Annotated in this window: 57 protein-coding genes and 3 riboswitches (2 of these 60 cut by a window edge); of the genes, 25 read left to right on the top strand and 32 right to left on the bottom strand. The window is 48.4% G+C overall.

Features of this window, described 5'->3' with window-relative positions; translation table 11 throughout:
• Positions 1 to 327, top strand: the 3' portion of a protein-coding gene (locus KNQ09_RS14180; protein WP_023469790.1) for a nitroreductase family protein. The gene continues 309 nt to the left of window position 1, outside the view; only the last 327 of its 636 coding nucleotides appear in the window; its start codon lies beyond the left edge, outside the window; its stop codon occupies positions 325 to 327.
• Between the two features lie 76 nt (positions 328 to 403).
• The gene (locus KNQ09_RS14185) at positions 404 to 1,720 is read left to right on the top strand and encodes an NAD(P)/FAD-dependent oxidoreductase (protein WP_214858854.1); all 1,317 of its coding nucleotides are present in this window, start codon (positions 404 to 406) and stop codon (positions 1,718 to 1,720) included.
• Positions 1,721 to 1,741: 21 nt separating this feature from the next.
• Here the strand turns inward: KNQ09_RS14185 and KNQ09_RS14190 are convergent, their stop codons facing one another.
• From KNQ09_RS14190 to KNQ09_RS14210, 5 genes are all read right to left on the bottom strand, one after another.
• Positions 1,742 to 3,178 (bottom strand): DEAD/DEAH box helicase, encoded by a 1,437-nt coding sequence (locus tag KNQ09_RS14190; RefSeq protein ID WP_214858855.1) that lies wholly within the window; start codon positions 3,176 to 3,178, stop codon positions 1,742 to 1,744.
• A gap of 63 nt (positions 3,179 to 3,241) precedes the next feature.
• A complete protein-coding gene (gene rlmN / locus KNQ09_RS14195) occupies positions 3,242 to 4,315 on the bottom strand; it encodes a dual-specificity RNA methyltransferase RlmN (protein WP_023469793.1) in 1,074 nt (357 codons plus the stop codon).
• Positions 4,316 to 4,439: 124 nt separating this feature from the next.
• Complete coding sequence (locus tag KNQ09_RS14200) at positions 4,440 to 5,246, bottom strand: ABC transporter permease subunit (protein WP_064300737.1); 807 nt, start codon at positions 5,244 to 5,246, stop codon at positions 4,440 to 4,442.
• Entirely contained in the window at positions 5,243 to 6,124 is an 882-nt protein-coding gene (locus KNQ09_RS14205; RefSeq protein ID WP_064300738.1) for an ABC transporter ATP-binding protein, read from the bottom strand. The genes KNQ09_RS14200 and KNQ09_RS14205 overlap by 4 nt, the downstream gene beginning before the upstream one ends.
• 12 nt (positions 6,125 to 6,136) lie before the next feature.
• Positions 6,137 to 6,796, bottom strand: a complete 660-nt coding sequence (locus KNQ09_RS14210) for a methyltransferase (protein WP_064300739.1) — start codon at positions 6,794 to 6,796, stop codon at positions 6,137 to 6,139.
• Positions 6,797 to 6,885: 89 nt separating this feature from the next.
• Between KNQ09_RS14210 and KNQ09_RS14215 the strand changes: the two genes are divergently transcribed.
• The 3 genes from KNQ09_RS14215 to KNQ09_RS14225 all read left to right on the top strand — a co-directional run bounded on the left by KNQ09_RS14215 (position 6,886) and on the right by KNQ09_RS14225 (position 10,034).
• Complete coding sequence (locus tag KNQ09_RS14215; RefSeq protein ID WP_023469797.1) at positions 6,886 to 7,206, top strand: heme oxygenase; 321 nt, start codon at positions 6,886 to 6,888, stop codon at positions 7,204 to 7,206.
• 124 nt (positions 7,207 to 7,330) lie between these two features.
• Entirely contained in the window at positions 7,331 to 8,068 is a 738-nt protein-coding gene (locus KNQ09_RS14220; protein WP_214858856.1) for a uracil-DNA glycosylase family protein, read from the top strand.
• 92 nt (positions 8,069 to 8,160) lie between these two features.
• A riboswitch (Lysine riboswitch) is annotated at positions 8,161 to 8,339 on the top strand.
• 111 nt (positions 8,340 to 8,450) lie between these two features.
• Positions 8,451 to 10,034, top strand: a complete 1,584-nt coding sequence (locus tag KNQ09_RS14225; protein ID WP_214725178.1) for a Na+/H+ antiporter NhaC family protein — start codon at positions 8,451 to 8,453, stop codon at positions 10,032 to 10,034.
• A gap of 65 nt (positions 10,035 to 10,099) precedes the next feature.
• On the opposite strand, the gene htpG is transcribed toward KNQ09_RS14225, so the two are convergent.
• Together htpG and KNQ09_RS14235 are read right to left on the bottom strand one after the other, a co-directional pair.
• Entirely contained in the window at positions 10,100 to 11,962 is a 1,863-nt protein-coding gene (gene htpG, locus KNQ09_RS14230; RefSeq protein ID WP_064300743.1) for a molecular chaperone HtpG, read from the bottom strand.
• An 83-nt stretch (positions 11,963 to 12,045) separates the two neighbouring features.
• Positions 12,046 to 12,915, bottom strand: a complete 870-nt coding sequence (locus KNQ09_RS14235; protein ID WP_214858857.1) for a PDZ domain-containing protein — start codon at positions 12,913 to 12,915, stop codon at positions 12,046 to 12,048.
• A gap of 135 nt (positions 12,916 to 13,050) precedes the next feature.
• Between KNQ09_RS14235 and KNQ09_RS14240 the strand changes: the two genes are divergently transcribed.
• On the top strand, positions 13,051 to 13,881 hold the full coding sequence (locus KNQ09_RS14240) for an SDR family oxidoreductase (protein WP_023469801.1): 831 nt from the start codon (positions 13,051 to 13,053) through the stop codon (positions 13,879 to 13,881).
• Positions 13,882 to 14,020: 139 nt separating this feature from the next.
• Positions 14,021 to 15,193, top strand: a complete 1,173-nt coding sequence (locus tag KNQ09_RS14245) for a M20 family metallopeptidase (RefSeq protein WP_214858858.1) — start codon at positions 14,021 to 14,023, stop codon at positions 15,191 to 15,193.
• Between the two features lie 67 nt (positions 15,194 to 15,260).
• Here the strand turns inward: KNQ09_RS14245 and KNQ09_RS14250 are convergent, their stop codons facing one another.
• Positions 15,261 to 15,608, bottom strand: coding sequence for a WapI family immunity protein (locus KNQ09_RS14250; protein ID WP_064300747.1), 348 nt, complete (start codon positions 15,606 to 15,608; stop codon positions 15,261 to 15,263).
• Between the two features lie 85 nt (positions 15,609 to 15,693).
• Here KNQ09_RS14250 and KNQ09_RS14255 point away from each other — a divergent pair, with 85 nt between their 5' ends.
• Positions 15,694 to 16,119 carry a DUF1801 domain-containing protein gene (locus KNQ09_RS14255; RefSeq protein ID WP_214858859.1) on the top strand — a complete coding sequence of 142 codons (426 nt, stop codon included), beginning with the start codon at positions 15,694 to 15,696 and terminating at the stop codon, positions 16,117 to 16,119.
• Positions 16,120 to 16,169: 50 nt separating this feature from the next.
• On the opposite strand, the gene KNQ09_RS14260 is transcribed toward KNQ09_RS14255, so the two are convergent.
• Together KNQ09_RS14260 and KNQ09_RS14265 are read right to left on the bottom strand one after the other, a co-directional pair.
• Positions 16,170 to 17,408 carry an MFS transporter gene (locus tag KNQ09_RS14260; RefSeq protein ID WP_023469805.1) on the bottom strand — a complete coding sequence of 413 codons (1,239 nt, stop codon included), beginning with the start codon at positions 17,406 to 17,408 and terminating at the stop codon, positions 16,170 to 16,172.
• A 26-nt stretch (positions 17,409 to 17,434) separates the two neighbouring features.
• Positions 17,435 to 17,890: a CBS domain-containing protein gene (locus tag KNQ09_RS14265; protein ID WP_214858860.1), complete on the bottom strand. Its 456-nt coding sequence runs from the start codon at positions 17,888 to 17,890 to the stop codon at positions 17,435 to 17,437.
• Positions 17,891 to 18,071: 181 nt separating this feature from the next.
• On the opposite strand from KNQ09_RS14265, the gene KNQ09_RS14270 reads away from it, so the two are divergent.
• Positions 18,072 to 18,494, top strand: a complete 423-nt coding sequence (locus tag KNQ09_RS14270; RefSeq protein ID WP_035395500.1) for a MarR family winged helix-turn-helix transcriptional regulator — start codon at positions 18,072 to 18,074, stop codon at positions 18,492 to 18,494.
• Between the two features lie 68 nt (positions 18,495 to 18,562).
• Here KNQ09_RS14270 and mmuM read toward each other — a convergent pair whose 3' ends face one another.
• The 4 genes from mmuM to KNQ09_RS14290 form a co-directional block, all read right to left on the bottom strand.
• A complete protein-coding gene (gene mmuM, locus KNQ09_RS14275; RefSeq protein WP_214858861.1) occupies positions 18,563 to 19,498 on the bottom strand; it encodes a homocysteine S-methyltransferase in 936 nt (311 codons plus the stop codon).
• Positions 19,473 to 20,876 carry an amino acid permease gene (locus KNQ09_RS14280; protein ID WP_214858862.1) on the bottom strand — a complete coding sequence of 468 codons (1,404 nt, stop codon included), beginning with the start codon at positions 20,874 to 20,876 and terminating at the stop codon, positions 19,473 to 19,475. Before KNQ09_RS14280 ends, mmuM begins: the two co-directional genes overlap by 26 nt.
• Before the next feature lie 77 nt (positions 20,877 to 20,953).
• A riboswitch (SAM riboswitch) is annotated at positions 20,954 to 21,055 on the bottom strand.
• Between the two features lie 108 nt (positions 21,056 to 21,163).
• The gene (locus tag KNQ09_RS14285; protein WP_064300751.1) at positions 21,164 to 22,630 is read right to left on the bottom strand and encodes a polysaccharide pyruvyl transferase family protein; all 1,467 of its coding nucleotides are present in this window, start codon (positions 22,628 to 22,630) and stop codon (positions 21,164 to 21,166) included.
• A gap of 206 nt (positions 22,631 to 22,836) precedes the next feature.
• Positions 22,837 to 23,751 (bottom strand): ketopantoate reductase family protein, encoded by a 915-nt coding sequence (locus tag KNQ09_RS14290; protein WP_214858863.1) that lies wholly within the window; start codon positions 23,749 to 23,751, stop codon positions 22,837 to 22,839.
• Between the two features lie 182 nt (positions 23,752 to 23,933).
• Between KNQ09_RS14290 and KNQ09_RS14295 the strand changes: the two genes are divergently transcribed.
• The 6 genes from KNQ09_RS14295 to ahpF all read left to right on the top strand — a co-directional run bounded on the left by KNQ09_RS14295 (position 23,934) and on the right by ahpF (position 31,305).
• On the top strand, positions 23,934 to 24,650 hold the full coding sequence (locus KNQ09_RS14295) for a GntR family transcriptional regulator (protein WP_064300753.1): 717 nt from the start codon (positions 23,934 to 23,936) through the stop codon (positions 24,648 to 24,650).
• Entirely contained in the window at positions 24,643 to 26,184 is a 1,542-nt protein-coding gene (gene gntK / locus KNQ09_RS14300; RefSeq protein WP_214858864.1) for a gluconokinase, read from the top strand. Before KNQ09_RS14295 ends, gntK begins: the two co-directional genes overlap by 8 nt.
• Positions 26,185 to 26,208: 24 nt before the next feature.
• Positions 26,209 to 27,555 (top strand): GntP family permease, encoded by a 1,347-nt coding sequence (locus KNQ09_RS14305; protein WP_055969735.1) that lies wholly within the window; start codon positions 26,209 to 26,211, stop codon positions 27,553 to 27,555.
• Positions 27,556 to 27,575: 20 nt separating this feature from the next.
• Positions 27,576 to 28,976: a decarboxylating NADP(+)-dependent phosphogluconate dehydrogenase gene (gnd, locus tag KNQ09_RS14310; protein ID WP_214858865.1), complete on the top strand. Its 1,401-nt coding sequence runs from the start codon at positions 27,576 to 27,578 to the stop codon at positions 28,974 to 28,976.
• Positions 28,977 to 29,197: 221 nt separating this feature from the next.
• Positions 29,198 to 29,761, top strand: coding sequence for an alkyl hydroperoxide reductase subunit C (ahpC, locus tag KNQ09_RS14315; protein ID WP_023469815.1), 564 nt, complete (start codon positions 29,198 to 29,200; stop codon positions 29,759 to 29,761).
• 14 nt (positions 29,762 to 29,775) lie between these two features.
• Positions 29,776 to 31,305 (top strand): alkyl hydroperoxide reductase subunit F, encoded by a 1,530-nt coding sequence (gene ahpF, locus KNQ09_RS14320; protein WP_149428068.1) that lies wholly within the window; start codon positions 29,776 to 29,778, stop codon positions 31,303 to 31,305.
• A gap of 43 nt (positions 31,306 to 31,348) precedes the next feature.
• Here the strand turns inward: ahpF and KNQ09_RS14325 are convergent, their stop codons facing one another.
• Entirely contained in the window at positions 31,349 to 31,918 is a 570-nt protein-coding gene (locus KNQ09_RS14325; RefSeq protein WP_214858866.1) for a hypothetical protein, read from the bottom strand.
• A gap of 250 nt (positions 31,919 to 32,168) precedes the next feature.
• Between KNQ09_RS14325 and KNQ09_RS14330 the strand changes: the two genes are divergently transcribed.
• A complete protein-coding gene (locus KNQ09_RS14330; RefSeq protein WP_050678560.1) occupies positions 32,169 to 32,711 on the top strand; it encodes an ECF transporter S component in 543 nt (180 codons plus the stop codon).
• A 44-nt stretch (positions 32,712 to 32,755) separates the two neighbouring features.
• On the opposite strand, the gene KNQ09_RS14335 is transcribed toward KNQ09_RS14330, so the two are convergent.
• A complete protein-coding gene (locus KNQ09_RS14335; protein WP_133208469.1) occupies positions 32,756 to 34,249 on the bottom strand; it encodes a malate:quinone oxidoreductase in 1,494 nt (497 codons plus the stop codon).
• 244 nt (positions 34,250 to 34,493) lie between these two features.
• On the opposite strand from KNQ09_RS14335, the gene KNQ09_RS14340 reads away from it, so the two are divergent.
• Positions 34,494 to 36,023, top strand: coding sequence for a cryptochrome/photolyase family protein (locus KNQ09_RS14340; RefSeq protein ID WP_214858867.1), 1,530 nt, complete (start codon positions 34,494 to 34,496; stop codon positions 36,021 to 36,023).
• Positions 36,024 to 36,063: 40 nt separating this feature from the next.
• On the opposite strand, the gene KNQ09_RS14345 is transcribed toward KNQ09_RS14340, so the two are convergent.
• The gene (locus KNQ09_RS14345) at positions 36,064 to 37,431 is read right to left on the bottom strand and encodes an amino acid permease (protein ID WP_050678563.1); all 1,368 of its coding nucleotides are present in this window, start codon (positions 37,429 to 37,431) and stop codon (positions 36,064 to 36,066) included.
• A 159-nt stretch (positions 37,432 to 37,590) separates the two neighbouring features.
• Positions 37,591 to 37,668: riboswitch (glycine riboswitch) on the bottom strand.
• A gap of 209 nt (positions 37,669 to 37,877) precedes the next feature.
• Here KNQ09_RS14345 and KNQ09_RS14350 point away from each other — a divergent pair.
• Both KNQ09_RS14350 and KNQ09_RS14355 read left to right on the top strand, forming a co-directional pair.
• The gene (locus KNQ09_RS14350) at positions 37,878 to 38,417 is read left to right on the top strand and encodes a histidine phosphatase family protein (RefSeq protein ID WP_214858868.1); all 540 of its coding nucleotides are present in this window, start codon (positions 37,878 to 37,880) and stop codon (positions 38,415 to 38,417) included.
• Positions 38,418 to 38,595: 178 nt separating this feature from the next.
• Positions 38,596 to 39,819, top strand: coding sequence for an MFS transporter (locus tag KNQ09_RS14355; RefSeq protein ID WP_214858869.1), 1,224 nt, complete (start codon positions 38,596 to 38,598; stop codon positions 39,817 to 39,819).
• Positions 39,820 to 39,860: 41 nt separating this feature from the next.
• Here KNQ09_RS14355 and KNQ09_RS14360 read toward each other — a convergent pair whose 3' ends face one another.
• Entirely contained in the window at positions 39,861 to 40,382 is a 522-nt protein-coding gene (locus KNQ09_RS14360; RefSeq protein WP_214858870.1) for an NUDIX hydrolase, read from the bottom strand.
• A 17-nt stretch (positions 40,383 to 40,399) separates the two neighbouring features.
• A complete protein-coding gene (locus KNQ09_RS14365) occupies positions 40,400 to 40,894 on the bottom strand; it encodes an LURP-one-related/scramblase family protein (RefSeq protein WP_149428075.1) in 495 nt (164 codons plus the stop codon).
• 142 nt (positions 40,895 to 41,036) lie between these two features.
• Between KNQ09_RS14365 and KNQ09_RS14370 the strand changes: the two genes are divergently transcribed.
• Positions 41,037 to 42,644, top strand: a complete 1,608-nt coding sequence (locus KNQ09_RS14370) for an FMN-binding glutamate synthase family protein (protein ID WP_214858871.1) — start codon at positions 41,037 to 41,039, stop codon at positions 42,642 to 42,644.
• Between the two features lie 107 nt (positions 42,645 to 42,751).
• Positions 42,752 to 43,747: a tRNA dihydrouridine synthase gene (locus tag KNQ09_RS14375; RefSeq protein ID WP_029343007.1), complete on the top strand. Its 996-nt coding sequence runs from the start codon at positions 42,752 to 42,754 to the stop codon at positions 43,745 to 43,747.
• Between the two features lie 46 nt (positions 43,748 to 43,793).
• Here KNQ09_RS14375 and KNQ09_RS14380 read toward each other — a convergent pair whose 3' ends face one another.
• The 5 genes from KNQ09_RS14380 to KNQ09_RS14400 all read right to left on the bottom strand — a co-directional run bounded on the left by KNQ09_RS14380 (position 43,794) and on the right by KNQ09_RS14400 (position 49,838).
• A complete protein-coding gene (locus tag KNQ09_RS14380; RefSeq protein ID WP_214858872.1) occupies positions 43,794 to 44,306 on the bottom strand; it encodes an SF0329 family protein in 513 nt (170 codons plus the stop codon).
• Between the two features lie 31 nt (positions 44,307 to 44,337).
• Positions 44,338 to 47,097: a glycoside hydrolase family 3 protein gene (locus KNQ09_RS14385; RefSeq protein ID WP_214858873.1), complete on the bottom strand. Its 2,760-nt coding sequence runs from the start codon at positions 47,095 to 47,097 to the stop codon at positions 44,338 to 44,340.
• Between the two features lie 16 nt (positions 47,098 to 47,113).
• On the bottom strand, positions 47,114 to 48,193 hold the full coding sequence (locus KNQ09_RS14390; RefSeq protein ID WP_251138216.1) for an alpha/beta hydrolase: 1,080 nt from the start codon (positions 48,191 to 48,193) through the stop codon (positions 47,114 to 47,116).
• A 177-nt stretch (positions 48,194 to 48,370) separates the two neighbouring features.
• On the bottom strand, positions 48,371 to 49,558 hold the full coding sequence (locus KNQ09_RS14395) for a DUF4317 domain-containing protein (protein WP_035395462.1): 1,188 nt from the start codon (positions 49,556 to 49,558) through the stop codon (positions 48,371 to 48,373).
• Between the two features lie 82 nt (positions 49,559 to 49,640).
• Positions 49,641 to 49,838, bottom strand: a complete 198-nt coding sequence (locus KNQ09_RS14400) for a hypothetical protein (RefSeq protein ID WP_023469832.1) — start codon at positions 49,836 to 49,838, stop codon at positions 49,641 to 49,643.
• A gap of 192 nt (positions 49,839 to 50,030) precedes the next feature.
• On the opposite strand from KNQ09_RS14400, the gene KNQ09_RS14405 reads away from it, so the two are divergent.
• From KNQ09_RS14405 to KNQ09_RS14420, 4 genes are all read left to right on the top strand, one after another.
• Entirely contained in the window at positions 50,031 to 50,651 is a 621-nt protein-coding gene (locus KNQ09_RS14405; RefSeq protein ID WP_029343013.1) for an HNH endonuclease family protein, read from the top strand.
• A 15-nt stretch (positions 50,652 to 50,666) separates the two neighbouring features.
• The gene (locus KNQ09_RS14410) at positions 50,667 to 50,906 is read left to right on the top strand and encodes a hypothetical protein (RefSeq protein WP_047394930.1); all 240 of its coding nucleotides are present in this window, start codon (positions 50,667 to 50,669) and stop codon (positions 50,904 to 50,906) included.
• A 156-nt stretch (positions 50,907 to 51,062) separates the two neighbouring features.
• Positions 51,063 to 51,215 carry a hypothetical protein gene (locus KNQ09_RS14415; RefSeq protein WP_214858874.1) on the top strand — a complete coding sequence of 51 codons (153 nt, stop codon included), beginning with the start codon at positions 51,063 to 51,065 and terminating at the stop codon, positions 51,213 to 51,215.
• A gap of 24 nt (positions 51,216 to 51,239) precedes the next feature.
• Positions 51,240 to 51,614 (top strand): hypothetical protein, encoded by a 375-nt coding sequence (locus tag KNQ09_RS14420; RefSeq protein WP_214858875.1) that lies wholly within the window; start codon positions 51,240 to 51,242, stop codon positions 51,612 to 51,614.
• Position 51,615: 1 nt separating this feature from the next.
• Here KNQ09_RS14420 and KNQ09_RS14425 read toward each other — a convergent pair whose 3' ends face one another.
• From KNQ09_RS14425 to yycH, 8 genes are all read right to left on the bottom strand, one after another.
• On the bottom strand, positions 51,616 to 52,092 hold the full coding sequence (locus tag KNQ09_RS14425; protein ID WP_214858876.1) for a GNAT family N-acetyltransferase: 477 nt from the start codon (positions 52,090 to 52,092) through the stop codon (positions 51,616 to 51,618).
• 25 nt (positions 52,093 to 52,117) lie between these two features.
• Entirely contained in the window at positions 52,118 to 52,876 is a 759-nt protein-coding gene (locus KNQ09_RS14430; RefSeq protein ID WP_214858877.1) for a hypothetical protein, read from the bottom strand.
• A 117-nt stretch (positions 52,877 to 52,993) separates the two neighbouring features.
• Entirely contained in the window at positions 52,994 to 53,473 is a 480-nt protein-coding gene (gene rlmH / locus KNQ09_RS14435) for a 23S rRNA (pseudouridine(1915)-N(3))-methyltransferase RlmH (RefSeq protein WP_023469837.1), read from the bottom strand.
• Between the two features lie 72 nt (positions 53,474 to 53,545).
• On the bottom strand, positions 53,546 to 53,707 hold the full coding sequence (locus KNQ09_RS14440) for a CxxH/CxxC protein (RefSeq protein WP_023469838.1): 162 nt from the start codon (positions 53,705 to 53,707) through the stop codon (positions 53,546 to 53,548).
• Positions 53,708 to 53,852: 145 nt separating this feature from the next.
• Entirely contained in the window at positions 53,853 to 55,142 is a 1,290-nt protein-coding gene (locus tag KNQ09_RS14445; RefSeq protein WP_214858878.1) for a S1C family serine protease, read from the bottom strand.
• Between the two features lie 106 nt (positions 55,143 to 55,248).
• Complete coding sequence (locus KNQ09_RS14450; protein WP_023469840.1) at positions 55,249 to 56,040, bottom strand: MBL fold metallo-hydrolase; 792 nt, start codon at positions 56,038 to 56,040, stop codon at positions 55,249 to 55,251.
• 10 nt (positions 56,041 to 56,050) lie between these two features.
• Positions 56,051 to 56,887 (bottom strand): two-component system regulatory protein YycI, encoded by an 837-nt coding sequence (locus tag KNQ09_RS14455; protein ID WP_023469841.1) that lies wholly within the window; start codon positions 56,885 to 56,887, stop codon positions 56,051 to 56,053.
• Between the two features lie 6 nt (positions 56,888 to 56,893).
• Positions 56,894 to 57,671: the 3' portion of a two-component system activity regulator YycH gene (yycH, locus tag KNQ09_RS14460; RefSeq protein ID WP_023469842.1), read on the bottom strand. Its footprint extends 539 nt past the window's final position; 778 of the gene's 1,317 nt are visible here — the last part of the coding sequence; its start codon lies off the right edge, out of view — the gene reads right to left on this strand; it ends in the stop codon at positions 56,894 to 56,896.

Genomic DNA, 57,671 nt, shown 5'->3' on the forward strand with positions numbered 1-57,671 from the left:
GTGGAAAAAGGTCTTATGCCGCAAGAAGTACGTGATCGCCAAGTACCAGCTATCAAAGGTTTCTACCGTCCAGAAGACGTTGAAACATTACGTGATAGCATCTTGATCGACTCAGGTCTCGTTTCGATGCAATTGATGCTCGTTGCTCGTGCACACGGTTACGATACAAACCCAATCGGTGGTTACGAAAAAGACCAAATCGCAGAAGCATTCGGTCTTGAAAAAGAACGTTATCTTCCAGTCATGCTGCTTTCAATCGGTAAAGCAGTCGACGCAGGATACCCATCAGTTCGTCTACCAATCGCTGACATCGCAGAGTGGAAATAAGCGATCTCACCTAGTCCGGATTCCTTTCACAGGAATCCGGCTTTTTTGTATACTCAAAGAAAAGGAGGCGTCTGTGATGTATGATGTGACGATTATCGGAGCCGGTGTGGCAGGAATTTTCCTCGCCCATCAGCTCGTTGAAGATGGACAACGCGTCCTACTGCTCGATGCCGGAAAACCGATTCGCGAACGAACAGCAGAAGATGCGTATCTTGGATTCGCAGGGCTTGGCAAATCAGAAGGAAAGTTCAATTATGCGACGGGATTCGGCGGGGAACTCGTCTCAAAAATCGGTGAAGAGACGACACGACGACTGTTCGAAGAAGTCGATGATCTCTTATGTACATATGGTGGAGGTACAGTTGAGACCTATTCCACGCATTCCCCTACTGTAGCGTCTCGTGCCCGTCGCGCCGATCTACATTCGGTCGAGACGACCGTCCGTCATTTAGGCACAGTACGGACAGCTGCTGTCTTCACGGCGTTTGAGGACGCCTTATTACCGCGTCTCGATGCCCGATTCGAAACGACAATCGAGCAGATCACGAAGTCGAAGTCGTTTACGATCAAAACAGCGGACGAGACCTTCGTCAGTCAACGGATCGTGTTCGCGACGGGTCGTTCTGGTGCAGACTTTACGTTGCACCAGTTAGCGACGCTTGGTATCACCCCACAGCGGACCCGACTCGATCTCGGGGTGCGAATTGAGACGGATGAGGTACTATTTCGGACATTGTTACAGGAGACGTTCGAGACGAAGCTCGGTTACGACTCGCCTTACGGTCAAGCCGTCACCTATTGCATGAATCCGCGCGGACGGATCATCCGCAAATATCAAGAAGGACTCGTCATGCCGGACGGTCAAAATGTCCACGAGACAACAGACGGCTCGACAAATCTGAACTTCACGCTATTTCTCCCGCGGTATTTTTCAACACTAGCGAAAGCGAATGCGTATGCCGCACGCATCATTGGCGGAATCAACCAAGGTGGTGATCGCATTCTCGTTCAGCGACTCAGTGATTTCCGAGCATCGCGAGCGACGGCACACGATCAATTGAGTCGTAACACCATTGTCCCTTCCCTAACCGCGTCTCCCGGTAATTTGCATGCAGAAATGCCTGCAGAAGACCTGCTCGTCTTAGAAGGGTTTTTAGAACGTCTTGAGCAACTCCTTGAAGTGGAACTTCCGGGAGATACGTTGCTTTATGGATTAGATGGTAAGTTTTACGCACCGATGCTTGAGACATCAGAGACGTTTGAGACGACATGTCCTGGTGTCTATGCGATCGGTGATTGTTCCGGTGCTACACACTCGCTTGCCCAAGCAGCCGCAAGCGGACTCCATCTTGGACATGCCTTGACGCAAAACAGCCGGTTCCTCTTCGCTTAAGCGGAGAATGACCGGCTTGTCTTATTTCTTGAATGCTTCGTACACTTTCAATTGTTTCCCTTTGACCTTCGTCGTCTTCATCGCCCGGAGGACAAGCGGACCTTTCCCGTTGAGGATATCGACATACGTCAACGTATCCTGAATCGAGATGATGCCGATGTCGTCTGCTGTGACGCCTTCAATCTTCGCAATCGTTCCAACGAAGTCGACGGCACGGAGTTTTTTCTTTTTCCCGCCGTTAAAGAACAATTTCATGATGTCCGCATCAAGCTGCTCCGTTTTCGAAGAACGCGTATCTTCCGTCGCCATCTTCTCCTCAAATGCATCCGCTGTTCGCATCAAGTCCTTTTCCGTCGGTGCTTGGCGACGTGTCAGTTTCCCGTGATACTGCTCGATTTCCTTCAGGCGACGTTCGTCTGCCGGCGTGACGAGGCTGATTGCTTGTCCTGCTGCTCCTGCACGCCCCGTCCGACCGGTCCGGTGAACGTAGCTTTCTCGTTCGACAGGGAGATCATACTGGATGACGTGCGTGATGTTCTCGATATCGATCCCACGTGCCGCGACATCTGTTGCGACAAGAATTCGGAACTTCCCGGCACGGAAGGCTTTCATCGCATCGAGTCGATCGTCTTGTTCCATCCCACCATGGATCGCTTCAACCGGATAGTCATGTGCGCGTAGACCATTCGCGACGAAATCAACGTGTTCTTTCGTCCGACAGAAGATCATGCAGCGATCCGGGTTTTCAGCGACCAGGACATCTTTCAAAATCGCGAACTTCGTCTTGTCCGTCACCTGAATATAACTATGCGTAATCGTCGAGACGACGGTTTCACCCACTTCGATCCGTTTTGGTGCCTCCATGTAACGGTCACTCAACTGTTCGATGTCTTCTGGGAAGGTCGCAGAGAACAATAGTGTCATCCGCTCCTTCGGTAACTCAGACAAGATGGCATCGACTTGATCGAGGAAGCCCATGTTCAGCATTTCGTCCGCTTCATCTAAAACGACGTAACGGACTTTCTCAAGCGATAACGTGCCCCGCTCGATATGATCGCGTACGCGTCCCGGTGTTCCGACGACGACGTGTGTCTTTTGCTTGAGCTCCGTGACTTGCCCACGGAACGGTTGCTTGCCGAAGACAGCTGTCGCTTTGATCCGCTTATAACGTCCGATGTTCATGATATCTTCTTTGACCTGCAAGGCAAGCTCACGTGTTGGCGTCAAGACTAAGACTTGTGGTTTGTTTTCTTCCCACTCGACGAGTTCACACAGTGGGATCGCAAACGATGCCGTCTTTCCGCTCCCCGTCCGTGATTTGACGATGACATCTTTTCCAGATAATACGACCGGAATGACGGATTGCTGGACTTCGGTTGGTGTCGTGTAGCCGAGTTGCTCGATTGAGTCGAGAATCGGTGCGCTTAAGTTAAAATCATTAAATCGTGTACGTGTCATAGAATGTCCTCATTTCTTATCGTAAAAAAAGCTTCCCACCGAAACGATGAGAAGCCCAACGAATTATTTGGATGCTACTTTATCTTTTTTGATTTGCTTACTACGTAATTGACCACATGCCGCATCGATGTCTGTTCCATGCTCGAGACGAACACCACAGTTCAAGCCGTTCTTTTTCAACGTATCGTAGAACGTCGTGATATCTTCAGACGTACTGCGCTGATATTGACCGTGCTCATCGACCGGGTTGTACGGAATCAAGTTGACATACGTCAGGTGACGTTTGTCTTCGAACAGTTTCGCAAGTTCGACTGCGTGTTCCTTTTGGTCGTTGACGCCACGAAGCAAGATGTACTCGATCGTGATTTTACGGTTCGTCGTTTGAACGTAATAATCGATCGCTGGCATCAATTTCTCAAGCGGGATCGCCCGGTTGATTTTCATGATTTGCGTACGCAATTCATTGTTTGGTGCGTGAAGCGAGATGGCTAAGTTGACTTGGAGTTTCAAGTCAGCGAACTTGTAGATCTTGTCTGCCAAACCACTTGTTGAAACCGTGATGTGACGTGCACCGATCGCAAGACCATTGTGGTCCTTGATGACGTTCAAGAAGTCAACCATGTTGTCGAAGTTATCGAACGGTTCACCGATACCCATGACGACGACGTGGCTGACACGTTCTTCGTTACCGACTGCATCGAGGTGATGTTGAACGTTCATGATCTGCTCAACGATTTCGCCTGCTGACAAGTCGCGGCTCTTTTTGATAAGACCACTTGCACAGAAGCTACAGCCGATGTTACAGCCGACCTGTGTCGTAACACAGACAGAAAGACCGTATTTATGACGCATCAAAACCGTTTCAATCAAGTTGCCATCATATAATTTGAAAAGGAACTTGATTGTTCCGTCTGCTGATTCTTGCTTGACCGCTTCTGTCATCGAGTCAATCGTAAAACTCTGATCTAACAACTCAAGGCAATCCTTGTTGACATTCGTCATTTCCGCGAAAGTCGTGACACGTTTACGGTAGAGCCAATCCCATACTTGTTTGGCACGGAATGGTTTGTGCCCTTGATTCGATAACCATTCTGTCATCTGCTCAAGCGTTAATCCATAAATGGATGGTTTATTCATTTCGAAAGACCTCATTTCTTTTTCCAGAACTACAACATTCCTTTATCTTAGTAAAAATCAGCGCATGACGCAACGTTCAAATCCTAAATGTTCACTTTCTGTAAAGTTTTTGCGCCACTTTCGATCAAATCGACAGACTCCGACGTCCGAATTGAACGACTGCTCCGGTCAAGAACACGAGACAGAGGACGAGTAAAAGAATGGAATGAAGAAGAAAATGATCCGTTCCTTCTAGTAATTGCGTCGTATTGAATAAGGAGAAGACAGATAGATAACGAAGCCACTCCGTCTTGTCACTTAGTTCCGACAGAATCGTCAAGACGATCGATAGGACAAGCACACTACCAGCAAGCGAAAAAGCACGACGTTCTTCGTCAAATAACGTCGCAACGAATAACGTAAAGGCACCGATCGCGAAGAGTAACAATAGCGCATTGAGTTGAATCCGCCATAAGATGACGTCATTGATCGAAATATCTGTCATCCACCAGTCGGATACCATCAAGACAAGTCCATTCAGTCCTACGAGAACCATACTTGCGATACCCATGACGATCGCAACAGCAAACGTATACGCATTCCGGGTGATCGGGGCTGCGAGATAGACGATCAGCTCTCCATTGTCGATTGGTCGCGCAACGAGTCGCGCTGCTAATGAGAGCAAGAATAGACTCGCAATGACTTGAAAAATCAGTCCATAATAGTTTCCCCCGAGCAGATCCAGTACATTCTCGAACCCTGTCACCTTATCGTATTGAAATGCTTTTAAGACTTCTGGAGGTAACGCTTCTAGTTTTGCTTCTAGTAAACCGGTCTTCATCATCGATGGATAAAGCAACGCAAGCATCAATAAGTAGAGACTCGTTCCAATCGCATAAGCAAGCACGGGCTTTCTAACCTGCTTGAATAAAGAGCGGATCAGCAATATCACGACGATTCCTCCTCTCCATAATAATGCAAGAAGACCTGTTCTAAATCATCTGCTGACGGACGAATCAGCCGTACATCGTACTGCGTTAAATAAGCGATCGCCTGATTCAAGCTCAGCGTCTCATCCGTTTGAAAACTGACTTCTGTCCGCTTCGGTTCAACACCGACTTGCATCGCGAACTGTGCTGCTTCCACCTCCGTTCGGAAGACGATCGTGTACGTCTTTCGACTCGATCGAACCAACTCATGAATATCCGATTCGACGATGATGCGCCCTGTTTTGATTAAAGCCGCTCGATCGCACGATTTTTCCATCTCCGGAAAATGGTGTGAACTCATTAGAATCGCTTTTCCAGCATGCTTCTCCTGTTCGATCCACTCTAAAAAACGCTCTTGCATCAAAGGATCGAGTCCACTGGTCGGCTCATCAAGTAGATAGACGGGTGCATCCTTCATGAAGCAACCGACAAGTGCCAATTTTTGTTTCATCCCTTTTGACATCTTGCGGATTTTCGTCTTCGTCTCAAAAGGAAATCGTTTCAACAACAGTTGTCGCCGTGCCGGATCGCTACCGTGTAGTCGTTGCATCAAATCCAGCATGTCTGCTCCCGTCATGTCTCCAGGTAAACTAATCTCCCCTGGCAAATAACCGACCAATTTCTTCACTTCTTTACTTTGATTCCAGCAATCAAAACCACCGATCGTCGCCTTTCCACCATCCGCCGCCAGTAGTCCCATCAAATGTCGGAGTGTCGTTGATTTTCCAGATCCGTTTGGTCCGATGAAACCGAATATCGTACCCGGATCAACTGTAAAACTGACATCGAATATCCCACGCCCCGGCGCAAATTCCTTCGTCACATGCTCCAAACGGATCATCGTCCGACCTCCCTATCTTTTATTTCTTTCCTCACTGTATTCATACCCGTTTTGAAGCAGTTTGTTCGGATCAAAGCGATAGATGACGAACCGCTCGTCATGATTTTTTTCATAGAGGTCTCGTAATCGAATCTCATCGATTTGCTCGAATACGGTATGGCGCTCCAAGTACTCCCGGTATTCATCGGTCGGGTAATACAAGATGAGATCAACCGAACGCGGGGAACGTTCGACCGAACTTAAAATGTGATCGATCACTTTCATGAAAATTTGTGAAGAGAATGGATTAAAGAAATAAAACTTATTCGCCTCATCCGGAATGGTATACTGCTCGGCATACGTCTGTTCGAATCGCAAACTTCCGGAACGCCGCTTCCGTCGACTTTGGTAGTTCGCCATATTCCGAAGTGCGTCCTCGTAAAATTGTCCGTTCATCTCGATTCCGATGACGGAACAGTCAAAACGATCGTGTAAGTAAAAGTTTAAACGCCCTTTCCCACACCCGAAATCGATGACAATATCCTCTTTTTGAAACGGATAGGTTTCGCATAATTCGCTGAGTGCCGCATAAGGCGTCGGTTCATAGCGATTGTAGTGACTAAACACACCATAAAGGTGTTGCATCTCAATGGTCTCAATTCGTAATCGTTGATCATATTCCTGTTCATTCATCGTCTTTTGTTCCTTCTTTCCGGCATTCTTTCCCTCATCGTACTATACTGAAGAAGTACGTTACTCGTTTTTTGAAAGGGGATTTTATGATGATCGTCGTTACGAACCGGATTAAAGTCAAAAAAGGGATGGCTGCAGCTCTCGCTCCTCGTTTTACACGTCCAAGTGGACTTGATACGATGGACGGATTCATCCGTGTTGAGGTCTTATTGACGCAAAACATCGAAGAACACGATGAAATGAACGTCAACATGTACTGGGAAGATATGAAGAGTTTTCAAGCGTGGCGGGAGAGTGACGATTTCAAAGCGTCACATAGTCGACCTGCGAGTAGTGAGGCAGGAGAATCGCCAATGCTCGGCAGCGAGATTCTGACATATGAAGTCGCTTCGGTCAAAGAACGCGCATGATGCACGAAAAGGACTCGTATCGAGTCCTTTTTTATATACCTATACACAAATAGTGAAAGGGTCGAATTGTCACAAATGGTATTATTTGTTATCATAGTGCCATTACAGAGAGAGAGGGTCCTTCATGAATTCATTAACTATATTTGAACAAGCCATTCGTAGCTTACCTGACGATCGTACGTTACGACGTGATGAATTATGGACGGACGATTTTTTATTGCAACAGGAGAACGAGCTGACCGTCTATTACTCTCCGATTGGCGAATACGTCAATACTGAAGCAAAAGTCGTCATTATCGGGATCACACCAGGTTTTGAACAGATGCGAATCGCTTTCGAAGAAGCGACAGATGCGCTTCACCATAGTGTTTCATTAGAAGAGACGGCACGCCTCGTCAAATATACAGCAAGCTTTGCCGGAACGATGCGACGTAACCTCGTCCAGATGCTCGATACACTTGAACTTCCAGCATTGCTCGGAATCGAGACGACGGCTAGCTTATTTCATCAACATCAGAAATTATTGCATCCAACGTCACTGTTAAAGCAACCCGTCTTTTATCGCGAAAAGAATTACTCGGGTCATCAACCGAAGATCAATCGTAGCCCTTTATTAAGGCACTACGCGGAAGAACACTTCGTCGCTGAGATTAATCAGTTACAAAAACCAGCGTTATTGATTCCACTCGGTCGGGTCGTCGAGACGCAAGTCCGTGGATTGATTCATGATGGACGAATCGAACAGCATCAGCTTCTTTCCGGCTTCCCCCACCCATCTGGCGCAAACGGTCATCGAAAAAAACAATTCGAGGAAAACCAAGCCTATTTGATGAAACAGCTCATTCAACATTTTGCTGAATAAACAACTTTATCTTAAATTATCAGAATATATGGTTGAATCGCTTCTGAAATACATGATAAAGTGTCCATAAGAACAGAATATGACTATTCTATCGATGAGGTAGAGGCGCGATTTCAATCAGTACTTGGTCCGAGGATGACAACGAAGACGACTACAGGAAAGGTGACATCGCCGAAATGACAGTATGTGTCGAGCATATCGTCGTTGGTCGATTCGGGAAACACCCGATCGATTGCCATACATAACAATTGTATGGAGCGCTCCAATTCGGCTAAGAAAGACGCATCCAGCGAGGGTGTCGGCTTTGTTGCCGGTGCCCTTGCTTTTTTTGTGCCGCGGGGTCTCATCTTTAAGCCATTTATTAAAGAGGAGGATATTTTTCATGGTCAACTATTCAGATTCCATTATTGCCCTTGTACCTGCTTTACTAGCTATCTTATTAGCCATTTTTACCCGAAAGGTCGTTCTTTCGTTAGGTGTCGGCATTCTCGTCGGTGCCCTGTTACTTCACCGTTTTAACCCGATCGATACGGTAACCTATCTCGGCAAGAATATCTTCAGCCTCTTTTGGGCGGACGGTGCCTTAAACGAGTGGAACGTCTTATTGCTTGTTTTCTTGTTATTGCTCGGCGTCCTTTCCACGCTCATTCAGACATCAGGTGGCGCTCGCGCTTTCGGTGAATGGGCTTCTACGCACGTCAAGACAGCGCGTGGTGCACGCTTAGTTGCCTTCGGACTCGGTATCCTAATTTTCATCGATGATTACTTCAATAGTCTCGCTGTCGGCAACGTCAGTCGTCCGTTAACGGATCGCCGTGGTGTCTCACGTGCGAAGCTTGCCTATTTGATTGACTCAACAGCTGCGCCTGTTTGTGTCATCAGTCCGCTTTCGAGTTGGGGCGCATTCATCATCTCTATCATCGCCGGTATCTTAACGACGCACTCGATTACGGATTACTCAGCGTTTAGTGCCTTTATGATGATCGTTCCAATGAACTTCTATGCGATTTTCGCATTACTTTTAACACTTTACATCGCTTACTCTGGCGTCTCTGTTGGACCGATGAAACAGCATGAACGCCGTGCCGCGAATGGTGAACTTTTTGATGCGTCAAAAGGAACACCGATGGGAATGGCAAAAGAGGTCAACGAACATACGAACGGAAAAGTCCGGGATCTCGTCGTTCCGATCGTCGTGCTCGTCATTGCTACGATCAGTGCGTTACTCGGAACAGGTGCTCAGGCACTTGCAGCCGACAACCGCCCGTTTACTTTAATCGGTGCATTTGAGGCAACGGACGTCACCCGTTCCCTCGTCGCAGGTGTCGTCATTAGTTTGATCGTTGCCTTCCTGATGCTTATCGGTCGGAAAATTCCGGGCCGCGATTACCGTGCAAGTATTGTCGCTGGTATGCGTTCGATGTGGCCAGCAGTCGTGATTCTGTTATTCGCTTGGACGATCATCGCTGTCATCGGTGATATGAAAACCGGTGACTATCTCGCGAGCTTCGTCAGCAACTCGATTTCTGCTTCGTACTTGCCATTCTTATTATTCTTGATTGCCGGCTTGATGGCATTCTCAACAGGAACAAGTTGGGGCACATTCGGAATCATGTTGCCAATCGGTGCGGATCTCGTCATGGCTGTTGATGCCTCACTCTTGTTACCGACGCTTGCTGCTGTTCTTGCTGGATCTGTCTTCGGTGACCATTGTTCACCGATTTCCGATACGACAATCCTAAGTTCGACAGGGGCTGGATCCCATCACATCGATCACGTTACGACACAGTTACCGTATGCGCTAGTCGGTGCTGTTACTGCGGCAGTCGGTTATTTAGTCATCGGTTTCACCGAGTCTTCAGTCTTCGGTTTCATCGGAGCCTTAGTTACATTCGTACTCTTTGTCGTCGTTTTGAACGTTCTCTCAAAAAAAGGTGAAACTGCTTCTGATTTACAAACAGATTAATGTAACACTGTACGAGAAAAGGCATTGGATGCGCGCATCCAATGCCTTTTTTACATCTATTCGTTTCATACCATCAATAAACACACATCATTCGCGAACGCTACTGGATCCTCGAGTGGAAGCCCTTCGACAAGCAATGCTTGTTGATACATCAGTTTTGTATAGCGCTCGAATTTCGAACGATCGTTTTGATATGCCGTTTCAAGAGAGTGGAACACTGCGTGTGACGGATTCAATTCAAGAATCTTGACCGCTTCTACCCCTTCGTTATTCGGCATCGCCTTCAGGATTTTCTCCATCTCGATCGAGACGGCGCCGTCCGTCGCAAAACAGACGGGATGCGATTTGAGACGCGTTGAGGCTTTGACTTCCTTGACTTGTCCACTTAGCACTTCCTGCATAGCTTGGAACATCTCTGCTTGTGCGTCCGTCGTCTCCGCTTCTGCTGCTTCAATCCCTAAATCGCTGCTTGTGACCGACTTGAACGTCTTCTCGTTATACGTCACGAGCATCTGAATCGCGAACTCATCGATCTCTTCCGTGAAGTACAAGATATCATACCCTTTATCACGAACGAGCTCGGATTGTGGTAATTTATCCAGACGATTCGTACTCTCACCAGCAGCGTAATAGATATGTGCCTGATCTTCCGGCATCGCTGCGACGTATTCTGCGAGTGTGATCAACTTCTTCTCCTTGGCTGAGTAGAAGAGGACGAGGTCCTGCACCTGTTCTTTATGCATGCCGTAATCATTATACATACCGAACTTCAGCTGACGTCCGAACGCTTGATAGAACGTTTCGTACTTCGTACGATCCTCGCGCAGAAGTGCTTCGAGTTGTGTCTTGATCTTACTTTGGATGTTTTTCGCGATCAATTTCAATTGACGATCGTGCTGCAGTAACTCACGCGAGATGTTGAGCGATAAGTCTTCCGAGTCGACCATCCCTTTGACGAAACTGAAGTGATCCGGCAACAAGTCGCTGCATTTTTCCATGATCAAGACACCGTTGGCATAGAGTTCAAGACCCTTTTCAAATTCCTTCGAATAATAATCGTACGGTGCCTGCTCTGGAATGAATAAGATCGATTGATAACGAACAGCGCCGTCGACACTGATATGAATGTGTTTCGCTGGTGTGTCGAAACCATAACGCTTCTCTTGGTAGAAGTTCTTATAGTCCTCGTCTGTCAATTCCCGTTTGTTCTTCCGCCAGATCGGCACCATGCTGTTGATCGTCTTGACGACTTCGACCTCTTCCGTCTCGTCACTGCCTTCGATCGGCTGACGTTCGAGTTCCTTCATCTCGATCGGATAACGAATGAAATCTGAGTATTTTTTGATGATACTGCGCAAACGATACGTCTCGAGGTATTCGTCATACGATTCTTCTTCCTCATTCGCCTTGATATGGAGCGTAATCTCCGTTCCGACGGTTTCCTTGTCGACTTCCTCGATCGTATAACCTTCGACACCGCGCGATTCCCATTTATAAGCGACCGCACTGCCGAACGGTTTTGTAACGACAGTGACGACGTCTGCGACCATGAAGGCAGAATAGAATCCGACACCGAATTGACCGATGATATCATGACCATCTTGTGCTTCATTCTCTGCCTTGAAGGCAAGCGATCCACTTTTTGCGATCGTACCGAGATTGTCTTCTAGTTCTTCCTTCGTCATTCCGATTCCCGTATCACGAATGATGAGTTGACGCGCTTCTTTATTTGGTTCGATCGTAATTTTGTAGTGTTCCTTTTCGAACGAAATCGTCTCGTCCGTCAATGCTTTGTAGTACATCTTATCCATGGCGTCACTTGCATTCGAGATCAATTCGCGCAGGAAAATCTCCTTATGCGTATAGATGGAATGAATCATCATCTCCAGCAATCGTTTTGATTCCGCCTTAAATTGTTTCGTTTCCATGCTCATTCTGCCTCCCCTTTTTTAGCACTCAATCATATAGAGTGCTAATTCACCTCCTATTATTAGGGAGTTCGAAATATCTGTCAATCTCCTTTTGCACTGTATATCGTAACTTTTTCAAGGACAATCATTCCAATTTGACGTAAGTGTTCTGCTGACCCGTAGGTGCCATGGCTAACGCCGTTTTCATCCTTTCGATTACCGAGACCGATGAACTGCTCACTCGGTTTGAAGTGGAGTCCGACGACGGGTACCTGAAATCGTGACGAGAAGCCGACTTGAAAAATCGCGTCCGGATAATCCGTTGGTCGATAGGTTGTCCAATCGATATCTGGTTCGAGCTTCGCAAATCGTTCCGTGTGCTCCTTACCGAGCAGGATGATTCCTTTTATCGAAAACAGTTCAAGCAGGCGTAACAAAAATGTCTGACCGAATGGACTATCTTCCAACACGCTGCGTTCTTTGATCGCTCCCATGTAGTGGTGTGTCGGAAACGGGAAAAAATCCAAGTGAATGACTGGATCAAACGTCTTTTCGTAAAACGACGCACCGAGTCCGTTCAAGAATCCTTCGAGCTTACCGCCACCTGGTCGACCGAACCAGGTCCGGTACACATTTGGTTGTTTAAAGTAACGATTGAAGCGCCGGATCGAATCCGTCAGCGTTTTCTCCTGCAGATAATCCTCCCATGCCATCGACTTCGGACGTATGAAAAGCGGACCATGCTCGTCAAATCGTAATGTACCTGTTCGGTCTAAAAACTGCGATCGAGATGGGTTCGTCGCGATCGTCACCCAACTGCTACGTGTCGCATCACCAAACCAGAGGACAGGTGTCGTTTGGTCGATCAATTCACTTGCAAATGCACTCTTCTCGAGTGTCATTTGGTACTGGACGGCTTCGTGTAATAATTTTTTGGCAAGTTGCCATTGATCGGATGTCAGCGTTCTCATCTCCCTCTATACAGCGATTGTGCTGTTGTAGATGTACCCCCTATCCTCTAACACTAGACGCATCGATGGGTTTAATCTCCATTTCTCCGGGAATGTTTCATAAGGTGAACGATACGACTTAGGAGGGATTTAATAATGGGTAGACTCGATCAAAAAGTAGCTGTCATTACCGGCTCGGCAACAGGGATTGGACAAGCGACTGCACTTGTCTTCGCAGAACAGGGAGCAACGGTCGTCTGTGCCGATGTCTCACTTGAAAAAGCACAACAAACAGTAGAACAGATTACACAACAAGGTGGGAAAGCGGAAGCCGTCCATGTCGATGTCTCAGACGTCGAGAGTGTCGAGCAACTTGCGAAGCACGTCAAAGAGACATACGGTACGATCGACGTCCTCTTCAACAATGCCGGAATCGATGAACAAGGCGGGAAAGTCCACGAGTATCCAATCGATCTCTTCGACCGGATCATCGCTGTCGACTTGCGCGGTACATTCCTCGTCAGTAAATTCTTGATTCCACTCATGCTTGATAACGGTGGTTCAATCATCAATACGTCATCGATGTCTGGTCGCGCAGCTGACTTGAACCGGTCCGGTTATAACGCAGCAAAAGGCGGGATTGCGAACTTCACGCGCGCGATGGCAATCGATTATGCGCGTCATGGCATTCGTGTCAATTCGTTATCACCAGGAACAATCGAAACACCACTCATCGATACACTCGTCGGTGAAAAAGAAAAAGAGCAAGGTAAACAGTTCCGCGATGCGAACGCTTGGATCACACCACTCGGACGACTCGGTAAACCACGCGAGATGGCAACGGTCGCTCTCTTCCTCGCTTCTGATGACAGCTCATATGTCACCGGTGAGGATATCACAGCGGACGGCGGCATCATGGCTTATACATGGCCGGGAGAGATGTTAATCGATTCGAAATGGAAAGACGAAGCAGAAAAAAGTGAATAAGTAACGCGCGGTGTAACCCTCTGGTTGCACCGTTTTCTTTTATTTCAAGACGTTCATCCCCGTAAATTATTTTCCGAATTCGTTTACCTCCCTGAAGTATTTTTAGCAGGGTATAGGATAGGTAAAGGGGGAAATACTTATGCAAACAGCAATTACTTACTTACAACGGTGTCTTCAAATTCCAAGCGTCAACCCGACGGACGGAGAAGAAGCCGTCGCACGCTATGTGTACGATGTACTGATTGATCATCACATCTCGACAGAATGGATCGAAGTCTCACCTAAACGGATTTGTCTCGTCGCGACCGTTCCTGCGAGTGAAGAGGTTTCACGCCCTTCCGTACTCGGGCTATCTGGTCATCTCGATACGGTTCCTGTGCAAGGAGACGGCTGGACGAAAGATCCATACGGTGGTGAAATCGAAGACGGACGCATTTATGGTCGTGGGGCTTCGGATATGAAGTCAGGTGTCATGGCGATGGTGCAAGCGCTCATTCAATACAAGGAACGTCAAAACCGTCCGAACACCGTCAAACTTCTGATTACATCCGATGAAGAAAATGGCATGACAGGAGCTCGGCATTTGACGGAACAAGGGCATGCGGATGATTTAGATGCTCTACTGATAACAGAACCGACGAGCGGGATGATCGGTTATGCACAAAAAGGGGTCGTTGGGATTGAAGTAACATGCCGTGGGAAAAGTGCACACAGCTCTGCCCCGCAACTTGGACGTAATGCGATTGATGACGTATATCGCGTCATCCAAGAAGTGAAGTCGGAGCGTTTTTCGATCACGACGAATCATCACTCGGCACTTGGTCCGGTCGTTGCGTCGATCACCTCGATTTCAGGAGGCGAAGGACCAAACGTCGTTCCGAGTCAGGCTTCGTTTTATATGGACATCCGGACGATTCCGGGATTCGGTCGAGCGGACGTTCTTGCTGCCTTTACGGATATCGAGCGTCGACTTGTTGCAGAAGATCCTGACTTTGATATGAGCGTGACCGTCATCAAGGATATTCCTTCCTGTGAAACCGATGAACAAGCGCCTTTCTTGCAACAGGTCGCAGATACGATGGAGCAAGTCAGTGGCGTGACACCACGAAAAATCGCCATCCCAGGCGGAACGGATGGTGCGATGTTCAGCCAAGCAAAAAAAGCATTCCCGATCGCGATTGCTTCTTTCCATGATTTCCGTCTCGCGCATCAAGTCGATGAGTCGATTCCGTTATCCGAATATGAACAAACGATTGCGTTTTGCTTCAACTTGATCAACACACCGCTACACCAACCACTTTCATCACACTAAATAAAAGAAGGGACGACATTCGGGTGCAATACCCAAAGTCGTCCCTTCTACTTTTACTGTGTCTAGTTTAGTACACACCAAGCTGTGCCAATGCCTCACTTAAATAACTTTGATCACTGCGAAACTGATGACTCGTTTGTCCGTCAGACCAACTGATGAAGACACGACCAAGCCGGTCATATCGTAAACGGAGACGTATCACGCCCTGCTCAAATACGACTTCTCCCTGTAACGATTCATGAACATGGGCAAAATCACGGATGAACAGATCATATTCGTCGAATGAAACTGAAATGTCGTGTTTACTATCTTGTCCCGTCATCTGAATCGTTAGTTCACCTTGCTTTGGATACACGTGTAAGATGTCCCACGATATACTGTCTTCTTCTCCTCGAAACACGATGCGATGCTTCATTCGATTTCCACCTCTGAGTTACAGGATATTTACTAGCCTTTCTCGAAAGTAACCGATATCTTCTTCATCCGAAAGGAGTCTGCTTATGTCTGATACGCCAAAGACAGGTCCTACCGAACAGTCCGTTGATGCCTTTTTGGCACAAGTCGAACCGCCACTACGTCAAGCAGATGGTATCACGTTACGTCAGTTCTTCGAAGATGTCACGGGATACGAAGCCGTCATTTGGGGGTCTTCCTTGATTGGTTTTGGTGCCTATCATTATCGCTATGTCTCTGGTCACGAGGGCGACAGCTTTTATGTCGGCTTTTCTCCGCGCAAGACGAACCTCGTCCTTTACCTCGCGCTTGGTGAAGACGATGTATCGGAACGACTGCTTGCCACTCTCGGTACGTATCGACGCGGTAAGTCCTGCCTCTACGTAAAACGACTGACTGACATCGATTTAGACGTTCTTCGGGAAATGATTGAGCACTCGATCCGCACGTTACGAGACATGTACCCTTCTTGATTTCAATCAAAAACAGCCGAAGCAGATTCGCTTCGGCTGTTTTTTTGAAATTAATGTCCGCCTTCCGTCCGATCGATATGGCGGATGTGTTTGAGATTGACCCCGATGATGATGACGGATAAGAGGACGAAGCCACTTCCGACATAAAACGGTAGGTTTGCGTTGAAGATTTCAGCCAATTTACCGGCCATGAATGGCGCGATGGCTGCCCCGAGAAAACGTAGGAAACTGTATGCCGCAGATGCTGTCGAACGTTCGACAGGTGCTGCGTCCATGACAGCGGTCGTGATGAGCGTGTTGTTATTCCCAAGCACGGCTCCCGCCAAAATGACACAGACGATGACGACGGCTGGTGTTTCCGTAAAGATCCCCATTAACAGAAGCAAGATCGCAAATGTAATCAACATCATGACCATCGCTTTGATTGTTCCGAACCATTGTTTCAGTTTCGGAGCTGTTAGAACCGATGTGATGGCAAGCAACATCCCCCAGCCGAGGAAGACGAATCCGAGTCCTTGAGCTGGTAATTTCATGACGAATGGTGCATAGGCCATGATCGTAAAGAACCCAACGTTATAAAGTGCTGCAACGATCCCGAGCGTCAAGAGCGAACGATGCTTCATCGCTTGGAACGGTGCTTTTAACGACAACTTCTGTTTCGGTGCAGCAGATGCTGCTGGTTTTGGCATCAAGAAGAGCAAAACGAGGAACGCGATAACCATGATTGTCGCAACACCCATGAACGGTGCGCGCCATGTGATTGAACCGAGCGTTCCACCTAACAATGGTCCAATCGAAATCCCAAGACCAACGGCTGCTTCATATAAAATGATCGCTTTGGCTGTTCCGCCTGACGATAAGGAAACAATCGCAGCGAGTGCAGTTGCGACGAATAAGGCGTTCCCAAGCCCCCAACCACCGCGTAACGCGACGAGCGTCCAGATGCTGTCTGCTTGTGAAGCAAAACCAGCAACGGTTGCGATGACGGCGATCCCGAGCATCAATGTTCCTTTTTGACCAATCCGTGATGAGATCGCGCCTGTAATCAACATCGCGAATGCCATGACGGCGTTATAACTTGTAAATAAGAGCGTTACTTCACTTTTTGACGCTTCTAAATTCTCGGCAATCGTCGGTAAGACCGGATTGACGAGCCCCATTCCCATGAATGCTGTAATACTGGCGAAAAAGACTGCCCAGACAGCAACTGGTTGATGGAATAATCCATGTTTGCTCTCTGCTAATACCGTTTCCGGCTCAAGCGTCGTTGTTTTTTCAGCAAGTGCCATAGTGTCCCTTCTTTCTATTGGATGTGTTACATGAACTGTTTAAACGAATGGCGGATGACGTCGCCTCGACTAATGATCCCAACAAGCCGTCCTGCTTTAAGGATTGGAAGCTTTTTGATCCGTTTTGCGCCGAGCGTTGCTGCAATCTCTTCCATTTCTGTGTCAGCGTCCGCAGTTACGACTTTCCGGCGTGCCAGTTCCATGACAGGTCGATTCAAGATATGACGAATCCGATCTTCATAATCTTCTTCGTCTCCTTTGATGACATCTACATATAAGAATGTATCGACGATGATGTCCTTGTGTTTTCCGATCGCGCGCATGATATCTCCATCACTGATATACCCGACGACCTCCTGCTCAGCATTGATGACAGGAACGCCGCTAATACCAGATTGAATGAATCGTTCGATGACCGTCCGAATCAGATCTGTATCGTTTACCGTGATGACATCTTGTTTCATCGACTCATAAGCTTTCATCTGAATTCTCCTTTGTCGTTCGTTTTTCATCTACGAAAGTTGTATGATACAATTAAAAGAACAAAAATGATTGTATAATACAACTACAACTCTGTCAAGCCTCCTGCTTTTCGCATTGACAGCTTATCCACATTGGGTAATCATGAGGGACAGAGAGACTTTTTGAAAGGGGAGATACCCGATGTCTCAACAAGCACTCGAAACCATTGAATTGGAGTTAGCAATCCTGATCCGGCGCTTGACGACAGCGACGGCAGACAATCGCAATTTAGATCGTGCTTCCTACCTCTTACTGCGACAACTAGCGGATTCCGGCAACGTCGGTGTCAAAACACTTGCCCGTGAACTTCAGCTTGATGTCTCGACCGTCAGCCGTCAAGCTGCAGCGCTCGATCAGAAGCAACTTGTGGAAAAAGTAAAAGATCCGACAGATGGTCGTGCCTTCTTCTATCATATTACGGATAAAGGACAAGAAGAGCTCACGATTTACCGGACAGCGCGCCTCGCGAGCATCGAACGTCTCCTGACGGATTGGCCATCGGACGATGCCGAAGATTTTGGACGTCTATTGCAACAATTCAACCGTGCCTTGCGCGAGCGGTAACAAAATCACACCATTTAAAGGAACGGACGCGAAATCAATCGATTTCGCGTCCGTTTTTTCGTCATTCTTCATGATGTATGAGAAACCTGACAAACCGAACGAATTTGTGCGATGTGTTCGGGTGACGTTCGGCAACAACCGCCGATCAATAGTGCCCCTGCCTCATACCATGTCTTCGCGACGGTTTGGAACGACGTACACTGATTCGTACCTGACCACGTTTTTGCGACCGGATCATAGACCTCACCGGAGTTTGGATAGACGATGATTGGCACATCCGTCAACGCCTTGACGTGACGGATAAAGTCGGTCGCGTAAGATGCCGGAAAACAATTTGCACCGATTGCTGCGAGCTGTGGATGTTGTCCGACCGTTTCAATACACGTCGCAAGTGCCGTTCCTTCACTAATGTGTGTCGCATCTTGAAGCGAGAACGTCAGCCAAGCGGACACTTTCGGATACGCTTCGAGAATCCGGAACAATACGACAGCTTCCTCGAGCGACGGAATCGTCTCAAATGCCAGCAGATCAGCCCCCGCTTCAATCAATGCTTCAATCCGTGGTCTGTGGAAGGCTTCTAGCACATCTGCTGACACCCCATAATGACCGCGATACTCAGAACCATCTGCTAAGTAGGCACCATAAGGACCCACTGATCCTGCGATTAATGCGTCACTCTTTCCGCTACGCGTGCGTGCGTTTTGCGCCAAGGTGACCGTTTGTCGAATCAGCGACTGTGCTTCCTCTGTCGTGATATGACGTTGCTTGAACCCTTCGATACTTGCTTGATAGCTTGAAGTGATGGCAACATCGGCACCTACTTCAAAGTAGTCACGATGGACGTGTTCGATCTGTTCCGGTGCTTCGATTAAGAGACGTGCTGACCAAAGCGGGTCGTTCAGGTCGAATCCTTTCTGTTCAAGTTCGGTTGCAAGGGCACCATCTAAAATGAGAAAGGGAACTTCCTGTAATCGTTGATCAACTGGATTTTTGATTCGGGACATCTTCAACACTCCGTTTCTGAGAAGAATTCGTGAACGCATGAACGACATAACAGATCACGATGAATGGAATACCACAGTACAAGGCAATTCGTTGTGTCGGATCAAATCCGATACCAATCAGAGAAATCAAACAAACGACGAAAGCGGCGATCGGTACGAATGGAAAGAGTGGTGTGCGATAGACCAATTCGTCGACCGTATGCTCTTCACGAAGAAATTGCTTCCGGAAGCGATACTGGGCAACGCTGATACTCATCCAAACGACGACGACAGCGAGACCGGAAATCGAGACGAGCGCGATATAGACACTTCCTGCTGCATAGATGCTAGACAGCAAGGCAAGTCCTCCGCCAAGCATGCTGAACAATACAGCTCGAAGTGGAACCCCACTTGGCGTCACCTGGGCGAAAAAGCGTGAAATCATGCGTTCGTTCGCAAGCGACCAGAGCATCCGAGAAGCGGCGTAAAGTCCAGAGTTCGCTGCCGACAAGATCGCTGTCAAAATGACGAAGTTCATCACATCTGCCGCGTACGGAATTCCGATCCGTTCAAACACGGCGACGAACGGACTTTCGAGCACACCCTTCCCATCCGTTGGCAATAAGACGGCTAATACGATGATCGTACCGACGAAAAAGAGGACGAGTCGCAAAATCGTCGTCCGGATCGCAAGCGGAATCGTCCGTTTCGGATCGACTGCTTCACCCGCTGCGACACCGATTAGTTCCGTTCCCGAGTAAGCAAAGTTCACAGCAAGCATCGTCATGAAGATGACGAAAGCTCCATTTGGAAACAATCCGCCTTCGGTTAACGAAGAAAAGAATGGGGCCGGGCTACCATCTTGTAAGGGAATGAAACCAACGATCGCTCCCGCACCAAGTAAAATGAAAGCAATGATCGTCACGACCTTGATGGCGGAAAACCAAAACTCGACTTCAGCGAACACGCGAACCTTCAAGACGTTGATACCAAGGATCATCGCAGCGAACAAGGCGCTGAACACCCAAACCGGAATCGACGGGAACCAACGTTGCATTAAAATGCCTGCTGCCGTGAATTCTGAACCAAGGGCGACCGTCCACGTCAGCCAGTAGAGCCAGGCCACTGTATAACCGGTGCCGGGTCCAATGTACTTCGTTGCGTACTTATGGAATGATCCGGTTTCCGGCATGTGCACGGCGAGTTCACCGAGACTTAACATGACTAAGTAAACGACGACGGCCCCAATCAAATACGATAAAATCGTTCCGACGCGTCCTGCTTGTTCCAACGTATAACCTGTACTTAAAAATAATCCTGTTCCAATGACACCACCTAACGACAGCATGATCAGATGACGTGATTCCATCTTGCGTCGAAACGCTCCGCTCGTTTTCATGAATCCATTTCCTCCTCGTTCCACCTATTCCAAACAAAAAACGCATCCTCACGGATGCGTCGGTCGACAATTCGGAAATCTTATCGATCGGGTGCAGCACCCGCAGGAATTAGCACAGTATCTTTCGACCTGTTGCTGAGGTTTCATAGGGCCAGTCCCTCCACCTCTCTGGATAAGTATGTAATTGTTCCTAACCCTATCAAGTCTTTTTCAAATTGTCAACACAATTCAGAATACTCCTATCAAAAAAACATTCCGCATCGTATCGATCCGGAATGTTTGGAGGTTTATTTTTTGGCGAATAAATCCGCTGTTTTCAAGGCTGCACGAACCGCTTTCCGATTCAATGTTCCTTGCTGGTGCTTCATTTTCTTCGTTTGGGCAGCCAATTGCGCTTTGAGCGCCGCAATCTCTTGATCCTTTTGAGCCGTTCCTGTTTGTTTCTGTAATGCTTTGATTTTCTTATCTTTTTCAGCTAATTGTGCTTTTGTTTGTTTTTGCGCATCCGCAATCTTCTTCTCTTGTTCCGGGAAGAACCGTTCAAAACGAGCGACTGCTTCCTCAAGACTTACGCCAGAGATCGGTTGGACTGGTGGGAGCAACTCGGTTTGCGCCATTTGACGGTCAAACGGTACATTCTCAGGATAGTTCGTCTCTTGATAGATATGCTCAAGATTGTTCACGTTCAAGAAGTCAACGAAGTTGTCGAAGTTACGCGCTTGAACACGTGCCGGACTTTGGAAGTCAGCGCTTGCTACGACGTCGGATAATTGTGTATCCGCTGTGATGTCGTTCGCCCAAATGTGCGTCAACTGATGGTAATCCGTCAATTCGCGCATCCGTGCATCTTTTGGAATGAGGATACTCGGCGTACCTGCAAGCGTTGCTGTGATGTTTCCGTGCAAGCGCGCACCAAAACTAAGGTCTGCTTGTCCAATGAAATCGAACCATGTCTGTGCGTTCAAGAAGAAACGGACCCGATCATTCATGTAAGCAGGATCCGACATTTTCACCGGATAGTTCGTCACTGAAAGATCTGCAATCGGGTGCGTCCCTGTATACGTCAACTTCAGTTCCTTCATCCATTGGGGAATGAAGTAATGATTTGGATACTCTTCCATCCCACGTGTAATGAAATCGAGGACGTTTTGTGGAGCTAAACGTGACGAGTTGACCGTAATCATCGACTCAGGTGTGATGTTCGTTTCACGGATGTGCAAATCACGACCGAACGCGTACATCGAAGGACATCCGATAACGCGATGATCGATCCCTTCGCGGAAACCAAGACGTGTTAAGTATTTCGACGTGATCTCCCCGCGAAGACCCAGCATGCTCGAGCGCTCGAGAACGGCACTGACGAACGCTTTGACATCTTCATCGAATGGGAATCCACCATCTAAGTCTGGTTCAAACGGTGCACGTAACCCTACACCGATGACGACAACTGGAATTTTTAATTTTTTGATGAGACGTGTATATTTCCGTAACGTCGGTACGAATTCTTTTCGGAATGCATCCGCTAACGGAATGACATAAAGATCAAAGTTGGCATTGATTTCGTCTGCCCGTTCTTCGTCGTAATAGTAATAGTCAGGTGTAATCGTCGTACCTTCTGTCATCAACGTCCGAAAGATACTGTATTGATAGATAAGATTTCCAACGTTTCCTCCAATGGAATTATGTTTCATCAAATAAGGAGCATCGAACTGTTCGAATGGTGTCATACCTGCACGAATAATAATACGTTTCATAATGGATAAACTTCCCCTCTCGTCTGCTTCATTCGTCCTTGCAAGAAAAAAAATACGGAAAAATATATTATCAGTTTTTTTCAATCTCATTAAGAATAGATGAACTTTATTTCGGAAGTCAACGATTCCTAAGGGAAACAGGTCTTTCGTCATCAAAACGAAACATTTGCACCACACCATCATTTTTCTAAAATAGAAAAATGTGACTATTTAATCGTTTCGAGATACATGCGTAGATTCGCTTCAACTAATTTCAAGGCATGCATCTGATCAGTCGTGGCAGGCTTTAATAATTCACTGAAAAAATGTTCCACTTCGACGGGCTGACCCTTTTCCATGTCCCGTAACATCGATGATTTCATCGTATCTTCCATTGCATGCATCTGCTTCAGCAAGACCGCTTCTACATCGTCATTAAAGACTGCCCCTTGTTTTTCCATCGCCTGTTTCGCTTCCGCCATGACGTCTAGGATCATTTGATGTCCAACAGCTTCTTCCCGAATCGGACCGATTGCTGAGCGAAATAGCGTCGTCACGCCCGCGAATGTCGAAATAAAGAGATACTTTTGCCACATATCATCCATGATATGCATCGAATACTTCATTGGTGCCTTCGCTTTCGCAAAACACGCTGCGATTTTCTCTAGACGCGCTGTTGGTTTACCGGTTCGTGAACCAAATAGCAGCCGATGCGACGGGCTTGTCTGTACAATGCGCCCTTCTGCATCAAGCGTCGACTCAATAAAGCAAAGACCGCCCAAAACTCGATCTTCTCCAAAGACTTCTGTTAATCGTCGAATGTGCTGCATGCCGTTCAACAAAGGAATGATATACGTCTCGCTCGAAACGAATGGCGCGAGGTCCTGTAGGACGTCATCTAAGTGATAGGCTTTCGTCGAAAGCAAGATGACATCAAATGCACGATCCGGTCGCATGTCTCGTGTTATCAACTGAGGCGTAATCGTCATATCGCCATGAGGACTAGTGATGTGTAGTCCTGTTTTTTGTAGTTGTTCATATCGATTCGAACGGACGAGGAATGTCACCTGCTCCCCTTGCTCAGCAAGACGACCTCCGAAATAGCCTCCAACTGCCCCTGCACCTACAACTAACATGTTCATATGTACTATCTCCTCCTTACCCGTTCTGTGCGTTGCTTACTCCTTCACCCTAACATATTTGGAACCGATTTCCTGATTTCTGCGTGGATCGATCCGTTTTAAGTTAAGCGTTTGCATTTTAGAAAAAAACGTATATACTAACTTGTATACAAGTATACTCACTTTAGAAATCAGGTGATTCCATGTCAGAAATGTTATACCCCTTGAAGTGGTTATCAAAAGCTTCCGCCGGAGATCGTGTTGCACACGAGCTACGGATGCGCATCATTTCAGGAAGGATTGAAAGCGGTACCATCTTATCTGAAAACAAATTAGCCTCTGATTTTTCAGTCAGTCGCTCGCCTGTCCGTGATGCATTAAAGGTCCTTGCATCCGAACAATTGATTCGTCTCGAGCGGATGGGAGCAGTCGTCGTCGGTTTGTCCGAGCGCGACATTCAGGAAATCTATGATGTCCGGCTACTCATCGAAACGTTTGTCTTCGAGCGACTCGTCAAAATCGAACGGGCAGAACTCGTCCGGGAACTCAGTAAGATTCTCGAAATGATGAAGGTTGCCATCAAATACAAGGATGCCGATGAATTCTCCTTCCAGGATGTACTGTTTCATGAAACGATCATCCGCTCGATTGATCATGGATATGTCAGCATGATTTGGCAAAATCTCAAACCGGTCATGGAAAGTTTCATCCTCCTATCGATGCGGGTACGATTCGAGGAAGACATCGAAGACTTCGAACGCATCCTCGCGAACCACGCCTTGTACATCGAAGCGATCGAGACAGGCGACCGTGAACGGATGGTTGCTTCCTTACATCAGAACTTTGATGACGTCCAGGAAGTCGAAGATCTCTGGAAAACGCAACAAATGATGTCGAAAGGAGTCGATTCACATGACTGAATATATGTTAGGCGTCGATATCGGAACGACGAGTACGAAAGCGGTCTTATTTACGACAAAAGGAGAGGTCATCGGACAAACGAACGTCGGTTACCCGCTCCATACACCAAATCGCTCGACGGCGGAGCAGGATCCGGAAGAAATTTTTGATGCTGTACTCGAATCGATCCGCTTGATCACGAAACGTCATCCGAGCATGCCACCAAAGTTCGTCGCGTTCAGTAGTGCTATGCACAGCTTGATCGCAATGGACGCACAGCATCAACCATTGACTGCCTGCATTACGTGGGCAGACAGTCGGAGTGAAGCATGGTCGAACAAGATCAAGGAACAATATGGTCTATCGATCTATCACCGGACCGGAACACCGATTCATCCGATGTCACCGCTCAGCAAAATCAGTTGGCTCGTCGAAGATCGTCCGGAGCTCCACGCTCAAACGAAAAAATATGTTGGGATCAAGGAATTCGTGTTCCAAAGACTGTTCGGCAGATATGTCATCGACCACTCTCTCGCTTCAGCGACCGGTCTCTTCAACATTCATGAATTAGGCTGGGATACGGGCGCGTTACACGTCGCAGGGATCGATGCAAGCTACTTATCGGAACCCGTACCGACGACGACGACATGTACCGGACTGAATGCTGATTACGCACGACAAATGGGACTCTCCATCGATACGCCGTTCCTAGTCGGTGCCAGTGACGGTGTCCTTTCTAACTTGGGTGTCAACGCGATTCGAAAAGGGGAAATTGCGATCACGATCGGAACGAGCGGTGCCATCCGAACAATCATTGATCGTCCGCAGACCGATGAAAAGGGACGGACGTTCTGTTACGCGCTGACCGAGGACCACTGGGTCATCGGCGGACCCGTCAATAATGGTGGAATGGTCTTACGGTGGATCCGAGACGAACTCGCTTCAGCCGAAGTCGAGACAGCAAAACGCCTCGGCATCGATCCGTACGCTGTTTTGACGAAGATTGCCGAACGCGTCCGTCCTGGATCCGACGGGCTATTGTTCCATCCTTACTTGTCCGGTGAACGAGCGCCGCTCTGGAATCCGGATGTCAGCGGTTCATTCTTCGGTTTGACGCTTTCGCACAAAAAAGAGCATATGATCCGGGCGGCACTAGAAGGCGTCATCTACAATCTCTATACCGTCTTCCTTGCTCTGATTGAGTGCATGGACGGTCCTGTGACACGGATTCAGGCAACGGGTGGTTTTGCTCGGTCTGAAGTCTGGCGCCAAATGATGGCGGACATTTTTGAATCGGAAGTCGTCATTCCGGAAAGTTTTGAAAGTTCATGTCTTGGTGCTTGTATTCTCGGACTGTATGCGACAGGGGAAGTCGATTCGTTCGAAGTCGTCTCTGAGATGATCGGGGAAACGCATCGCCATGTACCAAATGAAGAAGCGATGCATGAATATCGTCAGCTCTTACCAATTTTCATTAGTCTAGCGCGGACATTGTCTGAGGATCACAAACGAATCGCTACGTATCAACGGAGCTTGATTCAAGAAGAAAACTAACTTAATCTTTTGGGGGAAGTCATCATGCCTTTAGTCATCGTAGGAATTGGGATCGTCGCGTTGCTCGTTCTCATCATGGGGTTGAAATTAAATACGTTCGTCTCACTCATCATCGTTTCCTTTGGCGTTGCACTACTACTCGGCATGCCGCTCGATCAAATCGTCAAGACGATCGAAGCCGGTATCGGAGGAACGCTTGGTCACTTGGCACTGATCTTTGGTCTCGGTGCCATGCTTGGAAAGCTGATTGCTGACGCCGGGGGGGCGCAGCGAATCGCCATGACGCTTGTCGCCCGATTCGGGGAAAAGAACATCCAGTGGGCGGTTGTCGTCGCTTCGTTCATCATCGGGATCGCCCTCTTCTTCGAAGTCGGACTCGTTTTGTTGATTCCAATCGTCTTTGCGATTTCACGTCAACTTCGTGTCTCGATTCTATATCTCGGGATCCCGATGGTCGCTGCCCTATCCGTCACGCACGGCTTCTTACCACCTCACCCGGGTCCGACCGTCATCGCTGGGGAGTATAAAGCCAATATCGGGGAAGTCTTATTGTATGGTTTCATCGTTGCTGTTCCGACAGTCATCATCGCTGGTCCTATCTTTACAAAAATCGCGAAACGACTCGTTCCTGAATCGTTTACACGGACAGGAAACATCGCGTCACTCGGGGAACAAAAAGAATTTGATTTAGACGAGACACCAGGCTTCGGCATCAGTGTCTTCACGGCGATGCTACCGGTTCTTTTGATGTCGGTCGCAACGATCTTCACGCTTTTACAAGAAACACTCGGCTGGGGTGAAAACAGCGTCATCTCGGCAATCGAGTTCATCGGGAACGCCTCGACGGCGATGTTGATTTCATTACTCGTCGCGGTCTACACGATGGGAATCGCGCGTAAGATTCCGATGCAAACGGTCATGGAATCTTGTACGACGGCAATCGCCCAAATCGGGATGATGCTATTGATCATCGGCGGTGGCGGTGCCTTCAAACAAGTCTTGATTGACGGTGGTGTCGGGAAATACGTTGCCCAATTATTTGAGGGATCAGCGTTATCCCCGATTCTACTCGCTTGGTTGATCGCTGCGATTCTCCGGATCTCACTTGGTTCCGCAACAGTCGCTGCCCTATCAACGGCAGGTCTCGTCATTCCGTTACTGGAGCAATCCGACGTCAACTTAGCGCTCGTCGTTCTCGCGACTGGTGCAGGTAGTCTGATCGCTTCACACGTCAATGATGCAGGCTTCTGGATGTTTAAAGAGTATTTCGGATTATCATTAAAAGAAACGTTTGCGACATGGACTGTGCTTGAGACGATCATTTCCGTTTGTGGACTTGGGTTCGTTCTTCTCCTCAGCCTCGTCGTCTAAGAAAAGGAGTCGTTCTACTTATGCAACATTCTATCGGAGTCATCGGGCTTGGCGTCATGGGACGCAACCTGGCACTGAACATGGCGAGTCATCAAGAAGAAGTCGCCATCTATAACTACACACGTGATTTAACGGACGATCTCGTCGCACATGATGAGGGACTACCTCTTCATCCGTACTATGACATTGAAGCATTCGTTCAATCACTCGCTCGTCCACGGAAAATCTTCATGATGGTCACGGCTGGTAGCGCGATTGATTCAGTCATCGAATCGTTGCTTCCGCATCTCGAAACAGGCGATATCATCATGGATGGTGGGAACTCTCACTTCCTCGATACAGAGCGTCGTTTCGACGAGTTACAACGCCACGGGATCGAATACATCGGTGTCGGTGTATCGGGTGGTGAAGTCGGTGCGCGGACCGGTCCTGCGATCATGCCTGGTGGATCGAAAGAAGCTTACGAACATGTCGCACCAATCTTGACGAAGATCGCTGCTCACGTCGAAGGTGATCCATGTTGTGTTTATATTGGTCCGAAGGGCGCTGGTCACTTCGTCAAGATGGTCCATAACGGAATCGAGTATGCGGACATGCAACTGATTGCTGAAGCGTATAGCTTCCTCCGTTTCCGTCTCGGACTCGACGTCACGGAAGTCGCGGACATCTTCGCTGAGTGGAACGCGGGTGAACTGAAAAGTTACCTGATTGAGATCACAGCGGACATTCTCCGAAAAACCGATGACGAGACAGGGCAACCGTTGATTGATGTCATTCTCGATCAAGCCGGTCAAAAAGGAACTGGAAAATGGACGAGCCTGCAAGCCATTGATAATGGGATCGCCTCTTCAATCATTACAGAAGCTCTGTTCGCGCGTTACCTTTCAGCTATTAAAGAAGAACGCGTCGCAGCGTCTACTGTCTTAAAGGGACCAGAAGACTTGTCGACGCTTGAGCGAGACGCGTGGGTCGAACGAATTCGTCAAGCGCTTTATATGGGGAAAGTTGCCGCATACGCGCAAGGCTTCACCCAGTACCGGACGTCGTCTGAGTTGTATGCCTGGAACTTACGCCTTGAAGAGATCGCTTTGATTTTCCGTGGTGGATGTATCATCCGGGCAGACTTCTTGAACGTCATCAGTGAAGCATTCAAAAATGATGCGAACCTCTCGAACTTGATGCTCGCCCCGTTCTTCGCTGAGAAAGTACAGGCGTATCAAGAATCGTTACGTCACGTCGTTGCCGAGGGTGCGTTATCTGGTTTTGCACTCCCATCTCTATCGACGTCACTGACGTATTACGATAGCTACCGGACAGCGAATTCGAATGCCAACATGTTGCAAGCACAACGCGATTATTTTGGTGCTCATACGTATGCCCGGACAGACCGCGAAGGGATCTTCCACACGGACTGGCAATAAAGAAAACAGCTCCCGACTCCTGTTTCATTTAGGAGTCGGGATTTCTTTTTTTGTTCACACAATCTTTCCTGAAATAAGAAATTGCCGATTATACCTTGACAAAAGTGTTGGTCTATATGAAATTAGTATTAGATTAGAATTATTCTAGTGTGATAAATACAGATTGTTTGTATGCACTAGAACAGATTCTAAAAATAGAACCCTTGAGGAGGATTTTTATCATGTCTTTAATCGGAAGTGAAGTAAAACCATTCAGTGCATCAGCATTCCACAACGGAGAATTCGTTGACCTAACGGATGCTAACCTTCGCGGTAAATGGAGTGTCGTATGTTTCTACCCTGCAGACTTTACATTCGTTTGCCCGACAGAACTCGAAGATCTCCAAAACCAATACGAAACTCTCAAAGCGCTTGACGTTGAAGTTTACTCTGTTTCAACAGATACGCATTTCACACATAAAGCATGGCACGAAACATCAGAAACAATCGGTAAAATCGAGTACGTCATGATCGGTGACCCATCACACGTCATCTCACGTAACTTCGAAGTCTTGAACGAACAAGATGGTCTTGCTGACCGCGGTACGTTCATCATCGACCCAGACGGCGTCATCCAAACAGTTGAGATCAACGCAGGCGGTATCGGTCGCGATGCAAGCACGCTCGTCAACAAAATCAAAGCAGCACAATACGTACGTAACAATCCAGGCGAAGTCTGCCCAGCGAAATGGGAAGAAGGCTCTGCAACACTCACACCAAGCCTTGACCTCGTCGGAAAAATTTAAGGAGCGGATTCGCGATGGCTTTAGCACCAGACATTAAAGCACAACTCGCGCAATACCTCGAGCTTCTCGAAGGCGATCTCGTCCTAGCGGTTAGCGCTGGGACAGACGCCGTCTCGCTTGAGATGAGCGCACTCGTCGAAGAGATCGCAAGCATGACACCACGCATCTCCGTCGAGCAGGCAAGCCTTCCCCGGACACCAAGTTTCACAGTCAACCGTGTCGGTGAGACAAGCGGAATCACGTTCGCGGGAATCCCACTCGGTCATGAGTTCACGTCCCTCGTTCTCGCTCTGCTACAAGTCAGCGGTCGAGCACCGAAGGTCGATGCGGACGTCATCAAGCAGATTCAAGGCATTCAAGAAACGTACCACTTCGAGTCGTACATCAGCTTGAGCTGCCACAACTGCCCAGATGTCGTACAAGCATTGAACGTCATGAGCGTCCTCAACCCGAACATCAGTCACACGATGATTGATGGCGCGGCATTTAAGGAAGAAGTCGAACAAAAAGAAATCATGGCTGTTCCGACAGTCTTCGTCAACGGCGAAGCGTTCGGTAACGGACGGATGTCGCTTGAAGAAATCTTGGCGAAGCTTGGCACAGGCGCTGATGCTTCTGATTTCGCTGATAAAGATCCATACGATGTCCTCGTCGTCGGTGGTGGTCCAGCTGGATCGAGTGCTGCCATCTATGCAGCCCGTAAAGGCATCCGGACAGGAATCGTCGCAGAACGATTCGGTGGACAAGTCATGGATACGATGAGCATCGAAAACTTCATCAGCATGAAGTACACGGAAGGACCAAAACTCGTCGCAAGTCTTGAGGAGCACGTCAAGGAGTATGGCATCGACGTCATGAACCTGCAACGAGCAACTCGTCTTGAGAAGAAAGACCTCCTCGAACTCGAGCTTGAGAACGGTGCTGTCTTGAAGACGAAGAGTTTGATCCTTTCAACAGGTGCACGCTGGCGTAACGTTGGTGTTCCAGGCGAACTCGAATTCAAGAACAAAGGTGTCGCCTACTGTCCACACTGTGATGGTCCATTGTTCGAAGGAAAACGTGTCGCAGTCATCGGTGGCGGAAACTCAGGGATCGAAGCAGCCATCGATCTCGCGGGAATCGTCAAGCATGTCACGGTCCTTGAATTCGCACCGGAACTAAAAGCCGACGCTGTTCTTCAAGAACGCCTCGCTTCACTTCCGAACGTCACGGTCGTCGTCAACGCACAGACGAAGGAAATCACAGGAACGGATAAAGTGAACGGTATCACGTACATCGAGCGCGAAACGAACGTTGAACGTCACGTCGAGCTCGAAGGAGTCTTCGTCCAAATCGGTCTCGTACCAAACACGGACTGGCTCGGTGAAACGGTGAGCCGTAACAAGTTTGGTGAAGTCCAAGTCGATCGCCACGGCGCAACGAACGTACCAGGCGTTTTCGCAGCAGGAGACTGCACAGATAGCGCGTATAAACAGATCATCATCTCGATGGGATCTGGTGCAACAGCTGCACTCGGTGCTTTCGATCACTTGATCCGGAATTAATGCAAAAGAGCGGAACTCAGACGAGTTTCGCTCTTTTTCTATTTCAATAGTAGATTTCACCAACGGATGAACAATGAAATTCTTTTGTGATGTGGTGCTTTGTTAAGATGCCTTGCTTCGCGTATGTACCACTGACCGTTACGACCATCGTTTGTCCTGCATCGATTGGTCTACCGACAAATTCAGTTTGCGTCCATCTTCCATCATCGATCGCAAGAGACGTCATCGAAAAGACATCGGATAATCGTTGGCGTTTACTCTGTTCCAAGAGTTCTGTCTCGAAATTCCCGATAATCCGGACTTCGTTTCCACGTTGCGTGCGTTCGAGCGTCCGTTCACTATCCCACTCGAAGCTCGTTTGGACACGTAACGGCTTCAACCGTTTGACTGCTCGTTCCTGAAAACGTTTCGGCGAAACCCAGTCCTCGTCTGCGAATTGATTTGCTGCAAGCAACGTGACGTCCGCATTTTCATGTGTCCGATTCAATTCTTGCACGATTTTTTCATATGCTGCGTAATAACGTTGATGTTGTGTCGTCTGGTCCTTTGCCTCCGATATGACTGGTGACAACGAAGCAAGTATGACAACGACTGTCGCGATCTGATATTTCATTAACTTCCCCTTCCTTTCGCTGTTCATTGTACAGAAAAAACAAAGAGTAGATTCAAAAACGACAACCGTTTTGGAGATTTTTTCATTTAAGACTGTATGAATAGATTAAACTCTTTTGGAATTAAGAACGAATGACGACTTTTTAGTCAATCTGACCCCTATAAATAATTCAAAGTTGACACTTTTGACTAGTCCAGGCATCTGATAGATTGAAGATATCTTAAAATCTATCATAAAGAAGGTTAGTCACATGCAAAAAGCAGCACCGTATTCTAGCACTCGTACCCGCCAGCTCGTCATCACTGCGATGTCAATCGCACTTGTTCTTGTCGCAACGATGTTAATCAAGATTCAATTACCAATCGCACTAAACGGTGGTCTCATTCATATGGGAACAGCAATGCTCTTTCTCATCGCGATTTTATTCGGTCCACGGACAGCATTGATTGCCGGTGCTGTTGGAATGGGGTTATTCGATCTTCTAACGGGCTATGCGATTTGGGCACCTGGTACAATCATCGCACGTGGACTTCAAGGATTGATTGTCGGTTACATCGCGTGGTCAGGTGGTCGTAACGGAACGAATGTCACGTTTAACTTGATCGGGATGATTGCTTCCGTTCCTGTCATGCTACTCGTCTACTTCGTGCATGAAGGGATTATGTTCAGCAACTGGGTTGCACCAGCCACTTCAATTCCAGGAAACATCACACAAAACGTCATCGGAATCCTCGTTGCGATTCCAGTCGGGATTGCCTTAAAGAAAACACGTTTCTTCCGTAACTTCCGCTAAATCAAAAAACCGTCCGGCTCCTCGTAGAGTCGGACGGTTTTCGTTTAGCGAATCGGTTGACCTTGTTCAAGCTCAAGCGTTTTGGCTGTTTCGGCATGGATCTGTTCGAACAGCTCCGGATGTTCAACGAGTGAGATCCCGTAAGACGGAATCATCTCCTTGATTTTTGCTTCCCACGCCGGTAATTCGGACGGGAAACATTTTCCGAGTACTTCCAGCATGACGGGAACCGCTGTTGAGGCACCTGGTGACGCCCCGAGTAAGGCAGCGACAGATCCGTCGGCTGCACTGACGACCTCTGTTCCGAACTGGAGTGTCCCTTTTCCTTGTGGTGTATCCTTGATGACTTGGACACGTTGACCAGCGACGACGACATCCCAGTCTTCTGTCTTCGCATTCGGAATGAACTCTCGTAATTCGTTCATCCGTTGTTCCGTCGACAAGAGGACTTGTTCGATCAGATACTTCGTCAATCCCATCTCTTTGGCTCCCGCAGCAAGCATCGTCAAGACGTTGTTCGGTTTGACAGACGCGATCAAATCAAGATTTGATCCTGTCTTTAGGAACTTCGGTGAGAAGCCAGCAAACGGTCCGAAGAGGAGTGATTTCTTCCCATCGATGTATCGTGTATCTAAGTGCGGTACTGACATCGGCGGTGCTCCGACTTTCGCTTTTCCGTAGACTTTCGCATGGTGCTGTTCGATGATCTCAGGATTTTTACAAACGAGGAATAAACCACTGACCGGGAAACCACCGATTTGCTTCGATTCCTCGATGCCTGTTTTTTGGAGCAACGGTAGACTACCGCCGCCACCTCCGATGAAGACGAACTGCGCCGTATGATGCTCGATCCGGTGATCGCGCTCATTCTTCACTTTGACTTCCCAACCCCCGTCAACACGCTTCAAATCCTCGACACCATGCTGATAGTTGATCGCTACATCGTGTTGTGCGAGATATTCAAACAGGATTCGTGTCAACGCACCAAAGTTGACGTCCGTTCCTGAATCGATTTTTGTCGCAGCGATCGGCTCTGGTGACGTCCGACCGTTCATGATGAGTGGAATCCACTCGGCTAATTTCGCTGGATCCTCTGAATATTCCATTCCCGCAAACAACGGATTCGCTGATAGCGCTTCCAATCGTTTTTTCAGGAATTCGACGTTTTCCGTTCCTTCAACCATGCTCATATGTGGAATCGGCATGATGAATTCTTTCGGATTCGGCAAGACACCTTCCTTGACGAGATGCGACCAGAATTGACGTGACAGTTGGAACTGTTCGTTTACTTTGACCGCTTTACTGATATCGATCGAACCATCGGCATTTTCCGTCGTATAGTTCAGTTCGCATAGTGCGGCGTGACCTGTTCCTGCATTGTTCCACTCGTTCGAGCTCTCTTCCCCGGCACTCGCGAGTTTCTCGAATACCTTGATGTTGATCTCAGGCGCGAGTTCTTTTAATAAGACCCCTAACGTCGCGCTCATGACTCCGGCACCAATTAAAATAACGTCTGTTTTTTTAGGCATACTGCTCATGATATCCTTCCTATCCCCGTTGATATTATGGACTACCTGTCATGAAAAACTTCCCCCTCATGACGACAACTTACCTTTCCATTATAACCCTATCACAGCTTGCACAGAAAGGAACTTCTTTTACATTCAGAAATGTGTAAAAGTGACGATTCAGGTAAGAAGATTTTCGTCAGCCGGCATACAATCAGGCATGACTTTGACGAAAAACGGTAATCATATAACGAAAGTAAAAGGAGGAACACTCATGGCGACACGCTGGATATTCGGCAATCAATTGAATCACGATCTCCCTTTATTGAAGGAAGCAAACAAACAAGACGACGTCATCCTGATGGTCGAAGCGACCTCACGCTCCAAGTGGAAGACGTACCATAAACAAAAACTTGTCCTCGTCTTCTCAGCGATGCGACATTTTGCGGAAGAACTGCGCGAAAAAGGCTTCACCGTCGATTACCGGGAAGCTGATTCGTTCGATCAGGCATTTAAGGCGCACCGGAAAGATCATGATCCGGATCATGTGTTCTATACGGCGATCACGGACGAACCGATGCGAAAGGCGATGCACAAGTGGCAAGACGCTTTACCGAAGAAAATCAAGGTCGAGGTCTGTTCCGACGTGCCGTTGTTTTTACTGACACAGGAAGAAGCGGTCGAAGCAATCGGCGACAAGCCCTACAAGATGGACCGTTTTTATCGCAAACTGCGCAAGGAACGAAACGTTCTCATGAACGGCTCCAAACCGATTGGTGGAAAGTGGTCGTTTGACGCCGAGAACCGGAAACCGGCGAAGTCCGGGACGACGTTCCCCGATCCGATTCAGTTTCGTCCCGATCGCATCACAAAGGATGTCATCGACAAGGTCGAACGTGATTTTTCCAATCATCCGGGAGCACTTGATTCCTTTCATTGGCCGGTCACGCGCAAGGAAGCGACGCGGGCTCTTCATCGTTTCATCGAAGAACGACTTGAGACGTTCGGAACGTATCAAGACGCCATGCTGACCGGTGAAGATACGTTATCGCATTCGCTCTTATCAGCAGCAATCAATCTCGGCTTGCTGACACCGGAAGAGGTCATTCGTCAAGTTGAAGCCGCCCTCGAAGATCAAGATGCTCCGCTCAATGCGGTCGAAGGTTTTATTCGACAAATCCTCGGCTGGCGCGAGTACATGCGTGCCGTCTACCTAGCCGAGATGCCAGACTATGCTTCCGTCAATGCGCTACGTCATGAAGCGGATTTACCGGACTTTTTCTGGACCGGGAAGACGAACATGAACTGTGTCGCTGAATCGTTACGTCCTGTTGTCGAGCATGCGCACAATCACCATATCCAGCGCTTGATGGTGCTCGGGAATTTCGCTAATCTGTTTGCGATCTCGCCGCAACAGACGGCAGATTGGTTCAACGAGATGTACATCGATGCCTATGACTGGGTTGTCTTACCGAACGTCCTCGGGATGGCGCTTCATGCTGATGGCGGAACGTTATCGACGAAACCGTACATCGCTTCGGCGAATTACATCCATAAGATGAGTGATTATTGCAAGGGATGTCCGTTCCATCAAAAGGACATGCTCGGAGAAGATGCTTGTCCGTTTAACGCCTTGTACTGGGACTTCATCGACCGGCACGAAAAACGCTTCGCTGATAATCAGCGGATGTCGATGATGTATCGGCAATGGGGAAAGCGCGATGCGGACAGCAAACGCGATATTCGAAAGAAAGCGAAAGCACTTCGAAAACAACTGCAGGACGGTGCTTTCGATACACCATAAAACAAGCCGGTCGGATTAGATCCGACCGACTTGTTTTGGCTTACGCACTTTTTTGATTAGCTGCTTGTTGTTTCTTTTTCCGGAGGTGATACAGTCCGAATAGTCCGAGGAACCAGACCGGCGTCAGCAACAAGGCTGGGCGTGTATCGTCAGCAAACAGCATGACGACGAGAATGACCGCAAACAATCCGAGCACGAGGTAATTGACGAGTGGTGTCAATGGTGCTTTGAATGTCGACGCCGCATGCAATTCCGGATTTTGTTTCTTGTACCGGAGATGACAGACGAGGATGACACCCCAAACCCAGATGAAGCAGATCGCACTGATCGTCGTAACGATACTGAACGCTTGTCCTGGTAACAGTTTACTGAGCAAAGCACCGACTGAGACGACGATCGTTGAGACGAACAAGGCGTTTGCCGGGACATGGTTTTTATTCAACTTCGAGAACTTGTTCGACGCTTGCTGTTGATTTCCCAGGTTATACAGAATCCGGCTCGTCGAGAACATTCCGCTGTTACACGCAGAAGCAGCGGACGTCAGTACGACGAAGTTGATGATTCCTGCTGCAAGTGGAATCCCGATCAGACTAAATGTCTTGACGAACGGACTTTCTGTCGCACTTAATCCTGTCCATGGGTTGATCATCAAGAGGACGAGTAAGGCACCAACATAGAAGAATAAGATCCGAAGCGGAATCTTATTGATCGCGGACGGAATGTTCTTTTTCGGATCCGCTGTCTCCGCTGCCGATACCCCAACGAGCTCGACGCCGACATAGGCGAAGACGACCATTTGAAACGATAGCAGGAATCCAGTAATTCCGTTTGGCATCCAGCCACCATGTGACCAGAGGTTCGACACCGTCACAGGACCAGCGTCCGTTTTAAAACCGATCGCGAGCAAGACGATTCCGACACCGATCAAGGCAAGGATCGTCACGACCTTGATCAAGGCGAACCAAAACTCGAGTTCCCCGAACAATTTAACGGTTAATAAGTTAAAACCAAGTAAAATCAAGAGCGCAAGAACGGCTGGAATCCATTGCGGGATATCAAACCAATACTTGACGTACAGACCGACAGCGATGATGTCCGCCATCGCTGTCATGATCCAACAGAACCAGTACGTCCAACCGGTCACGAATGCGGCACGTGGTCCGAGATAATCTTCTGCGATATCCGTGAGTGACTGATAACCTGCTTTTGACAATAACAATTCCCCAAGTGCGCGCATGACGAAGAAGATTGCGATCCCAACGAGTAAGTAGGCAAAAATGATTGATGGGCCGGCGAGTTGGATCGCTTTACCTGATCCTAAAAACAAACCCGTTCCGATCGTTCCACCAATGGCAATCAACTGTACATGACGATTCGATAAATCCCGCTTTAATCCTTGCTGTTCCAAACCTGAACTCCTCCTTGTGATGGTTTCTCTATGCTTCAGACCGTTCTGTCGGTCTTGAAAAAGAAAAAAGAGACTGGACGAATGTCCAATCTCAACAAAATCAAAGGAATAACCCATACACGCCACTACGACATTCCATGAATGCCCGTCGCTGCATGTGATTACTCTTCTGTCCGTTTGCCTGAGATTGTGAACCCTTCGGCGCCGTGTCGACACGGTCTCTCCAGAAGCTGCTCCTGCCATAGTGTGACCCATGACAATCATAGCTTTCTCTTTATTTGATTATCCGATGCGTCGCTGCATCGATGAATTGTTTCTAATTCTAGTAATCTCGACAGCGTTTGTCAACGCCTTTTTCAAAATGATTTTTCAATCTATGAAAAGGACTTTACCATCTTTTCCAGAAATCATACAGCACCACTTGATCACGAAAGGATGAAACATTCATGTCGACGATTTACTTGGTTCGCCACTGTGAAACGACCGGTCAAGCACCGGAAGCCTCGTTAACTCCTCGCGGAGAAGAACAGGCGCAACGACTGTGTACGCAGTTATTTGAGCTTTCGATCACACATCTTCTTTCGAGTCCGTATCGCCGAGCGCTCGACTCGATTCAACCACTTGCGACTGCTCTGAAACTAGCCGTTGCACAAGAAGAGGACTTAAAAGAGAGACGGTTAAGTGCTGTTCCACTTGACGATTGGCAGGATCATCTTCGTCGAACGTTCATCGATCCCGATTATACGTGTCCTGGTGGTGAATCTAGCCGGATAGCAACTAAGCGCATCACGCGTGTCGTTGAAGAAGCGTTACAACAGCATGATGGTTCCATTCTCGTGACACATGGGAATTTGTTATCTTTATACTTGCATTCGATTGACCCTACTTTTGGATTCGAAGAAAGTTTACAGCTGAAGAATCCGGATATTTTTAAGGTGACACGTATTCAAGAACAAACAATCATCGAACACTTGGAAGCTTTTTGAAAATCTATTCATTTTAGGCATACGACTTGATATAATCTATTCTTTTTACTTATGAAAAGCATAAGAACTATCTATTTTACTTCCCTTCGGAACGGCTTTATATTGAATGAATTGATAATAAAGTTAAGTAGTTTTCGATTCATGTATGAAGCGGAACTTCAGAAAAGAAGGGATTTTTATGTCTACCACAAAAAAAGGCTATTTCATGATGATCGTCCTCTGGTTCGCCTATGCGACCTTCGCCATGAACTGGGTCGCGGGTTCATCATTGACGCCACAAATCACGGCGCATTTCTTCGGCAATCAGACCGTTGACCCTCTCATCTCACAACTCGTCAACTATTCGATCACGACGGCACGTGTCTTCGCCAACATTCTCGCTGCGCTCATCTTGATGAAGCTCGGTCCGAAAAAAGCACCGTTACTCGCACTGTTCTTCCTGATGATGTCGATCGTTGCCATCTACCTGCCGAACTACTGGGCGTATACGGTCGCTCGCATGGTCATGGGACTCGGTGGTTCAATGGTCATCGTCTATATGAACCCGGTCGTGACACGTTACGTCCAGGACCCGGCTGAAAAATTACGCATCAACGCTTTCAATACTGTCTCCTATAACGTCGGTGCATTCGTCGTGTCACTCTTGTTCACCTTGTTCGCTGATCAATTCGTCAGTGACTGGAAACTAACGTTGACGATCTTCGCGAGTCTGACAGCGATTCTCTTCTTCGCATGGTGGATCGGTAGTGAATCGTTCGAGTTGAACGATGCTACGGACGCGGACGAAACGCCTTACGGTTACGGAGATGCTGTTCGTGATCCATTCCTCTGGAAATATGCGGTTGCCTTCGGCGGTTTCCTGACGCTCTATATCTTATCGCTCGTCGGCTTGAAACCTGTGTTCGATACGTATACGCAGTTGAACGGTTCGCTCGTCAACCTGTTGGTCTCAGGTGCCGGAATCGTCGGAACGTTCGTTGGTCTACGGATCGGTAACAAAGGAACACCTCGTAAACCGATTCTGTTGATCAGCGGGACGGTCATGATTGCGAGTTTCCTCGTCACGGTCTTGTTCGGAAACATCTCGCCACTCGTTTCGTATGTCTTTGCGTTCATTTCCGGATTTGCGATGTACATCCAGTATCCGATCTTCATGAACTTGGCACACGAACGAAAAGGGATGACACCGCAAAAGATTACCGTCTTATTCGGTCTCTTCTGGGCAATCGCTTATGCGACGCAGACGATCTTTACGATCATTTGGAGTTACGCACTCGGCCATGCGGGATATACGGTCTCGATGATCGTCTTCTTCCTCTGCTGTTCCGTGTATCTGTTCTTTACGTTCTTCTTACCAGAAACAAAACCAAAACGGACGAATGCACTTCGCAAATCCGCTTAATCAAACAACAAGCCCTTCCGAATTACCGGAAGGGCTTGTTTTTATGTCTCGTTATGCGCGCCGTAACTATGGCGAAGGGCAAATAACAGCCGAATCAATGATTCATGATAACCGATGAACCATCCTTCTTCGATTCCGTTGACGATGGCTTCTTCTGTCATCCAAGCGACACGTTGGACTTCTTCTTCCTGCAACGTCAGCGTCGTCAAATCCACTTCCTGCTCGACGAGATAATAATCATCAAAACCGATCTCAAACGGGATCGTCAGATGGGGACGGACACCTGTGAAATCGATATCGAGTCCAAGCTCTTCCGACAGTTCCCGTTGCGCTGCCATCTGACTCGTATCCCCGCTAATTGCACTGCCTCCGACCGTCAGATCCCACATGTTCGGCCAACCAGATTTGAACGGTTGCCGTTGTTGGACGAGCATCTCTCCTTTGGCGTTAAAGACACAGACGTGAATCGTCATGTGATAATCGCCGGCTGTATGTGGTGTTCCCCGTGTCCAGAGCCGTCCTGTTTTCTTACGATCTGCTGTGTATACGTCCCACTGTTCCATCCTAAATCATGCCCCTTTTAATCAATGAAAGATGTAGAGTTCGAACTTTCCTCCGCCTTGACGCAATCAATCGCGACGACGAGGGCGATCAACAATTCTTCCATTGCTTCATCTTCGACTTCAATGATGTATTGATCGGTCCAAGAGATCCATTTCTTCTGCACGCGACCAATCCGTTGTCCCTGTTGTAGAACTTCAAAATCGACATCCCACCAGTCACCCGTCACTTCGAATTGATCCGAGTTGATTGTATAGCGGTCCTTGAAGAAGGTAAGCTCTTTAATAATTTCAAATGATTGCCCTGCTGCTTCGACATAAAAGACCGGTCGGAAACTGAACGTTTTCTTCTCGATTTCGGCGACGACTTCTCCGTTTCGGTTCGTTACGGTAAAGGTCTTCGGTAATTTCATAAAACTACCCTCGATGTGATAGGCATCGTGCCCTGCCTCGTCTTGAATCGAGAATCGTCCACGTAAACTGAACGCTTTTTCTTTCATATAGAGTGTATGCATACCGGTCTCCTCCTTTAGTGTATAGTCTCATTTACGCGATCATCGACGAAAAAGATTCAATATCTGGAAATTATCGTTTGTGTCCGGACTTTCAGTGGTATCAACTTACATATCACGAATCTACGGGAAAGAAGGAATTTTTATGTCTATCGATACGATTGTTCTCTTCATTTTACTCGCCATCGTCCTGTTGATCATCCTTGTCCCACCGCTTCTTCTTTGGCATGTCTGGCGCGCCGATCGCCGCCAGCAAGAACACGCGGTCCTGCGAAACTTCCCTGTCCTTGGAAAAATGCGCTATATCCTCGAGAACATGGGACCGGAACTCCGCCAATACTTATTTCTCAACAATAACGAAGGGAAACCCTTCTCCCGTAATGAATACAAGACGGCTGTCCTTTCCGGCAAATATCAAAGTCGGATTCTCGGTTTTGGATCGGAACGTGATTTTGAAGAAGCTGGTTTTTATGTACAAAACGCCCTCTTTCCAACGAATCGTCAGGAATTACGCATCGACCAGTCGGAACGTGTCGACACACACATCTATCAGATTGACCGCGATGAACTATTTACACGTAAAGAACATCTCGTTGCGAAGCAAATTTCACCGTATCTCTTGAAAATGGAGGATGCACCAGTCATTGGCGCGACGACATGTCGACACCCTTATCAAATCCAAGGACTGATTGGTCAATCAGCAATGAGTTTTGGAGCGCTCGGTGACCGTGCCATTACCGCGCTCTCGATCGGACTGGGTCGCGCCAAAGGGAGCTGGATGAATACCGGGGAAGGCGGGCTGTCTGACTTTCATCTTAAAGGTGACGTCGACATCATCTGTCAGATCGGTCCCGGTCTGTTCGGTGTCCGAACGGAAGACGGTGATTTTTCGTTCGATGAGTTCCAGAAAAAAAGTGAGTTACCGCAAGTCAAAGCCTTCGAACTCAAGCTCGCTCAAGGAGCTAAAACGCGCGGTGGTCACCTCGAAGGATCAAAGGTAACAGAAGAGATTGCCGCTGTCCGGAAGGTCAAAGTCGGTGTCGGAATTGACAGTCCGAACCGGTTCAACGAATTCACGACACCAGAGACGATGCTCGACTGGGTCGAACGTCTACGTGAGATCGGCGGAAAACCGGTCGGAATCAAAGTCGTCGTCGGTAATCTTGAAGACATGCGGCAGTTGATTGCTTATATGAAAGAATCCGGACGTCATCCGGACTTCATGACGGTCGATGGAGGTGAAGGAGGGACAGGCGCGACGTTCCAGGAACTCGCGGATGCTGCTGGTCTACCACTCTTTTCCGCCCTACCGTTCGTCCATCAACTCCTGACGGAAGCTGGTTTACGCGACAAGGTCAAAGTGTTTGCGTCCGGCAAGCTGATCAGTGCCGATAAGATTGCGATTGCTCTCGCTCTCGGTGCCGACTTCGTCAATATCGCACGTGGTCTGATGTTTAATGTCGGCTGTATCCAAGCGCAAGTTTGTCATACGAATCACTGTCCGGTCGGTGTCGCGACGACCGATCCGAAGCTGCAAAAGGCGCTGATCGTCGACGAAAAAAGTTTCCGCGTGACGAACTACATCATCTCGTTACGAGAAGGTCTCTATAACCTGACAGCGGCAGCAGGACTCGTCTCGCCGACGGAACTTCGACCCGAACACGTTATCTATAAGGATGGAGCCGGACACCTGATTCCGGGACCGGACTGGATGGCACGGCATATGATGGATCGCTCTCTTTCCTCACGGTAACGAATAGCACTCACTTGCACTTTTTAGCCAGAGCGCTTAAAGTGTATAGTTGATGAAATTCTTTAACCACACATGTGCATTACCTTAAGGAAAGGGTTTAATATACTATGAAAAAGAACTTTTGGCAGGACTTACCACGACCATTTTTCGTCTTAGCACCGATGGAAGACGTCACCGACGTCGTCTTCCGCCACGTCGTCGCGAAAGCGGCGCGTCCGGACGTCTTCTTCACGGAATTCACGAATACAGAAAGCTATTGTCATCCGAAAGGTAAGCAGAGCGTCCGCGGACGTCTCGAGTTCACGGAGGATGAACAACCAATGGTTGCTCACATCTGGGGCGACAAACCGGAATATTTCCGCGAAATGAGCATCGGCATGGCAGAGATGGGCTTTAGCGGGATCGACATCAACATGGGCTGTCCCGTCCATAACGTCGCCGTGAACGGAAAAGGCTCCGGTTTGATCAATCGTCCGGAAGTCGCAGCTGAACTGATCCAAGCTGCAAAAGCGGGCGGTCTCCCGGTCAGCGTCAAAACGCGTCTCGGCTATACGAAGGTCGAAGAGTGGCACGATTGGTTGCGCCACATCCTCGAGCAAGATATCGCGAACCTCTCGATTCACCTCCGGACACGTAAAGAGATGAGTGCCGTTCCAGCGCACTTCGAATTGATTCCGGAAATCAAGAAGTTACGTGATGAAATCGCACCACAGACGTTACTGACGATCAACGGGGATATCAACGATCGCCAACACGGTCTTGAACTCGTCGAGAAATACGGTGTCGACGGTGTCATGATCGGTCGCGGGATCTTCCACAATCCGTTTGCATTCGAAGTCGAGAAAAAAGAACATTCGAGCCAAGAACTCCTCGATTTGTTACGTCTCCAGCTCGATCTGCACGATCATTACTCGGCTCAATTCGAGCCCCGTCTCTTCAAGCCATTACGCCGGTTCTTCAAGATTTACGTCCGCGGATTCCGTGGCGCGAGTGAACTGCGGGTCAAATTGATGGAGACGAACTCAACGGACGAAGTGCGTGCCTTACTCGACGCCTTCGTTGAAGAAGAAGGAATTCACGAGGTCAACTCGTTTTCAATCTAACAACAAAGCACGCCTCCTCGTCTTGAGGAAGCGTGCTTTTTTCGTATCACCAGTGGTCGATAGTTTGACGTGTATCTGCACACCATTGTTCAAAGTCAGACTGATGCGTCAGCAACAGGAAACGTCGTTTGCCGAGTCGCCGATCGAGCCGTGCGATGCCGCGGATGAAAGGATGTGGATGAACGAGCGCTTGTTCAAACGCAAGGTTCGGGTACTGCAACAAGTCCTGTTGCATCTCGTAGTTCTCCATGTACCCGTCTTGTTTGACCTGTCGTTCGATCTCAGCGGATAACGCATGCGACTGCTTCAACCAGTCGGACTGCCATAACGATCCGGCTGGTTTTTCTGGTAACTGTGCAGCTTGTAATGCATAACGCCGCTCGACTTCCCGTTCGAAGTGAAAGTCGTCTGCTCCGAGAATCTCTTCTCCGTCAAACGTCACCCAGACGCGACTAGGACTATCTTGAATCCGGTAGACGGCTGCATGAAAAGCAATCCGTCCCTGTAACGACGGGGCAAGCAGTTGCTCGACCCGTTTTTTGATGATGGAAAACTGCACGCAATCCGTCCTTTCCGTCCGGCTAATCTAATCAGCCGTTCTTCATATGAAACGATTCCGCAAGCGTAAACGTCAACTCTTTTAACTCGAGACCACCGAGTGCAAAGTAGAGTTTCAGATAGTTGTGTGGGTTGAAGACGAAGACGTCCTTCGTCTGACTGACCCACTCGCCGTTCGTTCCGTTGAAGGTGAAGGTTGCGACCGGCATGTTGTTCGCAAACAATGTCACTGGCATCTGCGCCAGTTCACCAGCATTCGAACGTGCCGTCAACGTGACCTGATACATCCCTGTCTCTTCCGCCGTGACAGCGAAGACATGACTGCTTCCTGTCGTCGTCGTGACGTCCGTTAACGGGAAGGCATCCCCACTGACGAGCCGTTGGTGCGAGACCGCTTGATCTTCAAGTGCCTCTTCTTCGACTGGTGCCCCGAGGACCTCGACGGATGACGCCGTTCCCATCACACGGTCCATGACCGGTGAACGCAATAGGAATTGACAGATGTTCGCGGCACTTCGCAGTAACTCGGAACGTCGAAGTGTCCCATCAGCGAGAGCCGTCAACGTATCATCCTCGAACGGATTCGTTCTTGGTTCGCCGACGACCATGTAGAGATCGTTTTGCGAACGTACCATTGTCGCCGTTTGTTGACGGTTTGCTTCCAAACCTTCCGCATTGATTTTCGCCCACCAGTCGGTCATGACGATTCCGTCAAAGCCCCACTCATCGCGCAAGATGCGTGTGTTCTGATCGTATAAGCCGGCAGTCCAAATCCCATTGACGGCACCGTACGTTGTCATGATCGAGTATGCTTTCCCTTCCTTGACTGCCATCTCGAACCCTTTCAGGTACAACTCACGTAACGCCCGTTCTGATACGATCGAATCCAGATCATGCCGGTGGAACTCTTGGTTGTTGGCACTGAAGTGCTTCAATGTTCCCGTCACACCAACCCGGTGCATCCCGTCGAGCTGTGCCACGGCCATTTTTCCAGTCAGATACGAATCCTCCGAGAAATACTCGAAGTTCCGTCCGTTGAGTGGATGACGGTGAAGGTTCATCCCTGGTCCAAGCAACGTATCAATCTCGTTCTTCCGTAACTCAAGACCTGTCATCTCAAATAGATCGGCAATCAACGTCGTATTAAACGTCGAAGCCAGCAACGTTCCATTCGGTAACGAGAAGGCTTTCGTCCCGATGTCCATCCGGATTCCGGACGGACCATCCGCGCAGCAGCCTGCTGGAATGCCAAGTGCTTCGAGTTCTGTCGTCACGCCACCGAAGGCGCCCGCCGTTCCCGGTGTGACGCGCGGTGAGTTCATCCCTTCCCCCCGGACGATTGCCGCGAGATCCGCATCCGTTAATTGATCGAGGAACGTCTCGAGCGTGACACGTTCTTCTTTGACGTCGCGTAATTTCCAACCGGCATCTTCCGTCTGCGTCCGGTCAACGGGACGCTCCTGTTGACGACGTTGTTCCGGATCGATCGTCCGCAGTGGTGTCGCTTCATACGTTACCGTATATCCTGTTTCGGTCGCTTGCGGTTTGATGCGTTCAAACGCCGTCACCGGTGCCATGTTCTCCGTTAAGACATCCGTGACGTCAAGCCTCTCGACGGAATGGCTTGCGACTGGAACCGCCGACCTGACGTCCGTTCCGAGATAGAGCTGATACGTGCCAGGTTCTATGACATAAGACGATTTATGCCCGGTGACGCCACTATCGTCATAACTCGCAAATGAGGCGAACGGTACGACGAGTGTGAGAGATTCTTGCTCACCTGGTGCGAGTTCTTCTGTCTTTCCGAACGTAACAAGTTGACGCGTCGGGTTCCCGAGTTGTCCCTGTGGTTTCTCGAGGTATCCTTGTACGACTTCCTTCCCACTCGTCTGCCCGGTATTCGTCACCGTCGCCGTAATCGTCCAAGCATCAGCTGACGTCGTCACGTCTGTCGTCAGGTCGAACGACGTATACGATAATCCATACCCGAACGGATACAAGACCACTTCCGGTGCGAACGTCTCGAAGTAACGGTACCCGACATAGATGTCTTCTTGATACAACGCACGATCGGCATGACCGAAGTATGGTGTCGACGGATAATCATCGAGTGAACGGACGATCGTATCCGGTAGTTTTCCAGACGGCGAGACGCGGCCGAGCAAGAGATCACTCAGCCCAGTTCCGCCTTCCATCCCTCCTTGCCACGCGTAGAGGACAGCACTTGGCGCCGTCTCTTCGACCCAGCGCATATCGATGATATTCCCGACGTTCAAGACGACGACAGTTTGTTTGAAGTGTGTCGTCACGAGTCGGAGCATCTCCTGTTCCGTCTCCGTTAAAAAATAACTCCCTGGATCCGCTGTATTGTCGCGGTCTTCCCCAGCCGTACGACCGATCATGATCAAGGCAACATCGGAGTCAAGCGCTGCTTGCTGAACGAGTGTCGCGTCAAGCGGCATCTCTTCTTGCGACCACGGCTCGGCTGCCCAACCTTCGCCTTGGTCAAACGGATGGTCTTCAAGCCAGTTCTCGTATGCCTTAAGGACGTCTGCGTTCAGCGTTACGTCTTCGCGCAGCATGTCGAGCGGACTGACGACGTTCGTGACGTTGACCATTCCGCCTGATCCCGTACCGCTTTTATAGTAGTTGAACTGATTACGTCCGAAGACAGCGACCGTCGATGCGGGTTGCAACGGGAGCACACCATCATTTTGTAAGAGGACCGCCCCTTCCGCGACGGTTTGTCGTGCGAGTTTTGTATAGGCTTGCCAATCGAGTGTGTATGTCATACGTCATCCACCTTTATTAGTTAGTTTGAGAAAAGAGTCGTTTTAAGTCCTTCGCGATTTCGTCTAAGCTGTCTTCGGCTTGCGGATACAGACCGAGTTTATCAAGAAAGGCATGTTCCATCCCGCGGTAGTGGAGATAACGGGTCTTGACGCCAGCGCGTGCGAGCTTTTTCGCATACGCTTCCCCTTCAAGACGTAAGTAATCAAACTCTCCTGTAATGACGAGTGCCTCTGGTAGATCATCGAGCGTCGCGAACAACGGTGAAATCCGTCGATCGGTCGAATCACTTGCTTGAACGTACCACTGCTCGAGGACACCCTCTTCATCTTGAAGCGACAAAATGATCCGTTCGAGTAACTGCGGTTCCGTTTGTCGGTCATACGCTTCAAGCGTCCAGTCATATTCCGAATTCGGATGTTCACCGACATTGACGACCGGATAATACAAGACTTGATAGCGGATATACGGTATCGGACGCTCGCGGTCGAGCAAACAACAGACCGTCGCTAAGTTTCCACCGGCACTATCACCGGCGACAGCGATTGCGCCTGGATCAATCCCAAGTCGATCAGCGTGTTCGACTGCCCAATCGATCGCTGCATGACAATCCTCAAGTCCTGTTGGAAACGGATGCTCGGGTGCTAATCGGTAGCCGACTGACAAGACGGCGACGTTCGCTTTATCGGCTAATGCCTTACATGGATTCTCGACAGTCTCGAGCGTACCACCGAAAAAACCACCTCCATGGAAATAGACGACGAGCGGGAGCGGACGTGCCGCTTCCGGACGATACAGCCGTGCTTCGATCGTGGTACCGGGTCTTGGGATCGCGAGGACGTCCGTTGAAATCTGCCGTGTCGACACGTCTTCGTTGTCCCATCCCATGCCGGCACGCGCCAGTTCGACTGGCGACGCCCCTTCTGGAATCGAGACCGATGGACGCTGCGTGAGGACGACCTCACGGACACGCGGATCAAGTGTTCCCGGAGTCGAAACGTCAGGAATTGGCTTATCGACGATTTCAAGTCCGTCTTGATGAATCGATGAACAATTTCGTAACGTTCGTAGCAAATCTTGCATCGATGCGGTAGACAAATGGATCGCTTCCTTTCTGGTTAAACCGTTACCGAAAGCGCTTTCGATAATGGTTAAAAAAATTTCGAATGCCTCTTTTTCAAAAAAGAGACCGCTTACATCACAATATACCTGTCTTTGACAGGAGAAGCAAATGTTTCATCTAAAAAAAATCAGCGCAGTCGCCTGCGCTGATCCTCATCGTAATTGTTCTTGCGAAACAATCGTAAAGCCATCGATGACCGTGTCTTCCTCGACTTCGATCAACAGGCAGCGTTTCCCTTGGTAGTTGACTTGTTTGACGTACTTCAAGTCTTGCGGACTGATCGCGATGTTCGCAACCTTCGTATTGATTTTAATCGATTTCGCTTCATAGTTCGGGACGATGTTACTCGCCTTCATCTCGTATGTCGGATCGTCGACGACCGTCTTGAACGCCCGTTCGACTTGTTCTGTGCTGACGTCTTCGACACCACTCGCCTTGAGGACACGCTCGACTTCCTGGACGTCAAGCATCGGTACTTCTTCCTCATCCTGATCCTCTTCGACGACGATCAACTGGTTGATGTTTTCATAGACACCGGCTAACGTCTTCGTATCCATCGATTCACCGACGACTGATTTGACGATCTCCTCGAAGATCGCTTTATCCTCATCTGCCGTGACGATCGGTTGACCGTTCAAGACGTTTTCAAGGAAGCCAAAATCCGGTTTATTCGGCTTGCCCGCCGCATACAAGACATGATTGACGTCTGCTGCATTGTCGGTGAAAGTCGGGAAGAGGAATCCACCGATCGGCGACGCCAGTTTGATGACCGGATTGATGAATAAGTTCGACTTGAATTCCCGTTCAACGAAATCAAAGACGAGCGATTGTTTTGGTAACTCCGTCAAGTTAAGGCTACCGAGGATGAACGGTGTCGTATAGACATCGTCATTTGGATCGATCTCCGTCTCATCCGCTTGGCGCTTCGTTGTTTTATAGTATTGCCCGCGAATAAACGTGACGACGAGGTCATTCTCGTACTGAACGTCTTGGACCATCTTCAACGCCATCGTCTGCATCTGCTCGACCCAGTCCTCCGGCTCTTCCGCATACAGTCCTTCATAAAGGAGCTGCTGCGTATGACCCGTCTCTCCTTCTTCCGGATGCGTGAACTTGACCTCGAACAGCTTGACGTCGAGTTTTCCACCTAATACTTTCTTGAAGTTCGCGAGGAACAGCTCCTGTTGTTCCGGATCAAGCAATGGAAACGGTCGGGCTTCCTCATGATAGATTTCGCTCGTCTCTTTTCGGATATAGACGTTGTAGATTTCATGGATTTTTAGTAAATCGGCATCCATCTTGAAGTGACGACGGATGTCGGCGATGTCTTTTTTATTCATGCATACCAGCTCCTCGAATCATTAAAATCCTGCTTCCTGAAAAGCGTACCATATGCGAGATGACCAGACATCTTTTAGAAAATCAATGCGCACGGAATGAATACGCGCGTGTGACAGGATTAACGATCTCATATTCATATTCTTGGTGGGCAGCGCGAGCTTGCGCGATGCAATTATCTAGTTCTTTTGTGTTGAAATAACGTTGCGCTTCCGTCAACGTGCCACTTACGACTAAAAATACGCCGAACACGATCAACCATCCTCTGATTCGTTCGTTCATTATGTAGTCCCCTTTCTTCTCCACCTAAATCCTAACATCAGACCCTTTTATATAATGACAAAAATTTTATTTTAATAACATTTACACGATATTTATTTTCTCCTAAATAAGTGATGCCATACTAAAAATTGTGAAGGGTGTCTTCACATCATCTCGTCTCATACATAGGAGGAATGACACGTGTTCAAAGCCATCAAGTCCATCGTCATCACTACGCTCGTCTGCCTGACCGCTTTCCAATTCGATACGACGTCTGTTTCCGCATTACCGTCGGGTATCTCGTCGAAAGCGACGGCCCAGTCTCAACTCGATGCCTTAACGGTTAAAACAGAAGGCAGCATGACCGGTTATTCGCGTGATTTGTTCCCGCACTGGAGCAGTCAAGGAGGCGGCTGTGATACACGACAAGTCGTCTTAAAACGTGACGCTGATTCATATGTCGGATCGTGCCCCGTTACATCTGGTTCTTGGTATAGTTACTATGACGGACTGACATTCACGAATCCGTCTGACCTCGACATCGATCATGTCGTACCGCTTGCGGAAGCATGGCGCTCAGGAGCAAGCAGTTGGACGACGACGACACGTCAAGCATTCGCAAACGATTTGACAGGTCCGCAATTGATCGCTGTCTCCGCAAGCTCGAACCGTTCAAAAGGGGACCAGGATCCGTCGACATGGAAGCCGACACGGGCAGGTGCGAGCTGCGCTTACTCGAAGATGTGGATCAATACGAAGAGCCGCTGGAACCTCAGCTTACAGTCGAGTGAAAAAACCGCCTTACAAACGATGTTGAACACATGTACATACTAAAAAGGAGTCGATTCGATGGAAACGAAAACCTCTACCTTTACCGCCACACATGGTGTCATGACGCAAGAAGTCGGTGTCATCAGCGGTGAACTCGAACTCCGGACGACCTGTCAGGAGGACGGGACGTTGGAACTAAAGATTGCTTATGTCGGAGCAATAGACGTCTATACGTTACCCGGAAGTTATCGTGTCCATGACGTCCGGGATCATGACGTCATCCATCAGATGCTCGTCAATATACTAGAGCGAACATAATGAAAAACAGACGCTGTCCAAGTTAATGGGCGGCGTCTATTTTCGTTCTGTATATTCAAAATCAGATTGTCATTATTTACTAAATCATGCACTTTATCTGATGTTCTATCCGGTATAGTGAGAACAACGTCATCATCTGTTTAGGGGGTATAGCTCATGCGAAACGTTTTGATCCCAACCGGTGTCATCTTAAGTGGTGCAGGTCTCTACATTGCACTAGAAAGTCACGTGCCTGCGTTACTCGTTACCGGTATCATCATGCTGTTTGGTTGCGGTATCGGTATCATCACGAAAGAAAAGTCGGAGTAATCTATGGTCGTCAGGGGGATAACTATGATTCAACAGTTCATAAAGGAACAGCAGTCGCACGCTACTATTGGCGGTTTTATCGCTAAGTCTGCCGACCCGATCCTAGCCCACGTCAATCCATCGCGTTTACAAGACAACGATCTTGTACTGTTGATTCAAGCGGACCAATCGATTATTGTCTCTTTCGCTAATTCACAAGATCAATCAGATTGGACGCAACTATCACGAGAGCAGATTCATCGATCGAAAAGTCTACTTGCACCGAAGACATGCTATTTCAAAATTAAGCACGGTGAATATGCCGGAACCTATTTGATTTCACCAGATTTGATTGTGAATGATCAATTCAAGAGTGAGAAAGATTATTTAGAAGTTCTATCATCAACAACGAATAAGTAACTCATAAATGTTTTATCAAGACGATTTCGTCTTTAATCGGAACTCCCTTTTCATTGTATAACGGGATTTCCGGTTTTATTTTGCGTGCAAGGTCCACGGCATTCGGAATCACCTGCGATATTGTATATCCCCGATGTTGATAGAAACGTATCGCATGCTTATTATCATTCGTCGTAACAAGTGTCAGCAAGTCGCATTGTTGCTGTGCTGCCCTTTCTTCTACCACTTGCATCAACCGTGAGCCGATTCCTTTTCCTTCCTCAAGACTATCCAGCGAAATGATTTCGCACGTCTGTGAAGTCATATGATAGGTAATCAGTCCAATGATTTCATGATCATCGTTTATGGCATAAAATCCATCTAAGAGACTACAATCATGAACACCTGTCGATGTTACCATTTGTGAACTGCCCCAGTGCTTGGTAAAAAAGGCTTTAACCTGACTATGTGTTTCCTCTTCAATGACCTGAATAATCATTATATCCTCCATTCATTTTTAATATTTATTCTATGTAACGATTCCAAGTTAAATATTCATCTAAGTCTTTCCACGTTAATAGCGTATATGGAGTTCCCGCCTCTAATTTTATAGAGACATTCTCTGCTATCACTTTTATACGTTTAGCTGGATCGTCTCTTTTTCCTGCAGGATAAACAGCTACTTTATCAAATAATAACTCTCCATCTGCTTGCATTTCTATCCTGAAATCTAACAGATCGATTTGATCTTTTGAAGGAATTTCTTTCCCTATCCAATCACATATTTCAAAAAGAGGATATCGATCCTTCGTCCATTGTTCAATGATTTCGATAACCTTAAGAATCATGAAATCACCTGATGGTAACTGATAACTGATCGCATCACCGGTCTTTAAATTTGTTTCAGCTATGAATCTCTTTGGTACTTTTTTGGCTTGTGGCTGAGGAGAGTTAAGTTTCTCCTTCAATTTATAAAGGATGACTTCGCGTTTCTTTTTCAATTTAGGATCTTCTTCCCAACGATCAAGGTCAACACCACTATCAATGATACGCAATGCCTCAATTTTCACTTCATCTTGAAGTCTTCCTAATTTCCATTGTATTAAGGCAAAAGATAACCAAAAAGCTGTAATTTCTTCATCGTCTATCTCATCTAGGTATTCTTCAATAACAACTTTCGTTGCTTCTTCATTCGTAAAGTTGTCGCCTAATAAATCCTTATATCTAAAGCTAATATCTTCTGCTATGTCATCAGACAATATCGCTACTCCCCAAGCTCCCATCTATTCTCCACCTCCATGATTTTCATGTCCTTTTTATTAATCGAAATATTGACTTATAAAAAAAGCATCAAAGACATTTAGGATGTGCTTTGACGCTTTAGAATGATATTTATACGTTTACTTATGATAGGGCTCATTCCGATTAATTCGGTACGCCCGATAAATCTGTTCACAGAGGATCATCTTCATCAATTGATGCGGGAATGTCATCTTTGAAAACGAGATTGTATCATTCGCACGCTGCATCACTTCTGGTGCAAGACCGAGTGATCCGCCGATGACGAAAGCAATCTTGCTCTTGCCGTATGTCGCGAGTTGATCGAGTTCTTTTGCGAACTGTTCGCTCGTCCGTTGTTTTCCTTCAATAGCAAGTGCGAGGACGTGAACGTCGGGTCCGATCTTCGCTAAAATCCGTTCACCCTCTTTTTTCTTCACTTGCGCCATCTCCGCTTCACTCAACTGCTCCGGTGCCTTTTCGTCTGCGACCTCGATTTCTTGGATCGAACAGTAGGCGCCGAGACGCTTCGTATATTCGGCGATCCCTTGCTTCAAATACTTCTCTTTTAGCTTTCCGACCGTAATGATGGTAATTTGCATCTTATTTCTCGCTTTCTGACAGAAAATTCAGGAGTTATCCACAGAGTTATCCACAAATCCACATGTTGATATTTATTTTTTGCTTGACACAAGATATGTTGCCGGTGCGTCACAGTATTCACAGGTGATGTTTTTTTCTGGATTTAGCTGATCGAGAATCGGGTATTGTTCTGTTTCATCTACGATTTCGTCAAGTGCGAGCTCGACATGTTCTAAACAGACGTACTTATCCACAGGTGGTCTCCTCCTTTCACTTATCCACATTTATCCGCTTCCAGTATAACAAATATTGATCTTCCTGACCGGAAAAGCCGCAGGTTTCCTCACTCAAAAAAACCATCCACAGGTCGGACCTGTGGATGGTTTTTCAAGTGATGCCTTACTGAACGGTTGGCGACTGAGCCGACAACTTTACATCTGCTGTCTGTTTTTCACCGCCCCGATAGAACGTGACTTTGACCGTTTCACCGACTTTTGCATCCCGGTAGAGGACACTTTTTAGATCGGCGAACGATGCGATCGCTTTTCCGTTGATCTCAACGATGACATCGTTTGCCTTCATACCCGCTTTTTCGGCTCCGCTGTTACGTGTCAGACCGACGACGACGATTCCTTTCGTGACATCATTCGGTAATTTCAGACGATCTTCGCGATATCCGCTTGGGAATTCCTGCACGTCACGAATCTGAATCCCGAGCTGTGGACGAACGACTTCACCATTTTGCTCAAGATCACGCATGATTGGTAACGCTTCGTTGATCGGAATCGCAAACCCGACGCCTTCGACACTTGCTTCCGCGATCTTCATCGAGTTGATCCCGATCAATTGACCAGCTGTGTTGATGAGCGCTCCACCGGAGTTCCCCGGGTTGATCGCTGCATCCGTTTGGATGACTTCCGTATTGAAGTCTTGCTGTCCATCCTTGTTCGTATCGACGGGAACCGTCCGTTCCTGCGCACTGATGACACCGCGCGTGACGGAGTTCGCGAAGATTCCGAGTGGATTTCCGATCGCAAGCACCGTTTCACCGGCACGTAACGTATCCGAATCCCCCAGTTTTGCGACTTGTGTCACTTTCGATGAATCAATCGACAAGACCGCTAAATCGTACGTCGGATCTTCCCCGAGGACTTTTGCCTCGAGTGCTGTTCCGTCGGATAACGTGACAGACAAGCGGTTCGCCCCTTCAACGACGTGGTAGTTCGTAACGACGTAAGCTTTATTGCCGTCTTTTTTATAGATGACGCCGGACCCCGCACCCGTTTCCTGATCGGTTCCTTGGAACGAGCTCTGAAGGTTCGTCACGCTCACGACGGCTTCCTTCGTCTTACCAACCGCACCGACGATGTCGGCTTCATCCTCTGTCGTCTGTGTCGCGGTCTGTTCCGCTGTCGTTGGCGAAACCGGAGTCGGACTCGTCATCTCATCGCGGACGAACGGCCATGCGACGAGAGCAATCAACAAGGCTCCGACGATTCCGCCGATCAGACCGACGAAAAAGGCTTTTCCGGCACCACGACGACGCGGTGGTTCTGGTTGTTCTTCATATGGTTCACGATAAGGGCTGACCGGTTCGCTCGTTGCCGGTTGACGGGGCGGGAAGCCGCTCTCATCGGATGACTGTTCGTATCGTTCGGATTCGTTCCGTGGTTCTTCGGGTCGATCCATCGACATACGCCTCCTTTATGACTCTCTTTACACAAGTATACCCCCATCACGTGGCAAGTGAGCCAAATGTGGGGGTCTTTTGAGCATATTCAGTAATTTCCCATAATCAAAGCTTTAGAAGTGGTGTCGGAATGACCGGATCCGTGTCGAGAAGCTGAATCTTACTCAGATCGACGTCACGGCTCGCGAGCGTCTGGGAGACACTCATCCGGGCAAGTTCCTTCATATTGTTGTCCTTGCTCAAGTGGGCCATGTGAATCCGTTTTGTCCGGTCATCCAGGACCTCGCTCATCGCGATTGCGGCGTCCTCGTTCGAGACGTGTCCGTAATCCCCGAGGATCCGTCGTTTGACGCTCCACGGGTAATGTCCCATCTGGAGCATACCGATATCATGGTTCGCTTCGAAGATATAGGCATCAGCGCCCCGAATGACACCTTTCATCCGGTCCGAGACGTATCCGGTATCCGTGATGTGTGCCAACCGTTTTCCTTCATGCGCGAACTGGAAGAACATCGGATCCGCTGCATCGTGACTGACGTTGAATGATTCGACTTCGATGTCACCGAACTGCTTGACCTCTCCGACTTCCCAGAGAAACTTCAGCGCCGGATCAATCTTACCGATCTTCGCTTCCATCGCTGCCCACGTCTTTTCATTCGCATAGAGCGGGATGTTGTACTTCCGTGCCATGATGCCGACGCCTTTGATATGGTCGGAGTGTTCATGGGTGACGAACAGACCATCGATGCCATGCGGCGACCGGTCGATCTGGTCGAACAAGGCGAGCATCGCCTTGCCGGTCAGTCCCGCGTCGACGAGCAAGCGGGTCTGTTCACTTTCGATATAGAGGGCGTTCCCCGTCGAGCCACTGGCCATGACGCTGTAGTGTAGGCTCATCGTGCATTCCTCATTTCTCTGAGACTGTATCCAATCGTTCGACGGTCTGGACACCGCCGTCAATCGCATTGACGAAGTAGACTTCTTCATTGTCGAGCTCGATTTGCCACGTCGGCGGCAGGATTTGAACCGATTCCGTGCCTTCCGTGACGAGACAGAAATAACCGAGCTTATGACTCGTCAACCGCTTCGATGCCGGGAACAAGCCTTGCTCCGACAACTGGACGATTGCTTCACTTGCCGATAACAACGTCACGTCCTGCGCTTGCCGGACGACCTTGTTCAAGTGGCGTTGTTTGTAGCTGACGATTTCCTTCGCATCGTTGAGCTGCAAGACGAGCAGGGACGGTCCGATCATCGCATCGTCCTCACGCGACTGCTGTGGTGTCGAATAGAGCGGCTGTCCCTTATACGTCTGAACGAATGTCATCTCCTGATACTTACTATCATACTTCCAAAATGTATATTCGGCACCATATCGAACTGATGCTTGAACGAACGATGAAGCAGAATCTCGCATCGTCTTCGCATCGAGTCGATACGGTTTCGTCAACCGGACCGACCACTCGACATCGTTCTTGACGGAAGCGACCGCGTCACGAATCGGTGAACTCGCGAGTGGCGCTAGCGTCCGCGCATCGACTTCGGCTGTTAAATAGCCGATGTCTCGCGTAACCGGTTGTAGTTTTTTCTCATCGATTTGACGATCCTTCAAGATCGATTTACCGGTCGCACTCGTCGCGACGATCCGCGGTTCGACCATCCGGTCCATCAATTGAATGGCAAGGTAGACGTTCAGGATCAAAAAGGTCAGCATCAATAAGGTCTTCGCTTTACTCCAGTCCATTCATCCTCACCCCTCATTCCCGACAGCTTGATTGATCGATTGCCAGACGCCGTCGATTTTGATGAACCACGTCGGCTCAAAGACGGCATAGCGGCTCGTTGAAATCTTATACGTCATCTCATATCCAATCCGGATTCCACTGATCTCTTTTAAGAGATCAGCACGGCTCAGACGTTCGAGAACCGTTTCAACGGCTGGCACCGTCTCTTCCCGAAGGATGAGCTTCCGCTTCGCTCGGAGCATGCTACGGCTGAGCGACCGGACTTGGTTCTCCTCATACATGATCTTGAGTGTCGCGAGATCGAACTTCGTCTGTTCAAGTAGTGGACCACTTTCCCCAAATACCGGATACCGGTTCAAGTACAACCGGAACGTCGCCGTCTGTTCCTCACTCTTTTTACTCATCTGATCAAAGTAATACCGGAAGCCACTGCGTTGGGTATCTTGATCGAGCCAGCCCCCATGAATGTTGACATAGCTAACGAGCGTGCTGTAATCGACAGTCGAGCTTTGGGTATTCGGCGATAATGTATTGAAACGATACACATTATAGTTTCGGTCATACGTCGAAACGCTGACACCGTCCGTCAAGACGTCGAGATCATCCCGACTCTTGATTTGCTGGACGTTCGAGTTCTCGGCGAAAAAGGCACTCCGAATGCGATCGAGTGGTTTTGGCGATTGTCCGACCTCGTCATAGACGAAGACTTGCTCTAGTCGCGTCGTACCGCTCGCGACATACGTGTAATCGCCACCTTTGAGTTCGACGCGTGTCATCGGTTTT

Origin of the sequence: Exiguobacterium sp. s191 (genome assembly GCF_018618955.1) — a bacterium.
In the GTDB taxonomy this organism is placed as follows: domain Bacteria; phylum Bacillota; class Bacilli; order Exiguobacteriales; family Exiguobacteriaceae; genus Exiguobacterium_A; species Exiguobacterium_A abrahamii.

Excerpts from the sequence above, each read along its gene's own strand:
- ahpC (WP_023469815.1), top strand. The coding sequence starts at position 29,198 with ATGTCTTTAATCGGAAGTGAAGTAAAACCATTCAGTGCATCAGCATTC.
- KNQ09_RS14400 (WP_023469832.1), bottom strand. The coding sequence starts at position 49,838 with ATGAACGAACGAATCAGAGGATGGTTGATCGTGTTCGGCGTATTTTTA.
- KNQ09_RS14425 (WP_214858876.1), bottom strand. The coding sequence starts at position 52,092 with ATGATTATTCAGGTCATTGAAGAGGAAACACATAGTCAGGTTAAAGCC.
- gnd (WP_214858865.1), top strand. The coding sequence starts at position 27,576 with ATGCAACATTCTATCGGAGTCATCGGGCTTGGCGTCATGGGACGCAAC.
- KNQ09_RS14335 (WP_133208469.1), bottom strand. The coding sequence starts at position 34,249 with ATGAGCAGTATGCCTAAAAAAACAGACGTTATTTTAATTGGTGCCGGA.
- KNQ09_RS14280 (WP_214858862.1), bottom strand. The coding sequence starts at position 20,876 with ATGAAAACGAGCGGAGCGTTTCGACGCAAGATGGAATCACGTCATCTG.
- KNQ09_RS14210 (WP_064300739.1), bottom strand. The coding sequence starts at position 6,796 with ATGAATGAACAGGAATATGATCAACGATTACGAATTGAGACCATTGAG.
- KNQ09_RS14205 (WP_064300738.1), bottom strand. The coding sequence starts at position 6,124 with ATGATCCGTTTGGAGCATGTGACGAAGGAATTTGCGCCGGGGCGTGGG.
- KNQ09_RS14340 (WP_214858867.1), top strand. The coding sequence starts at position 34,494 with ATGGCGACACGCTGGATATTCGGCAATCAATTGAATCACGATCTCCCT.
- KNQ09_RS14350 (WP_214858868.1), top strand. The coding sequence starts at position 37,878 with ATGTCGACGATTTACTTGGTTCGCCACTGTGAAACGACCGGTCAAGCA.
- KNQ09_RS14305 (WP_055969735.1), top strand. The coding sequence starts at position 26,209 with ATGCCTTTAGTCATCGTAGGAATTGGGATCGTCGCGTTGCTCGTTCTC.
- KNQ09_RS14235 (WP_214858857.1), bottom strand. The coding sequence starts at position 12,915 with ATGAGAACGCTGACATCCGATCAATGGCAACTTGCCAAAAAATTATTA.
- KNQ09_RS14225 (WP_214725178.1), top strand. The coding sequence starts at position 8,451 with ATGGTCAACTATTCAGATTCCATTATTGCCCTTGTACCTGCTTTACTA.
- KNQ09_RS14450 (WP_023469840.1), bottom strand. The coding sequence starts at position 56,040 with ATGAGCCTACACTACAGCGTCATGGCCAGTGGCTCGACGGGGAACGCC.
- KNQ09_RS14395 (WP_035395462.1), bottom strand. The coding sequence starts at position 49,558 with ATGAATAAAAAAGACATCGCCGACATCCGTCGTCACTTCAAGATGGAT.
- KNQ09_RS14285 (WP_064300751.1), bottom strand. The coding sequence starts at position 22,630 with ATGAAACGTATTATTATTCGTGCAGGTATGACACCATTCGAACAGTTC.
- KNQ09_RS14415 (WP_214858874.1), top strand. The coding sequence starts at position 51,063 with ATGCGAAACGTTTTGATCCCAACCGGTGTCATCTTAAGTGGTGCAGGT.
- KNQ09_RS14290 (WP_214858863.1), bottom strand. The coding sequence starts at position 23,751 with ATGAACATGTTAGTTGTAGGTGCAGGGGCAGTTGGAGGCTATTTCGGA.
- KNQ09_RS14455 (WP_023469841.1), bottom strand. The coding sequence starts at position 56,887 with ATGGACTGGAGTAAAGCGAAGACCTTATTGATGCTGACCTTTTTGATC.
- KNQ09_RS14330 (WP_050678560.1), top strand. The coding sequence starts at position 32,169 with ATGCAAAAAGCAGCACCGTATTCTAGCACTCGTACCCGCCAGCTCGTC.
- KNQ09_RS14365 (WP_149428075.1), bottom strand. The coding sequence starts at position 40,894 with ATGCATACACTCTATATGAAAGAAAAAGCGTTCAGTTTACGTGGACGA.
- KNQ09_RS14430 (WP_214858877.1), bottom strand. The coding sequence starts at position 52,876 with ATGGGAGCTTGGGGAGTAGCGATATTGTCTGATGACATAGCAGAAGAT.
- KNQ09_RS14325 (WP_214858866.1), bottom strand. The coding sequence starts at position 31,918 with ATGAAATATCAGATCGCGACAGTCGTTGTCATACTTGCTTCGTTGTCA.
- KNQ09_RS14370 (WP_214858871.1), top strand. The coding sequence starts at position 41,037 with ATGTCTATCGATACGATTGTTCTCTTCATTTTACTCGCCATCGTCCTG.
- KNQ09_RS14360 (WP_214858870.1), bottom strand. The coding sequence starts at position 40,382 with ATGGAACAGTGGGACGTATACACAGCAGATCGTAAGAAAACAGGACGG.
- KNQ09_RS14245 (WP_214858858.1), top strand. The coding sequence starts at position 14,021 with ATGCAAACAGCAATTACTTACTTACAACGGTGTCTTCAAATTCCAAGC.
- KNQ09_RS14410 (WP_047394930.1), top strand. The coding sequence starts at position 50,667 with ATGGAAACGAAAACCTCTACCTTTACCGCCACACATGGTGTCATGACG.
- KNQ09_RS14260 (WP_023469805.1), bottom strand. The coding sequence starts at position 17,408 with ATGGCACTTGCTGAAAAAACAACGACGCTTGAGCCGGAAACGGTATTA.
- KNQ09_RS14270 (WP_035395500.1), top strand. The coding sequence starts at position 18,072 with ATGTCTCAACAAGCACTCGAAACCATTGAATTGGAGTTAGCAATCCTG.
- ahpF (WP_149428068.1), top strand. The coding sequence starts at position 29,776 with ATGGCTTTAGCACCAGACATTAAAGCACAACTCGCGCAATACCTCGAG.
- KNQ09_RS14215 (WP_023469797.1), top strand. The coding sequence starts at position 6,886 with ATGATCGTCGTTACGAACCGGATTAAAGTCAAAAAAGGGATGGCTGCA.
- rlmN (WP_023469793.1), bottom strand. The coding sequence starts at position 4,315 with ATGAATAAACCATCCATTTATGGATTAACGCTTGAGCAGATGACAGAA.
- mmuM (WP_214858861.1), bottom strand. The coding sequence starts at position 19,498 with ATGTCCCGAATCAAAAATCCAGTTGATCAACGATTACAGGAAGTTCCC.
- rlmH (WP_023469837.1), bottom strand. The coding sequence starts at position 53,473 with ATGCAAATTACCATCATTACGGTCGGAAAGCTAAAAGAGAAGTATTTG.
- KNQ09_RS14445 (WP_214858878.1), bottom strand. The coding sequence starts at position 55,142 with ATGGATCGACCCGAAGAACCACGGAACGAATCCGAACGATACGAACAG.
- KNQ09_RS14220 (WP_214858856.1), top strand. The coding sequence starts at position 7,331 with ATGAATTCATTAACTATATTTGAACAAGCCATTCGTAGCTTACCTGAC.
- KNQ09_RS14250 (WP_064300747.1), bottom strand. The coding sequence starts at position 15,608 with ATGAAGCATCGCATCGTGTTTCGAGGAGAAGAAGACAGTATATCGTGG.
- KNQ09_RS14185 (WP_214858854.1), top strand. The coding sequence starts at position 404 with ATGTATGATGTGACGATTATCGGAGCCGGTGTGGCAGGAATTTTCCTC.
- KNQ09_RS14255 (WP_214858859.1), top strand. The coding sequence starts at position 15,694 with ATGTCTGATACGCCAAAGACAGGTCCTACCGAACAGTCCGTTGATGCC.
- KNQ09_RS14355 (WP_214858869.1), top strand. The coding sequence starts at position 38,596 with ATGTCTACCACAAAAAAAGGCTATTTCATGATGATCGTCCTCTGGTTC.
- gntK (WP_214858864.1), top strand. The coding sequence starts at position 24,643 with ATGACTGAATATATGTTAGGCGTCGATATCGGAACGACGAGTACGAAA.
- htpG (WP_064300743.1), bottom strand. The coding sequence starts at position 11,962 with ATGGAAACGAAACAATTTAAGGCGGAATCAAAACGATTGCTGGAGATG.
- KNQ09_RS14265 (WP_214858860.1), bottom strand. The coding sequence starts at position 17,890 with ATGAAAGCTTATGAGTCGATGAAACAAGATGTCATCACGGTAAACGAT.
- KNQ09_RS14375 (WP_029343007.1), top strand. The coding sequence starts at position 42,752 with ATGAAAAAGAACTTTTGGCAGGACTTACCACGACCATTTTTCGTCTTA.
- KNQ09_RS14240 (WP_023469801.1), top strand. The coding sequence starts at position 13,051 with ATGGGTAGACTCGATCAAAAAGTAGCTGTCATTACCGGCTCGGCAACA.
- KNQ09_RS14190 (WP_214858855.1), bottom strand. The coding sequence starts at position 3,178 with ATGACACGTACACGATTTAATGATTTTAACTTAAGCGCACCGATTCTC.
- KNQ09_RS14420 (WP_214858875.1), top strand. The coding sequence starts at position 51,240 with ATGATTCAACAGTTCATAAAGGAACAGCAGTCGCACGCTACTATTGGC.
- KNQ09_RS14385 (WP_214858873.1), bottom strand. The coding sequence starts at position 47,097 with ATGACATACACACTCGATTGGCAAGCCTATACAAAACTCGCACGACAA.
- KNQ09_RS14295 (WP_064300753.1), top strand. The coding sequence starts at position 23,934 with ATGTCAGAAATGTTATACCCCTTGAAGTGGTTATCAAAAGCTTCCGCC.